The 56,534-nt window shown below is 70.8% G+C and carries 52 protein-coding genes and 2 pseudogenes (2 of these 54 cut by a window edge); 30 read left to right on the top strand and 24 right to left on the bottom strand.

Annotated elements, in window-relative coordinates:
- Nucleotides 1-552, bottom strand: partial view of a pirin family protein gene (locus IA22_RS0102930; RefSeq protein WP_030122647.1) — the 5' portion only. The gene continues 120 nt to the left of window position 1, outside the view; only the first 552 of its 672 coding nucleotides appear in the window; the start codon lies at nt 550-552; its stop codon lies off the left edge, out of view.
- A 79-nt stretch (nt 553-631) separates the two neighbouring features.
- Here IA22_RS0102930 and IA22_RS0102925 point away from each other — a divergent pair, with 79 nt between their 5' ends.
- The 5 genes from IA22_RS0102925 (at nt 632) to fabF (ending at nt 5,534) form a co-directional block, all read left to right on the top strand.
- Nucleotides 632-1,831: a PucR family transcriptional regulator gene (locus IA22_RS0102925; RefSeq protein ID WP_030122646.1), complete on the top strand. Its 1,200-nt coding sequence runs from the start codon at nt 632-634 to the stop codon at nt 1,829-1,831.
- Nucleotides 1,832-1,920: 89 nt separating this feature from the next.
- The gene (locus tag IA22_RS0102920) at nt 1,921-2,835 is read left to right on the top strand and encodes an ACP S-malonyltransferase (protein WP_030122645.1); all 915 of its coding nucleotides are present in this window, start codon (nt 1,921-1,923) and stop codon (nt 2,833-2,835) included.
- A 13-nt stretch (nt 2,836-2,848) separates the two neighbouring features.
- A complete protein-coding gene (locus IA22_RS0102915) occupies nt 2,849-3,880 on the top strand; it encodes a ketoacyl-ACP synthase III (RefSeq protein ID WP_014156447.1) in 1,032 nt (343 codons plus the stop codon).
- Nucleotides 3,881-3,943: 63 nt separating this feature from the next.
- Nucleotides 3,944-4,192: an acyl carrier protein gene (locus tag IA22_RS0102910; RefSeq protein WP_014045780.1), complete on the top strand. Its 249-nt coding sequence runs from the start codon at nt 3,944-3,946 to the stop codon at nt 4,190-4,192.
- A gap of 79 nt (nt 4,193-4,271) precedes the next feature.
- Nucleotides 4,272-5,534, top strand: a complete 1,263-nt coding sequence (gene fabF, locus IA22_RS0102905; protein ID WP_014156446.1) for a beta-ketoacyl-ACP synthase II — start codon at nt 4,272-4,274, stop codon at nt 5,532-5,534.
- Nucleotides 5,535-5,716: 182 nt separating this feature from the next.
- Here fabF and IA22_RS0102900 read toward each other — a convergent pair whose 3' ends face one another.
- A complete protein-coding gene (locus tag IA22_RS0102900) occupies nt 5,717-6,211 on the bottom strand; it encodes a DUF3145 domain-containing protein (RefSeq protein ID WP_014156445.1) in 495 nt (164 codons plus the stop codon).
- 361 nt (nt 6,212-6,572) lie between these two features.
- Between IA22_RS0102900 and IA22_RS0102895 the strand changes: the two genes are divergently transcribed.
- Nucleotides 6,573-7,487, top strand: coding sequence for an SGNH/GDSL hydrolase family protein (locus IA22_RS0102895; protein ID WP_014156444.1), 915 nt, complete (start codon nt 6,573-6,575; stop codon nt 7,485-7,487).
- An 11-nt stretch (nt 7,488-7,498) separates the two neighbouring features.
- Nucleotides 7,499-8,491, top strand: coding sequence for an aldose epimerase family protein (locus IA22_RS0102890; RefSeq protein ID WP_030122644.1), 993 nt, complete (start codon nt 7,499-7,501; stop codon nt 8,489-8,491).
- A 38-nt stretch (nt 8,492-8,529) separates the two neighbouring features.
- Here IA22_RS0102890 and IA22_RS0102885 read toward each other — a convergent pair whose 3' ends face one another.
- Nucleotides 8,530-9,315 (bottom strand): EI24 domain-containing protein, encoded by a 786-nt coding sequence (locus IA22_RS0102885; RefSeq protein WP_030122643.1) that lies wholly within the window; start codon nt 9,313-9,315, stop codon nt 8,530-8,532.
- Between the two features lie 144 nt (nt 9,316-9,459).
- Here IA22_RS0102885 and IA22_RS0102880 point away from each other — a divergent pair, with 144 nt between their 5' ends.
- The 7 genes from IA22_RS0102880 (at nt 9,460) to IA22_RS0102850 (ending at nt 17,986) form a co-directional block, all read left to right on the top strand.
- Complete coding sequence (locus tag IA22_RS0102880) at nt 9,460-10,614, top strand: mandelate racemase/muconate lactonizing enzyme family protein (protein ID WP_014156441.1); 1,155 nt, start codon at nt 9,460-9,462, stop codon at nt 10,612-10,614.
- Nucleotides 10,611-11,630, top strand: a complete 1,020-nt coding sequence (locus IA22_RS0102875) for a zinc-dependent alcohol dehydrogenase (protein WP_014156440.1) — start codon at nt 10,611-10,613, stop codon at nt 11,628-11,630. The genes IA22_RS0102880 and IA22_RS0102875 overlap by 4 nt, the downstream gene beginning before the upstream one ends.
- Nucleotides 11,631-11,741: 111 nt before the next feature.
- Nucleotides 11,742-12,725 (top strand): hypothetical protein, encoded by a 984-nt coding sequence (locus IA22_RS0102870; protein ID WP_014156439.1) that lies wholly within the window; start codon nt 11,742-11,744, stop codon nt 12,723-12,725.
- Between the two features lie 131 nt (nt 12,726-12,856).
- Entirely contained in the window at nt 12,857-13,966 is a 1,110-nt protein-coding gene (gene chvE, locus IA22_RS0102865) for a multiple monosaccharide ABC transporter substrate-binding protein (protein WP_014156438.1), read from the top strand.
- Between the two features lie 33 nt (nt 13,967-13,999).
- On the top strand, nt 14,000-15,550 hold the full coding sequence (gene mmsA, locus IA22_RS0102860; protein WP_014156437.1) for a multiple monosaccharide ABC transporter ATP-binding protein: 1,551 nt from the start codon (nt 14,000-14,002) through the stop codon (nt 15,548-15,550).
- A complete protein-coding gene (gene mmsB / locus IA22_RS0102855; RefSeq protein WP_030122642.1) occupies nt 15,547-16,791 on the top strand; it encodes a multiple monosaccharide ABC transporter permease in 1,245 nt (414 codons plus the stop codon). The genes mmsA and mmsB overlap by 4 nt, the downstream gene beginning before the upstream one ends.
- 28 nt (nt 16,792-16,819) lie before the next feature.
- On the top strand, nt 16,820-17,986 hold the full coding sequence (locus IA22_RS0102850) for an aldose epimerase family protein (RefSeq protein ID WP_014156435.1): 1,167 nt from the start codon (nt 16,820-16,822) through the stop codon (nt 17,984-17,986).
- A 62-nt stretch (nt 17,987-18,048) separates the two neighbouring features.
- On the opposite strand, the gene arfA is transcribed toward IA22_RS0102850, so the two are convergent.
- Nucleotides 18,049-19,566 (bottom strand): arabinosylfuranosidase ArfA, encoded by a 1,518-nt coding sequence (arfA, locus tag IA22_RS0102845; RefSeq protein ID WP_030122641.1) that lies wholly within the window; start codon nt 19,564-19,566, stop codon nt 18,049-18,051.
- A 183-nt stretch (nt 19,567-19,749) separates the two neighbouring features.
- Nucleotides 19,750-20,178, bottom strand: coding sequence for an organic hydroperoxide resistance protein (locus IA22_RS0102840; protein WP_014156433.1), 429 nt, complete (start codon nt 20,176-20,178; stop codon nt 19,750-19,752).
- 126 nt (nt 20,179-20,304) lie between these two features.
- On the opposite strand from IA22_RS0102840, the gene IA22_RS0102835 reads away from it, so the two are divergent.
- The gene (locus IA22_RS0102835; protein WP_014156432.1) at nt 20,305-20,775 is read left to right on the top strand and encodes an MSMEG_6728 family protein; all 471 of its coding nucleotides are present in this window, start codon (nt 20,305-20,307) and stop codon (nt 20,773-20,775) included.
- Between the two features lie 100 nt (nt 20,776-20,875).
- Here IA22_RS0102835 and IA22_RS0102830 read toward each other — a convergent pair whose 3' ends face one another.
- On the bottom strand, nt 20,876-21,895 hold the full coding sequence (locus tag IA22_RS0102830) for an NADP-dependent oxidoreductase (protein WP_014156431.1): 1,020 nt from the start codon (nt 21,893-21,895) through the stop codon (nt 20,876-20,878).
- 112 nt (nt 21,896-22,007) lie between these two features.
- Between IA22_RS0102830 and IA22_RS0102825 the strand changes: the two genes are divergently transcribed.
- Nucleotides 22,008-22,442 (top strand): MarR family winged helix-turn-helix transcriptional regulator, encoded by a 435-nt coding sequence (locus IA22_RS0102825; protein ID WP_030122640.1) that lies wholly within the window; start codon nt 22,008-22,010, stop codon nt 22,440-22,442.
- A 31-nt stretch (nt 22,443-22,473) separates the two neighbouring features.
- Here IA22_RS0102825 and IA22_RS0102820 read toward each other — a convergent pair whose 3' ends face one another.
- Entirely contained in the window at nt 22,474-23,175 is a 702-nt protein-coding gene (locus IA22_RS0102820; protein WP_014156429.1) for an SCO2400 family protein, read from the bottom strand.
- Nucleotides 23,176-23,298: 123 nt separating this feature from the next.
- Between IA22_RS0102820 and IA22_RS0102815 the strand changes: the two genes are divergently transcribed.
- The 3 genes from IA22_RS0102815 to IA22_RS0102805 all read left to right on the top strand — a co-directional run bounded on the left by IA22_RS0102815 (nt 23,299) and on the right by IA22_RS0102805 (nt 26,563).
- Nucleotides 23,299-23,871: a hypothetical protein gene (locus tag IA22_RS0102815; protein WP_015577049.1), complete on the top strand. Its 573-nt coding sequence runs from the start codon at nt 23,299-23,301 to the stop codon at nt 23,869-23,871.
- A gap of 133 nt (nt 23,872-24,004) precedes the next feature.
- Complete coding sequence (locus tag IA22_RS0102810) at nt 24,005-25,042, top strand: rod shape-determining protein (protein WP_014156427.1); 1,038 nt, start codon at nt 24,005-24,007, stop codon at nt 25,040-25,042.
- 18 nt (nt 25,043-25,060) lie between these two features.
- Nucleotides 25,061-26,563 (top strand): sensor histidine kinase, encoded by a 1,503-nt coding sequence (locus IA22_RS0102805; protein WP_030122638.1) that lies wholly within the window; start codon nt 25,061-25,063, stop codon nt 26,561-26,563.
- Here the strand turns inward: IA22_RS0102805 and IA22_RS0102800 are convergent.
- Complete coding sequence (locus IA22_RS0102800) at nt 26,541-26,972, bottom strand: Lrp/AsnC family transcriptional regulator (RefSeq protein ID WP_014156425.1); 432 nt, start codon at nt 26,970-26,972, stop codon at nt 26,541-26,543. The two genes, IA22_RS0102805 and IA22_RS0102800, sit on opposite strands and share 23 nt — an antisense overlap.
- Nucleotides 26,973-27,130: 158 nt before the next feature.
- Here IA22_RS0102800 and IA22_RS0102795 point away from each other — a divergent pair, with 158 nt between their 5' ends.
- The 3 genes from IA22_RS0102795 to IA22_RS0102785 all read left to right on the top strand — a co-directional run bounded on the left by IA22_RS0102795 (nt 27,131) and on the right by IA22_RS0102785 (nt 31,256).
- Nucleotides 27,131-28,339 carry a nitrate/nitrite transporter gene (locus IA22_RS0102795; RefSeq protein ID WP_030122637.1) on the top strand — a complete coding sequence of 403 codons (1,209 nt, stop codon included), beginning with the start codon at nt 27,131-27,133 and terminating at the stop codon, nt 28,337-28,339.
- Nucleotides 28,340-28,435: 96 nt separating this feature from the next.
- Nucleotides 28,436-29,902 carry an acyl-CoA synthetase gene (locus IA22_RS0102790; RefSeq protein WP_015577053.1) on the top strand — a complete coding sequence of 489 codons (1,467 nt, stop codon included), beginning with the start codon at nt 28,436-28,438 and terminating at the stop codon, nt 29,900-29,902.
- Nucleotides 29,895-31,256, top strand: coding sequence for a carboxyl transferase domain-containing protein (locus IA22_RS0102785; RefSeq protein ID WP_030122636.1), 1,362 nt, complete (start codon nt 29,895-29,897; stop codon nt 31,254-31,256). Before IA22_RS0102790 ends, IA22_RS0102785 begins: the two co-directional genes overlap by 8 nt.
- Nucleotides 31,257-31,322: 66 nt before the next feature.
- Here IA22_RS0102785 and IA22_RS0102780 read toward each other — a convergent pair whose 3' ends face one another.
- The gene (locus tag IA22_RS0102780) at nt 31,323-31,628 is read right to left on the bottom strand and encodes a hypothetical protein (protein WP_014156421.1); all 306 of its coding nucleotides are present in this window, start codon (nt 31,626-31,628) and stop codon (nt 31,323-31,325) included.
- A gap of 141 nt (nt 31,629-31,769) precedes the next feature.
- On the opposite strand from IA22_RS0102780, the gene IA22_RS0102775 reads away from it, so the two are divergent.
- Together IA22_RS0102775 and IA22_RS0102770 are read left to right on the top strand one after the other, a co-directional pair.
- Nucleotides 31,770-34,544, top strand: a complete 2,775-nt coding sequence (locus tag IA22_RS0102775; RefSeq protein WP_030122635.1) for an AfsR/SARP family transcriptional regulator — start codon at nt 31,770-31,772, stop codon at nt 34,542-34,544.
- A 109-nt stretch (nt 34,545-34,653) separates the two neighbouring features.
- Nucleotides 34,654-35,451 carry a VOC family protein gene (locus IA22_RS0102770; protein WP_030122634.1) on the top strand — a complete coding sequence of 266 codons (798 nt, stop codon included), beginning with the start codon at nt 34,654-34,656 and terminating at the stop codon, nt 35,449-35,451.
- Here the strand turns inward: IA22_RS0102770 and IA22_RS0102765 are convergent.
- The 5 genes from IA22_RS0102765 to IA22_RS0102745 all read right to left on the bottom strand — a co-directional run bounded on the left by IA22_RS0102765 (nt 35,444) and on the right by IA22_RS0102745 (nt 39,774).
- The gene (locus tag IA22_RS0102765) at nt 35,444-36,583 is read right to left on the bottom strand and encodes an LLM class flavin-dependent oxidoreductase (RefSeq protein ID WP_030122633.1); all 1,140 of its coding nucleotides are present in this window, start codon (nt 36,581-36,583) and stop codon (nt 35,444-35,446) included. The genes IA22_RS0102770 and IA22_RS0102765 overlap by 8 nt on opposite strands.
- A 341-nt stretch (nt 36,584-36,924) precedes the next feature.
- On the bottom strand, nt 36,925-38,193 hold the full coding sequence (locus IA22_RS0102760) for an MFS transporter (protein ID WP_030122632.1): 1,269 nt from the start codon (nt 38,191-38,193) through the stop codon (nt 36,925-36,927).
- Between the two features lie 44 nt (nt 38,194-38,237).
- Nucleotides 38,238-38,708, bottom strand: a complete 471-nt coding sequence (locus tag IA22_RS0102755) for a membrane protein (protein WP_030122631.1) — start codon at nt 38,706-38,708, stop codon at nt 38,238-38,240.
- Nucleotides 38,705-39,031 carry a hypothetical protein gene (locus tag IA22_RS0102750; protein WP_014156415.1) on the bottom strand — a complete coding sequence of 109 codons (327 nt, stop codon included), beginning with the start codon at nt 39,029-39,031 and terminating at the stop codon, nt 38,705-38,707. The genes IA22_RS0102755 and IA22_RS0102750 overlap by 4 nt, the downstream gene beginning before the upstream one ends.
- Before the next feature lie 53 nt (nt 39,032-39,084).
- Nucleotides 39,085-39,774, bottom strand: a complete 690-nt coding sequence (locus IA22_RS0102745) for a DJ-1/PfpI family protein (RefSeq protein ID WP_015577057.1) — start codon at nt 39,772-39,774, stop codon at nt 39,085-39,087.
- 196 nt (nt 39,775-39,970) lie between these two features.
- Between IA22_RS0102745 and IA22_RS0102740 the strand changes: the two genes are divergently transcribed.
- Nucleotides 39,971-40,909 carry a GlxA family transcriptional regulator gene (locus tag IA22_RS0102740; protein ID WP_015577058.1) on the top strand — a complete coding sequence of 313 codons (939 nt, stop codon included), beginning with the start codon at nt 39,971-39,973 and terminating at the stop codon, nt 40,907-40,909.
- A gap of 80 nt (nt 40,910-40,989) precedes the next feature.
- Here the strand turns inward: IA22_RS0102740 and IA22_RS37455 are convergent, their stop codons facing one another.
- From IA22_RS37455 to IA22_RS37305, 3 genes are all read right to left on the bottom strand, one after another.
- The gene (locus tag IA22_RS37455) at nt 40,990-41,304 is read right to left on the bottom strand and encodes a hypothetical protein (RefSeq protein ID WP_237524482.1); all 315 of its coding nucleotides are present in this window, start codon (nt 41,302-41,304) and stop codon (nt 40,990-40,992) included.
- 209 nt (nt 41,305-41,513) lie between these two features.
- Nucleotides 41,514-41,828 (bottom strand): hypothetical protein, encoded by a 315-nt coding sequence (locus tag IA22_RS37030; protein WP_162471238.1) that lies wholly within the window; start codon nt 41,826-41,828, stop codon nt 41,514-41,516.
- 696 nt (nt 41,829-42,524) lie between these two features.
- On the bottom strand, nt 42,525-43,643 hold the full coding sequence (locus tag IA22_RS37305) for a matrixin family metalloprotease (RefSeq protein ID WP_014156411.1): 1,119 nt from the start codon (nt 43,641-43,643) through the stop codon (nt 42,525-42,527).
- Nucleotides 43,644-44,198: 555 nt separating this feature from the next.
- On the opposite strand from IA22_RS37305, the gene IA22_RS0102715 reads away from it, so the two are divergent.
- Nucleotides 44,199-46,874 carry a S8 family serine peptidase gene (locus IA22_RS0102715; RefSeq protein WP_014156410.1) on the top strand — a complete coding sequence of 892 codons (2,676 nt, stop codon included), beginning with the start codon at nt 44,199-44,201 and terminating at the stop codon, nt 46,872-46,874.
- Between the two features lie 133 nt (nt 46,875-47,007).
- On the opposite strand, the gene IA22_RS0102710 is transcribed toward IA22_RS0102715, so the two are convergent.
- Both IA22_RS0102710 and IA22_RS38185 read right to left on the bottom strand, forming a co-directional pair.
- Nucleotides 47,008-47,400: a DUF6281 family protein gene (locus tag IA22_RS0102710; protein WP_030122630.1), complete on the bottom strand. Its 393-nt coding sequence runs from the start codon at nt 47,398-47,400 to the stop codon at nt 47,008-47,010.
- A 1,373-nt stretch (nt 47,401-48,773) separates the two neighbouring features.
- A pseudogene (locus IA22_RS38185) lies at nt 48,774-48,977 on the bottom strand (hypothetical protein); the annotation flags it as partial.
- Nucleotides 48,978-49,474: 497 nt separating this feature from the next.
- On the opposite strand from IA22_RS38185, the pseudogene IA22_RS34995 reads away from it, so the two are divergent.
- A pseudogene (locus IA22_RS34995) lies at nt 49,475-50,178 on the top strand (IS5 family transposase); the annotation flags it as partial.
- A gap of 215 nt (nt 50,179-50,393) precedes the next feature.
- On the opposite strand, the gene heR reads toward IA22_RS34995, so the two are convergent.
- Nucleotides 50,394-51,176 (bottom strand): heliorhodopsin HeR, encoded by a 783-nt coding sequence (gene heR / locus IA22_RS0102695; protein WP_234434623.1) that lies wholly within the window; start codon nt 51,174-51,176, stop codon nt 50,394-50,396.
- 643 nt (nt 51,177-51,819) lie between these two features.
- Between heR and IA22_RS36745 the strand changes: the two genes are divergently transcribed.
- Nucleotides 51,820-51,963 carry a hypothetical protein gene (locus tag IA22_RS36745; protein ID WP_157840918.1) on the top strand — a complete coding sequence of 48 codons (144 nt, stop codon included), beginning with the start codon at nt 51,820-51,822 and terminating at the stop codon, nt 51,961-51,963.
- A 169-nt stretch (nt 51,964-52,132) separates the two neighbouring features.
- On the opposite strand, the gene IA22_RS38180 is transcribed toward IA22_RS36745, so the two are convergent.
- From IA22_RS38180 to IA22_RS0102670, 4 genes are all read right to left on the bottom strand, one after another.
- Nucleotides 52,133-52,555, bottom strand: a complete 423-nt coding sequence (locus IA22_RS38180; protein WP_386308873.1) for a class F sortase — start codon at nt 52,553-52,555, stop codon at nt 52,133-52,135.
- Nucleotides 52,556-52,853: 298 nt separating this feature from the next.
- Nucleotides 52,854-53,690 carry a DUF4397 domain-containing protein gene (locus IA22_RS0102680; protein WP_030122626.1) on the bottom strand — a complete coding sequence of 279 codons (837 nt, stop codon included), beginning with the start codon at nt 53,688-53,690 and terminating at the stop codon, nt 52,854-52,856.
- Between the two features lie 186 nt (nt 53,691-53,876).
- Nucleotides 53,877-54,137: a hypothetical protein gene (locus IA22_RS0102675; RefSeq protein ID WP_051694761.1), complete on the bottom strand. Its 261-nt coding sequence runs from the start codon at nt 54,135-54,137 to the stop codon at nt 53,877-53,879.
- A gap of 481 nt (nt 54,138-54,618) precedes the next feature.
- Nucleotides 54,619-54,963, bottom strand: a complete 345-nt coding sequence (locus tag IA22_RS0102670) for a helix-turn-helix transcriptional regulator (RefSeq protein ID WP_037659827.1) — start codon at nt 54,961-54,963, stop codon at nt 54,619-54,621.
- Nucleotides 54,964-55,109: 146 nt separating this feature from the next.
- Between IA22_RS0102670 and IA22_RS33910 the strand changes: the two genes are divergently transcribed.
- On the top strand, nt 55,110-55,667 hold the full coding sequence (locus tag IA22_RS33910; RefSeq protein WP_051694760.1) for a hypothetical protein: 558 nt from the start codon (nt 55,110-55,112) through the stop codon (nt 55,665-55,667).
- Nucleotides 55,664-56,534, top strand: the 5' portion of a protein-coding gene (locus IA22_RS0102660) for a TerC family protein (RefSeq protein WP_030122622.1). It continues 197 nt past the right edge of the window; 871 of the gene's 1,068 nt are visible here — the first part of the coding sequence; its start codon is at nt 55,664-55,666; the stop codon falls past the right edge of the window. Before IA22_RS33910 ends, IA22_RS0102660 begins: the two co-directional genes overlap by 4 nt.

Here is a 56,534-nt window from a genome sequence, read left to right as displayed (position 1 = left end):
CACACGGCCCCGCACGACGTGGGCGTAGACGCCCGCGACGTCGGGCACGGCGGTGCGCTCGCCCTCGGCCTGCCGGCGGACGTGGAGCACCGCACCCGCCTCGGGCAGGACGTACGGGGTGGAGTCGGCCATCCCGGCGACGTGGGTGTAGGAGGGCTCCCCGCCGGGTTCCAGGGGCGCCAGCCACATCTGAATGAACGTCAGCGGGTGTTCCCCGTCGTTGCGTTCGACATGCCGCACCCCGGCGGCCGAACTGAGGTGCTGGACGTCCCCGGCCCGGACGACGGTGGCGTGCGAGGCCGAGTCGCGGTGGGTGAGTTCGCCCTCCACCACCCAGGTGACGATCTCGGTGTGACTGTGCGGGTGCTCGTCGAAGCCCGCCCCCGGGGCGAGACGCTCCTCGTTGCAGGCGAGGATCGGCCCGAAGCGCAGGTTGTCCGGGTCGTAGAACCGCCCGAAGGAGAAGGCGTGCAGCGTCTCGATGCCCGCGGAGTCACCCGTGGCCGGGTCCCCGCCGCGGAAGCGGTCCCCTGAGCGGCGTACGTCGATCACACCCCCACGGTATCCCCGCCGACCGGCCTCCCCGCCCCACCTCACCGGGCACCTGTCCCGATAAGGCAGTCTTGTGTGCGTGCCCCGACCCGATCCTGAGCAGCCCGCCGCGCATGACGCCCATCTCCACGCCGCCACCCTGAAACGGCTGGAGCAGTCCTCCGGCCGGCTGGCCGCGAACGCCATCGCCCGCATGGACGAGACACTGCCGTGGTACCGGGCCATGCCACCGGAGAACCGGTCCTGGATCGGCCTGGTCGCCCAGGCCGGCATCGCCGCGTTCACCGAGTGGTTCCGGCACCCGGAGACCCCGCAGGCCATCTCCACCGACGTGTTCGGCACGGCTCCGCGCGAACTGACCAGGGCGATCACCCTGCGGCAGACCGTGGAGATGGTGCGTACGACGATCGAGGTCATGGAGGCCGCGATCGACGAGGTGGCGGCGCCCGGCGACGAGTCGGTGCTGCGCGAGGCGCTCCTGGTCTACGCCCGAGAGATCGCCTTCGCGACCGCGCAGGTGTACGCGCAGGCCGCCGAGGCGCGCGGAGCGTGGGACGCCCGGCTGGAGTCGCTCGTGGTGAACGCGGTGCTGTCCGGCGAGGCGGACGAGGGCGCGGTGTCCCGCGCCGCCGCCCTCGGCTGGAACTCCCCCGAGCACGTCTGCGTCATCCTCGGCACCGCTCCCGACGGTGACAGCGAGCTCACCGTGGAGGCCATCCGGCGGGCGGCCAGGCATGCCAAGCTCCAGGTGCTGACCGGGGTACTCGGCCACCGCCTGGTCGTGATCGCGGGCGGCAGCGACAACCCCTTGAACGTGGCGAAGTCGCTGATCGGGCCCTATGCGGCCGGTCCCGTCGTCGCCGGCCCCGTGGTGCCCGACCTGCTCGCGGCCACCCGGTCCGCCCAGGCCGCGGCCGCCGGTCTCAAGGCCTGTTCGGCGTGGCAGGACGCTCCGAGGCCCGTCCTGTCGGACGATCTCCTTCCGGAGCGTGCGATGGCGGGAGACCCTGCCGCGCGCGATCAACTGGTGGAGGAGATCTACAGACCGCTCGAAGAAGCGGGTTCGGCACTTCTGGAGACGCTGAGTGTGTATCTGGAGCAGGCGAGCAGTCTCGAGGGCGCGGCGCGCATGCTGTTCGTGCACCCCAATACCGTGCGCTACCGGCTGCGACGTGTGACCGACGTCACCGGCTGGTCACCCTCCGACGTCCGCTCCGCGTTCACGCTGCGGATCGCCCTCATCCTGGGGCGCTTGGCCGACGGAGACAGTCAGTCCTAGACTTTTGTCGAACTTCAACAATTCCCCTGACGGTTCTTCGTCCTTGTCCCCACGGGCGTCCGGGGCCGTCCACAAGAGAGAGTGTGAGGGTGCTCGTACTCGTCGCTCCCGGCCAAGGCGCTCAGACGCCCGGCTTCCTGACTCCCTGGCTCGAACTCCCCGGTGCCGCCGACCGCATCGCGGGATGGTCCGACGCCATCGGGCTCGACCTTGTCCACTACGGCACGAAGGCGGACGCCGACGAGATCCGCGACACGGCGGTGGCCCAGCCGCTGCTGGTCGCCGCCGGTCTGCTCTCGGCCGCGGCCCTGGGCGCCTCGCCCGGCGTCGTCGCGGGACACAGCGTCGGTGAGATCACCGCCGCCGCGCTCGCCGGTGTCATCGAGGACGAGGCGGCGCTCCGCTTCGTCCGCACCCGGGGGCTCGGCATGGCCGAGGCCGCCGCGACCACCGAGACCGGCATGGCCGCGCTCCTCGGCGGGGACCCGGACGTCACGGTCCCGCACCTGGAGAAGCTGGGGCTCACCCCGGCCAACGTCAACGGCGGCGGGCAGATCGTCGCCGCCGGTACCGCGGCCCAGATCGCCGCGCTGACCGAGGACAAGCCCGAGGGCGTACGCCGTGTGGTCCCGCTGAAGGTGGCCGGCGCGTTCCACACGCACCACATGGCCCCGGCCGTGGAGAAGCTGCGTGCCGCCGCCACCGCACTGACGGTCACCGACCCGAAGATCACGTACGTGTCGAACGCCGACGGGAAGACGGTCGCCACCGGCGACGAGGTCATCTCGCGGCTCGTCGGCCAGGTCGCCAACCCGGTCCGCTGGGACCTGTGCATGGAGACCTTCGCCGAGCTCGGTGTCACCACGCTCATCGAGGCCGCGCCCGGTGGGACCCTGGTCGGGCTCGCCAAGCGCGCCCTGCCCGGTGTGCGGACACTCGCGCTCAAGACCCCCGACGACCTCGACGCGGCCCGCGCGCTCATCTCCGAGCACGCAGGCGCCTAAGGAGCCCGAGAGCATGTCGAAGATCAAGCCCAGCAAGGGCGCCCCGTACGCACGGATCATGGGTGTGGGCGGCTACCGCCCGACCCGGGTCGTGCCCAACGAGGTGATCCTCGAGACGATCGACTCGTCCGACGAGTGGATCCGCTCCCGCTCCGGCATCGCCACCCGACACTGGGCCTCCGACGAGGAGACCGTGTCCATGATGTCCGTGGAGGCGTCGGGCAAGGCGATCGCGGACGCGGGGATCACCCCCGAGCAGATCGGCGGAGTCATCGTCTCCACCGTCTCGCACTTCAAGCAGACCCCGGCGGTCGCGACCGACATCGCGCACCGGATCGGCGCGGGCAAGCCCGCCGCCTTCGACATCTCGGCCGGCTGCGCGGGCTTCGGCTACGGCCTCACCCTCGCCAAGGGCATGATCGTCGAGGGCTCGGCGGAGTACGTGCTCGTCATCGGTGTCGAGCGGCTCAGCGACCTCACCGACCTGGAGGACCGCGCGACGGCCTTCCTCTTCGGTGACGGCGCCGGCGCCGTCGTGGTCGGCCCGTCCCAGGACCCGGCCATCGGCCCCACGGTCTGGGGCTCGGAGGGCGACAAGTCCGAGACGATCAAGCAGACCGTCGCGTGGAACGACTTCCACATCGGCGACGTCTCGAACCTCCCGCTCAACGAGCGGGGCGAGGTCAAGTTCCCGGCCATCACGCAGGAGGGCCAGGCGGTCTTCCGCTGGGCCGTCTTCGAGATGGCGAAGGTCGCCCAGCAGGCGCTGGAGGCCGCCGGGATCTCGCCGGACGACCTGGATGTCTTCATTCCGCACCAGGCCAACATGCGGATCATCGACTCGATGGTGAAGACGCTGAAGCTGCCGGAGCACGTCACGGTCGCCCGTGACGTGGAAACCACCGGCAACACGTCGGCCGCCTCGATTCCGCTCGCAATGGAGCGGCTTCTGGCGACCGGTCAGGCCAAGAGCGGCGACACGGCGCTCATCATCGGCTTCGGGGCGGGTCTCGTCTACGCCGCGACGGTCGTTACCCTCCCCTAGGCACACCGGACCTTTCGGTCCGCTCGCCCGAACCCTGCAGAAACACATCGAAGGAGCGCCAACATGGCCGCCACTCAGGAAGAGATCGTCACCGGTCTCGCCGAGATCGTCAACGAGATCGCCGGTATCCCGGTCGAGGACGTCCAGCTGGACAAGTCCTTCACCGACGACCTGGACGTCGACTCGCTGTCCATGGTCGAGGTCGTCGTCGCCGCCGAAGAGCGCTTCGACGTCAAGATCCCCGACGAGGACGTCAAGAACCTCAAGACGGTCGGCGACGCCGCCGACTACATCCTGAAGCACCAGGGCTGATCCCAGCCCGTCCCGTGTGTCGCCACCCGGCGGTGGCGCCGCTGATTCACGACCCTCTACACGTGGAGAAGATTTTCCAGTGAGCCCGACCAATCGCACCGTGGTCGTCACCGGTATCGGCGCAACCACTCCGCTGGGTGGCGACTCCGCATCGACCTGGGAAGGTCTGATGGCCGGCCGTTCCGGCGTCAAGCCTCTCGAGGGCGAACGTTTCGCCGAACTGCCCGTCCGGATCGCGGCCCTCGCGGCCGTCGACCCCGGCGAGGTACTGCCCAGGCCGCTCGCCCGCAAGCTGGACCGCTCGGCGCAGTTCGCGCTGATCGCGGCCCGCGAGGCGTGGGCGGACGCCGGCTTCACCGGCAAGGCCGGTGAGGACGAGAAGATCCAGCCCGAGCGTCTGGGATCGGTCATCGCCTCCGGCATCGGCGGCGTGATCACCCTGCTCGACCAGTACGACGTGCTGAAGGAGAAGGGCGTACGCCGCGTCTCCCCGCACACCGTTCCCATGCTCATGCCCAACGGCCCCGCGGCCAACGTCGGCCTGGAGGTCAACGCCCAGGCCGGTGTCCACACCCCGGTCTCCGCCTGCGCCTCGGGCGCCGAGGCGATCGGCTACGCCGTCGAGATGATCCGCACCGGCCGCGCCGACGTGGTCGTCGCCGGTGGCACCGAGGCGGCCATCCACCCGCTGCCCATCGCCGCGTTCGCCAACATGATGGCGATGTCGAAGAGCAACGACGAGCCCGAGAAGGCCTCGCGTCCCTACGACACGGGCCGCGACGGCTTCGTCCTCGGCGAGGGCGCGGGCGTCGTGATCCTGGAGTCCGCGGAGCACGCCGCCGCGCGGGGCGCCAGGGTCTACTGCGAGGTGCTGGGCCAGGGCCTGTCCGCGGACGCCCACCACATCGCGCAGCCCGAGCCCACCGGGCGCGGCATCGCCGCGGCCATGCAGAACCTGCTGGACTCGACGGACCTGAAGCCGTCGGAGGTCGTGCACCTGAACGCGCACGCCACGTCCACGCCGCAGGGCGACATCGCCGAGATCAAGGCGCTGCGCGCCGTGCTGGGCGACGACCTGGACCATGTCGCCATCTCCGCCACGAAGTCCATGACGGGTCACCTGCTCGGTGGCGCGGGCGGTATCGAGACCGTGGCGACGGTGCTGGCGCTGCACCACCGCATGGCGCCGCCGACCATCAACGTCGACGAGCTCGACGAGGCCGTCGAGGCGGACGTCGTGCGCGGTGAGCCGCGTGCGCTGCCGGAGGGGTCGATCGCCGCGATCAACAACTCGTTCGGCTTCGGTGGCCACAACGTGGTCCTGGCGTTCCGTTCGGTCTGATCCGAGCCCGCCGCGAGGCCCGCTTCCCGGTCCGGGAGGCGGGCCTTCCGCGTGCGTGCGGCCCGGCCGTCCGAGGGGGTTCCGAAGCTGCGCCCGGGCATGCGGGCGCACCGCCCGGCACGCGCCGGAGGAAACGTTTCAGCGCGGCAGGGTCACGGGGACGGGCGCGGTGGCCCTCCCCCTCACACCACCTGGTGCAGCCACCTGACGGGCGCGCCCTCGCCGGCGTGGCGGAAGGGCTCCAGCTCGTCGTCCCAGGGCTTGCCCAGGAGTTTGGCGACCTCGGCCTCCAGGTCCGTCTCGCCGCGCAGGGAACGCGCCAGGGCGGCCCGCAGCCGGTCCTCCGGGACCAGGATGTCGCCGTGCATGCCCGTGACGGCGTGGAAGATGCCGAGGCCCGGCGTGGAGCTGTAGCGCTCGCCCTCCGCCGTGGGGCACGGTTCCGCGGTCACCTCGAAGCGCAGCAGGTCCCAGCCCCGGAGGGCCGAGGCCAGCTCCGACGCCGTACCCGCACGGCCCTTCCAGGAGAATTCGGACCGCCAGGTGCCGGGCGCGGCCGGCTGTCTGATCCAGTCCAGCTGGACTCTCAGACCGAGCACGCCCGCCACCGCCCATTCGATGTGCGGGCAGAGCGCGCGCGGTGCGGAGTGGACGTACAGGACCCCACGTGTCGTCACCGGGACCTCCAGTGTGGGACGAAGTTCGCCTTTCCTAGCGGCCTCGCGCCCGTACCGCCTCTTCCCGGCCGGATCCCGAGGTTGTCATCAGTTAACAGCATCGGGAGTGAATCTCCTGAAAAGGGACAGTATGTGACGTGAGATAACTTACCGGACCCGCTGATTCCTGTGCCGGCCGATGGGCGCCACTGGTTCGACGGGGAAAAGCTACCGTGCGCCGGGGCCCGCTGTGTGACGTACCGTCGGTCCCGGGCCCATGATTCTCCGAGCATTCACCCGCGAGGGCGCGAGGGCCCGTCACCTGGGGCTGTGTGGATGTGCCAGGGGCAGATTCACCCGAGTGGCCGGAGGGAAGACAGGGATGCCTGAGCGTTCGCCACGTCGCCGTGGCAGGGGCCCCGGGGCCGTGCTGGCGGCGGTCGCTCTCGCCGGGGCCGCCGTACTCACGGGCTGCGGCGGCGACGGGGACACCTCGGCGCGGAGCACCACGGGCGCGCGGAGCCCGTCCCCCTCGCCCACGCCCCTGTGGGACGCGAGCCCCGCCTCCGTCGCGGCCGTCGGGGACTCCATCACGCGGGGCTTCGACGCCTGCTCGGTGCTGGCCGACTGTCCCGAGGTGTCCTGGGCGACCGGGACCGATGCCGGGGTGCGCAGCCTCGCCGTCCGTCTGCTGGGGCCGTCGAAGGCGGCCTCGCACAGCTGGAACCACGCCGTGTCGGGCGCCCGGATGGCACAGCTGCCCGAGCAGATGGCGCTGGCCGCGGAGGAGCGGCCGGAGCTGCTCACGGTGATGATCGGCGCGAACGACGCCTGCCGTGACTCGGTGGACCTCATGACTCCGGTGGCCGACTTCCGTGCCTCCTTCGAGGCCTCGATGCGGCAGCTGCGCGCCTCGGCCCCGAAGACGCAGGTGTACGTGTCGAGCGTGCCGGACCTCAAGCGGCTCTGGTCGACCGGGCGCGAGAACCCGCTGGGCAAGCAGATCTGGAAGCTGGGGATCTGCCGGTCGATGCTGGGCGACGCCGACGACATGGGCGCCGCGGCGGTCGCACGGCGCGACGCGGTGCGGGAGCGGGTCGTCGCGTACAACGAGGTCCTGCGGGACGTCTGCGCGCGGGACGAGCGCTGCCGCTACGACGGCGGGGCGGTGTTCGACTACCGCTTCACCGGTGAGCAGCTGAGCGAGTGGGACTGGTTCCACCCGGGGCGCGACGGCCAGGCCAGGCTGGCGGAGATCGCCTACCGCACGGTCACGGCTGCGGGACCGCCCGCGTAAAGTTCTTGATCATGACGACGGGTGCGGCGGTACACAGCGAAGACTTCTCGGTGCTCGACGACGGCACGCCGGTCCGTCGCTGGACCCTGGAACGCGAGGGCACCCTGGTGCGGGTGCTGACGTACGGCGCCGTGGTGCAGTCGGTCCTGGTTCCCGGCAGGGACGGGGACCGGGCGGAGGTGGTCCTGGGGCTGCCGGACGTCAAGGGGTACGAGACGTACACGGGCCCGTACTTCGGCGCCGCCGTCGGCCGTTACGCGAACCGGATCGGGGGCGGCTCCTTCGTCCTGGACGGGCGTACCCACCGGCTCACGCGGAACGAGGGCGGCAACACGCTGCACGGCGGTGGGCGGGGCTTCGACAAGCGCGTGTGGGACGCCGAGGCGGTGCCGGACGGCGTGCGGCTCACCCTGGTCTCCGAGGACGGCGAGGAGGGCTTCCCGGGGCGGCTGGAGGTGTCGGTGACGTACACCCTGGACGAGGACGCCGCGCTGCGGATCGCCTACCGGGCGACGACGGACGCGCCGACCGTGGTGAACCTGACGAACCACACGTACTGGAACCTCGCCGGGGCGGACAGCGGGAGCGCCCTCGGGCACGAACTGCGGCTGGCGGCCTCGCTGATCACTCCCGGGGACGAGTGGTCGATCCCCACCGGGGAGTTCGTACCGGTGGACGGGACGCGGTTCGACTTCCGGGAGCCGAAGCCGGTGGGGCCCGGCTACGACACCAACTACGTGCTGGAGGAGACCGGCGGGGAGCCGGTCGCCGAGCTGTACGACCCGGCGTCGGGGCGTCTGCTCACGGTCCGCACGACGGAGCCGGGGCTCCAGCTGTACACGGCGGACCACCTGGGCGGTGAGCCGTTCGTGCCGTGCGCCGGCATCGCGCTGGAGACGCAGCACTTCCCGGACTCCCCGAACCGGCCGGAGTTCCCGAGCACGGTGCTGCGGCCGGGCGAGGAGTTCGCCTCCACGACGGTGTACGGGTTCTCGGTGCGCTGACCCCGTCCCGGGCCCCTTCCCGGAGGCCCGTGGGCGGCTCAGTCCTTCTGGAGGGTGTACGGCGAGGCCGGCCGGGGGTCCGTCGCGGGCGGCGCCGTGAGCTCGCGGGCCAGCAGCGTGGCCCCGGCGACGGCGCCCGGCATCAGGAACACGGCGACGAAGGGGACGACGAAGGCGAGCGCGAGCGGGACCCCGAAGCCCAGGACCATCATCCGGCGGCCGCGCAGCAGCGTCAGCCTGTCCTTCAGGACCATGCCGCGGCGCTGGAGGGCGACGGCGGTGAGCTCCTCCGAGAGGAAGTAACCGGAGACGCAGAAGCCGAGGACGGGGATCACCGTCTGCCCGACGACGGGGATGAAGCCGAGGGCGAAGAGCAGCACCCCGTACAGGGCGACGCGCACCAGGATGCGGACGGAGTCGCGGGCGGAGATCCAGAGTTCGCGCCAGAGCGGCAGGCCCGACTCGGGCACCTCCCCGCCCTCGGTGCGGTCGACCTCCTCGGAGAGGGACTCGTAGAACGGCTGGCCCACCAGCAGGGTCACCGCGGTGAAGGTGATCACCGCGAGGAACATCCCGAACACGAAGACCAGGACGACCAGGGTGTTGCGCAGGAGCCCCAGCCAGGGCGAGGACCAGTCGTCGGCGAACGGGGTGGCCCAGGAGACGAAGTCGTCCGCGCCGTAACCGAGTCCGGTCAGCGCGCCCGCGTAGAGGACCAGGGTGATCAGCGCGGGCAGCAGGCCGAACCCGAACCAGCGGCCGTGCCCGAAGGCCCAGCGCTGGCCCTTGATCAAGTAACCGAAACCCGCCCCGAGATCACTCATGGCGTCAGCGTACCGAGCCCGGTCGGCGCACGAAGACCGGCCCGTCCTACGCGAACCATTGACACGTGCCCCGGCCCGTCATTAACGTCACGCCAGCATTTCGAACGAGTGACGAAATACCGAACACGTTGAGAGGCAACATCCGTGCGCATCACCGGAATCAGTACGCATGTCGTCGGCACACCGTGGCGCAACCTCACCTACGTCCAGGTTCACACGGACGAGGGCCTCACCGGGGTCGGCGAGACCCGGATGCTGGGGCGCACGGACGCGCTGCTCGGATATCTGCGGGAGGCGTCCGCGAACCACATCAACGGCTCCGACCCGTTCGCGGTCGAGGACCTCGTCAAGCGCATGAAGTACGGCGACTACGGGCGGGCCGGGGAGATCGTGATGTCCGGCATCGCGGTCATCGAGATGGCCTGCTGGGACATCAAGGGCAAGGCCCTCGGCGTCCCCGTCTGGCAGCTTCTCGGCGGCAAGGTCACCGACCGCGTCAAGGCGTACGCCAACGGCTGGTACACCACCGAGCGCACCCCCGAGGCCTACCACAAGGCGGCCCAGGGCGTCGTCGCGCGCGGCTACCGCGCGCTGAAGATCGACCCCTTCGGTACGGGCCACTTCGAGCTGGGCCAGGAGGAGACGCGTTACGCCGTGTCCCTCATCGAGGCCGTGCGGGACGCCATCGGCCCCGACACCGAGCTGATGCTGGAGATGCACGGGCGGTTCAGCCCGTCGACGGCGGTGCGGATCGCCCGCGAGATGGCGCCCTTCAGGCCGGCCTGGCTGGAGGAGCCGGTGCCGCCGGAGAACCTGAAGGCGCTGAGCAAGGTCGCCGAGAAGGTCGATCTGCCGATCGCCACGGGTGAGCGCATCCACGACCGGATCGAGTTCCGCGAGCTCTTCGAGTCGCAGGCCGTCGACATCATCCAGCCCGACGTCGGCCACATCGGCGGCATCCTGGAGACCAGGAAGCTCGCGGCGACCGCGGAGACGCACTACACGCTCATCGCGCCGCACAACGTGGGCGGTTCGGTACTGACCGCCGCGAGCCTCCAGGTCGCCGGCTGCACACCCAACTTCAAGATCCTGGAACACTTCAACGACTTCGCGGACGCCGACATCAAGAAGGTCGTCAAGGGCGCCCCGTACGTCGACCCGGAGACCGGCTGCTTCGAGCTCTCCGACGCCCCCGGGCTCGGCGTGGAGCTGGACGTGGACGCGGCGGCGGAGTTCCCGCAGCAGCAGGCACGGTTCGACCTGTGGGCGGACGGCTGGGAGAAGAGGCAGCCCAAGTGACCTCCACCTCACGGTCGTTGACCGTCGACCGGCCCGGCAGCCACCGGCTGGACGAGGGGCCGCCCCCCGAGCCGGGCCCCGGCGAGGTCCGGGTGCGGGTCGCCGCCGCCGGGATCTGCATGAGCGACCGCGAGGTGTACGACGGCCACCGCGACCCGGCCTATGTGCGCTATCCGGTGGTGCCGGGCCACGAGTGGTCGGGGACCGTCGACGCGCTGGGCGAGGGCGTCGACCCGGCGCTGCTCGGCCGGCGGACGGTCGCCGAGGGCTTCCGCGCCTGCGGGCGCTGCGAGCGGTGCCGGTACGGGGAGACCTCCCTGTGCACGGCGGGCTACGACGAGACCGGGTTCACCCGGCCCGGCGCGTTCGCCGACCACCTGGTGGTCCCGGCACGGCTGCTGCACCCGCTGGCCGACGACGCCGACCTCCGGGCCGCCGCCCTGCTGGAGCCGGCCGCGGTGGTCGCCGCGGCGGTGCGGGCCGGGACGCCGGAGCCGGGTGAGCGGATCGCCGTCCTGGGGGCGGGCACACTCGGCCTGCTGGCGGTGCAGCTGCTGGCGGCCGTCTCGCCGGCGGAGCTCACCGTGATCGACCCGAGGGAGGCACGGGCCGCCCAGGCGCTGGACTTCGGGGCGGGTGAGGCCCGGACGCCCGCGGAGTCCGAGGAGGTGCGGGGCCACTACGACCTGGTGGTGGAGACGGCAGGAGCGCCGTCCACCGCGGCCGACGCCTGCCTGCTGGCGCGTCGCGGCGGGAGGGTGGTGCTGACCGGGATGTTCACCCCGGGGGCCGTGGGCATCGACCCGGTGCACCTGTCGCTGAGCCAGCTCACCGTGCGCAGCGTCTTCGGGGCACCCTCGGCTGCCTGGTCCTACGCGGTACGGGCGTTCACGGCCGGGCTGCTCGACCCGGCACCGCTGATCACCCACGAGTTCCCGCTGGACCGGTTCGCCGACGCGGTGGCTCTGGTGGGATCCGGGGACCCGGAGACCGGGAAGGTGCTGCTGCGGCCGTGACGGGCACGCCCTGACCCGTACGCCGGTACGACGGCGTCCTGACCACCGCCGTGCCGGCGCACTCCCAACGATCCGAACTTCGTCCGAAATACCGAACATGAAGGACCAGTCGTGAACGACGCCCCTGCCTCTTCCCCCGGTGCCGCCGGCGCCCGCCGTCCCGGCGACGCGGCGCTCACCGCGCTCGGCCTCGGCCCGGCCCCGCTGTCCCCGTCGGACGCCTCGCCGCACTCCTTCCCGGACGGCGGGAGCTGGCGCACCGAGGTGCCGTCCGTGGAGGGCCCGGAGGCCCTCGGTGTCGTGCTCAAGGAGTCCGCGAGGCTCGACGTCCCGGTCCACCGCATCAGCCAGGGCAGCGGCGTCTGGATGCTGACGGACGCGGAGATCACCGAGATGGTGGAGGGCTGCGCCGAACGGGACATCGAACTCTGCCTGTTCACGGGGCCGCGCGGCACCTGGGACACCGGCGCGTCGGTGCGTACGGACTCCGGTGGCGCCGGGCTGCGCTCCCGCGGCCACGACGCGCTGGCCGGCTGCGTCGAGGACGCGCTGCGCGCCACCGGACTCGGCGTGAAGTGCCTGCTGGTGGCCGACGAAGGGGTCCTGTGGACCCTGCACCGACTGCGGGAGCAGGGCGTCCTGCCCGCGGACACCACCTTCAAGGTCTCGGCGCTCATCGGGCCGGTGAACCCCGCCTCGTTCGCCGTGTTCGAGCAGCTCGGCGCCGACTCCATCAACATCCCGTCCGATCTGACCCTCGCTCAGTTCACCGAGATCAGGCGGGTGTCGAGGGCTCCGATGGACCTCTACATCGAGGCCCCCGACGACCTCGGCGGCTATGTGCGGATGTACGAGGTCGCCGAACTGATCCGGCGCGGCGCGCCGCTGTACCTGAAGTTCGGGCTCGCCAAGTCGCCCGGGATCTACCCGTACGGACAGCACCTGCGGGAGCTGGCGCTGTCCACCGCCAAGGAGCGGGTGCGGCGCGGCCGGCTCGCGCTGGACCTGCTCGCGCGGCACGGGGCGGACGGCGGGATGGCCCCGCTCGGCAGCCGACTGCCGGGCCCGCTCAACCGGTTCGCGATCTCGTCATAACGTTCCGGAAACACTCTCCCCAAAAGAAGACACAGCCGCGCACAATCCCACACACCCGTTCTCGGTCGTTCCACTCCCAGCGTTCCGGCACCACCGGACCGAGCTCTGACCCCACATCAAGGATGATGACTATGCGCAACCGCAGAGCCGCACTCGCCGCAGTCGCCTCCGCCGCCTCCCTGGCCCTCGCTCTGACCGCCTGCGGCCAGAACAGCGAAGGCGGCGGCGAGGAGAAGAAGGGCGGCGCCGACGGCGCCACCATCGGCGTCGCCATGCCGACCAAGTCCTCCGAACGCTGGATCTCCGACGGCGCCAACGTCGTGAAGGAGCTCAAGTCGAAGGGCTACAAGACCAAGCTCGTCTACGGCGAGGACGACCCGGACCAGCAGGTCTCGCAGATCGAGAACATGATCACCCAGGGCGTGGACGCCCTGGTCGTCGCCGCGATCGACAACAAGTCCCTCAACAACGTGCTGCAGCAGGCCAAGGACGCCGACATCCCGGTGATCTCCTACGACCGGCTGATCCTCGGCACGGAGAACGTCGACTACTACGCCTCGTTCGACAACGAGAAGGTCGGCGAGCTGCAGGGCTCGTACATCGTCGACAAGCTGGGTCTGGAGGACGGCAAGAAGGGGCCCTTCAGCATCGAGCTGTTCGCCGGCTCCAACGACGACAACAACACCAAGTACTTCTTCCAGGGCGCGATGAACGTCCTCAAGCCCCACATCGACAAGGGCGAGCTGGTCGTCAGGTCCAAGCAGACGGCCCTCAACCAGGTCACCACCCTGCGCTGGGACGGCGGCACCGCGCAGAAGCGCATGGACGACCTGCTGACGTCCAGCTACCGCAGCGCCAAGGTCGACGCCGTGCTCTCCCCCTACGACGGCATCTCCATCGGCATCCTCTCCGCCCTGAAGTCGGACGGCTACGGCACGAAGGCCAAGCCGATGCCGGTCGTCACCGGCCAGGACGCCGAGCTCGCGTCCGTGAAGTCGATCATCGCGGGCGACCAGACGCAGACCGTCTACAAGGACCTGCGCAAGCTCGCCAAGGTCGCCTCGAACATGGTGGACGCCGCCCTGAACGACAAGAAGCCCGAGGTCAACGACACCAAGTCCTACGACAACGGTGTCAAGGTCGTCCCCGCCTACCTGCTGCAGCCGGTCAGCGTCGACAAGGACAACTACAAGGAAGCTCTCGTCGACGACGGCTACTACACCGAGAACGACCTCAAGTAACCGGGCTCCCCTCAAGGATTGGAAGGCAAGACCATGGCGGGACCCGTCCTGGAAATGCGCTCGATCGTCAAGACCTTTCCCGGTGTCAAAGCGCTCTCGGACGTCACACTGACCGTCCGGCAGGGCGAGGTCCACGCCATCTGCGGTGAGAACGGCGCCGGCAAGTCGACCCTGATGAAGGTGCTCTCCGGCGTCCATCCGCACGGCAGCTACGAAGGGGACGTCCTCTTCGAGAGCGAGACCTGCCGGTTCAAGGACATCCGGGCGAGCGAGCAGCACGGCATCGTGATCATCCACCAGGAGCTGGCGCTGGTGCCGTACCTCTCCATCGCGGAGAACATCTTCCTCGGCAACGAGCACGCCAAGCGCGGGCTCATCAACTGGAACGACACCCTCAGGCACGCCGGTGAACTGCTGCGCCGGGTCGGCCTCGACGAGCACCCCGAGACCCGCGTCGCCGACATCGGCGTGGGCAAGCAGCAGCTGGTGGAGATCGCCAAGGCCCTGTCGAAGAAGGTGAAGCTGCTCATCCTCGACGAGCCGACAGCGGCGCTCAACGACGAGGACAGCGGCAAACTCCTCGACCTGATCCTCTCGTTGAAGGAACAGGGCATGACCTCGATCATCATCTCGCACAAGCTGAACGAGATCCGCCGGGTGGCCGACTCGGTCACGATCATCCGCGACGGGCGCTCCATCGAGACGCTCGACGTGAAGGCGGAGGGGACGACCGAGGACCGGATCATCAGCGGAATGGTCGGCCGGGACCTGGAGAACCGCTTCCCGGACCGGACCCCTCACCATCCGGAGGAGGGCACCGCGCCCGCCCTGGAGATCCGCAACTGGACCGTGCACCACCCCATCGACCAGCAGCGCAAGGTGGTCGACGACGTCTCGATCGAGGTGCGGCGCGGCGAGATCGTCGGTCTCGCCGGGCTCATGGGCGCCGGCCGCACCGAGCTGGCGATGAGCGTCTTCGGCCGCTCCTACGGCCGTTACGCGAGCGGCACCGTCCTGAAGGACGGCGCCGAGATCCGTACGAAGTCCGTCCCCGAGGCGGTCGCGCACGGCATCGCGTACGCCACCGAGGACCGTAAGCACTACGGCCTCAACCTCATCGACACCATCAACCGGAACATCTCGCTGACCGCGCTGGGCAAGGTCGCCAAGCGGGGTGTCGTCGACGAGCACGGGGAGCGGCAGGTCGCCGAGGGCTTCCGGAAGTCCATGAACATCAAGGCTCCGACCGTCTTCGAACCGGTGGGCAAGCTGTCCGGCGGCAACCAGCAGAAGGTCGTCCTCAGCAAGTGGATCTTCGCCGGTCCCGAGGTGCTGATCCTGGACGAGCCCACGCGCGGCATCGACGTGGGTGCCAAGTACGAGATCTACACGGTCATCGACCAGCTGGCCGCCCAGGGCAAGGCGGTCGTCTTCATATCCTCCGAACTGCCGGAGCTGCTCGGCATGTGCGACCGCATCTACACCATGGCCGCGGGACGGCTGACGGGTGAGTTCTCGCGGGCCGAGGCATCGCAGGAAGCGCTGATGCGTCAGATGACGAAGGACAAAGAGGTAACCCGATGAGCACGGACGTGACCGACAGGAACCCGGCCCCCGCGCCGCCCGGCACGAGCGGACCGGCCTCCGGCGGCGGTCTCCTGCAGCTGGTGCTGGACGGCATGCGCCGCAACATGCGCCAGTACGGCATGCTGATGGCCCTCGGCCTGATCGTGGTGCTGTTCGCGGTGTGGTCGGACGGCGACCTGCTGCTGCCGCGCAACGTCTCCAACCTGGTGCTGCAGAACAGCTACATCCTGATCCTCGCGATCGGCATGATGCTCGTCATCATCGCCGGCCACATCGACCTCTCGGTCGGCTCGCTGACGGCGTTCATCGGCGCCATGGCCGCCGTGCTGATGGTCGAACACGACATGCCCTGGCCGCTCGCGGTGGTGCTGTGCCTGGCCATCGGCGCCGTCGCGGGCTCGGTGCAGGGCTTCTTCATCGCCTACCTCGGCATCCCGTCGTTCATCGTGACCCTCGCGGGCATGCTGCTCTTCCGCGGTCTGACGGAGATCTTCCTGAAGGGCCAGACCCTCGGCCCCTTCCCGAAGGACCTGCAGGAGATAGCCAACGGCTTCCTGCCCGAGGTCGGGCCGAACACCAACTACCACAACCTCACCCTGCTGCTGGGCTTGGCGCTGATCGCCTTCGTGGTGCTCCAGGAGGTCCGTGACCGCAAGCGCCAGCAGGAGTTCGCCCTGGAGGTGCTGCCGGCCAAGCTGTTCGTGCTGAAGCTGGTCGCCCTGGTCTCGGCCGTCCTCGTGGTCACCCTGCTGCTCGCCAGCTACAAGGGCGCCCCGGTCGTGCTGCTCATCCTCGGTGTGCTGGTCGTCGGGTTCGGCTACCTGATGCGCAACGCGATCATCGGCCGCCACATCTACGCCATCGGCGGCAACCTGCCCGCGGCCAAGCTGTCGGGTGTGAAGGACAAGAAGGTCACCTTCCTGGTCTTCCTGAACATGGGCATGCTCGCGGCCCTGGCGGGGCTGGTCTTCGCCGCCCGCTTCAACGCGGCCTCGCCCAAGGCGGGCCTCAACTTCGAGCTGGAGGCCATCGCCGCCTCGTTCATCGGCGGCGCGTCGATGAGCGGCGGCGTGGGAACGGTCCTCGGCGCGATCATCGGTGGCCTCGTCCTGGGCGTGCTGAACAACGGTATGAACCTCGTGGGTATCGGAACCGACTACCAGCAGGTCATCAAGGGCTTCGTCCTGCTGGCCGCGGTCGGGTTCGACGTATGGAACAAGCGCAAGGTCGGCTCGTAACGCCCCTTCATCCGACAGGAGTTGTTTCATGACCTTCAGCACCGGAACCAGCAGACGTACGGTCCTGGCGGCCACGGCCGCCGCCGGGCTGGCCGTGGCGGCGGGAGCCCCCGCGGCACATGCCTCGGCCACCGGACGCGCCCCGTCCAAGGAGCTCTTCGGCACTCTCGCCGACGGGACGGAGGTGCACCGCTGGACCCTCGCCAACGGCGGGACCCGGCTGAAGGTCCTCTCCTGGGGCGGTGTCGTCCAGTCCCTGGAGGTCCCCGACCGCCGGGGCCGGACGGCGAACGTGTCGCTCGGCTTCGGCGGCCTGCCGGACTACGTGGCGAAGTCCCCGTACTTCGGCGGGCTGATCGGGCGGTACGGCAACCGGATCGCCGGGGGCCGTTTCACCCTCGACGGTGTCACGCACCAACTGCCCGTGAACGACGGGCCCAACAGCCTGCACGGTGGCGACCAGGGCTTCGACAAGCGGGTCTGGGACGTGCGGCCGTTCACCGGACGCGGTGACGTCGGGCTGGTCCTGACCCGGACCAGCCCGGACGGCGAGGCCGGCTATCCCGGCTCGCTCGCCGTCCGTGTCGTCTACACCCTCACCTCCCGGGGCGAGTGGCGCGTCGACTACACGGCGACCACGGACCGCGCCACGGTCCTCAACCTCACCAGCCACACCTATTTCAACCTGGCGGGCGAGGGCAGCGGCAGCGCCGACGGGCACCTGCTGGAGCTCGCGGCGGCACGCTACACACCGGTGGACGCGACGCTGATCCCCACGGGCGAGCTCGCCCCGGTGGCGCGTACGCCGTTCGACTTCCGGCGGTCCCGGGCCCTCGGGGAGGCCGTCCGCACCCCGCACGAGCAGATCGGGTACGGGCAGGGGATCGACCACAACTACGTGCTCGACAAGGGGACCACGGCCCGCCCCGAGTACGCGCTGACCGTCACGGACCCCGGCTCGGGCCGGGTGATGAAGATGTACACGACGGAACCCGGCATGCAGGTCTACACGGGGAACTTCCTCGACGGCACCCTGACCGGCACCTCGGGGCGCGTCTACCGCCAGGGCGACGCGTTCTGCCTGGAGTCGCAGCACTTCCCCGACTCCCCCAACCAGCCGTCGTTCCCGTCGACGGTGCTCCGGCCCGGCGACACCTACCGCTCGACGACGGTGCACGCCTTCTCGGCGCGCTGAGCGGACCCTTCCGGCACACGTACGGCGCCCTCCCCGGCCGGGGAGGGCGCCGTACGCCGTCGTCAGGCCAGCCGGATCATGTTCCAGGACAGCGGCTCCAGGACGGCCTTCAGGGTGCCGCCGGCCAGCTCGGTGCCCTCGGCGGGATGCGGGAGCACGCGCTCGGGCTCGGCGAGGGTGTTGCGGGCCTCGGGGTCGGCGTCCGCGACGACCTGGTGCTCGACGACCCGGTCCAGGTCCAGCCCCGCCAGGGCGACTTCGAGCGGCAGCGCGGAGTCCTGGCTCCGGTTGACGGCGAAGACGGTGACCGCGCCCGTCTCCGGGTCCCGCACGGCGGTGGCGTGCAGCAGGTCCGCCTCGCCGTACTTCGCCGTCCCGTACGTCGGTGAGTCCACCCGTACGTCCAGGACCTGGCCCTGCCCGTACCGCGCCGCCTGGGCGAAGGGGAAGAAGGTGGTCTGCCGCCAGGCGGGCCCGCCGGGCTCGGTCATGATCGGCGCGATGACGTTGACCAGCTGGGCGAGACAGGCGACGGTCACCCGGTCCGCGTGGCGCAGCAGCGCGATGAGCAGGCTGCCGAAGACGACGGCGTCGGTGACGCTGTAGTTGTCCTCCAGCAGCCGCGGCGCCTCCGGCCAGTCGAGGGGGTTCTCCTCCGCTTCCTTCTGGAAGCGGCTCAGGTACCAGACGTTCCACTCGTCGAAGGAGAGGTTGATCTTCTTCGACGACTTGAGGCGCGCCCCCACGTGGTCGCAGGTCGCGACGACGCTCTCGATGAAGGACTCCATGTCGACGGCCGAGGCGAGGAAGGAGCCGCGGTCGCCGTCCGTCTCCTCGTAGTAGGCGTGCAGCGAGACGTAGTCGACGAGGTCGTAGGTCTCGGCGAGGACGGTCGCCTCCCAGGCCGCGAAGGTCGGCATGGCGCGGCTGGAGGACCCGCAGGCGACGAGCTGGACGGACGGGTCGATCTGCCGCATCGCGCGCGCCGTCTCGGCCGCGAGCCGCCCGTACTCCTCGGCGGTCTTGTGGCCGGTCTGCCACGGGCCGTCCATCTCGTTGCCCAAGCACCACAGCTTGATGCCGAAGGGGTCCTTGTCGCCGTGGCCGACGCGGCGGTCGGAGAGTTCGGTGCCGGACGGGTGGTTGGCGTACTCCTGGAGCTGGATGGCCTCCTGGACGCCGCGGGTGCCGAGATTGACCGCCAGCATCGGTTCGGCCTGGGGGCCGACCTTCCGTAGGAAGTCGATGTACTCGGAGAGGCCGAAACGATTCGTCTCGGTGGAGCGCCAGGCGAGGTCGAGCCGGCGGGGGCGCTCGTCGACGGGGCCGACGCTGTCCTCCCAGCGGTAGCCGGAGACGAAGTTGCCACCGGGGTAGCGGATGGCGGTGACGCCGAGTTCGCGGACGAGTTCCAGGACGTCGGTGCGCAGTCCGGCCTCGTCGGCCGACGGATGGCCGGGTTCGAGGATGCCGTCGTAGACACAGCGGCCGAGGTGCTCGACGAAGGAGCCGAAGAGCCGGGGGTCGACGTCGCCGACGGTGAAGGCCGGGTCGAGGGTGAAGCGCGCGGTGCGAGTCATGGCTTCCTTACGCGTTCGATATTTCGGATGCTGATCGTCAACTCGAACGGACCGTAAAGTTCAACCTCCCCGGCAGTCAATGCCCTTGCGCGCGCTGCTCCCAGGGCCGGACGGCCGCACACGGCCGAGGGCCGCACCCCGGTGACGGGATGCGGCCCTCGGACGTACGCGGGGAGCCGGGACTCAGCCGGCCGACAGCTCGACCTTGATGTTGCCCCGGGTGGCGTTCGAGTACGGGCACACCTGGTGCGCCTTCTCGACGAGCGCCTGGGCGGTGGCCGTGTCGACGTTCGGGATGGAGGCGCTGATCGCGACCTCCAGTCCGAAGCCACCCGCCTCGGTCCTGCCGATGGAGACCGACGCGGTCACCGTCGAACCGGTGATGTCTGCCTTCTCCTGACGGGCCACCACACCGAGCGCGCCCTGGAAGCAGGCGCTGTAGCCGGCCGCGAACAGCTGCTCGGGGTTGGTACCCGCGCCGCTGCCGCCCATCGCCTTCGGCGGGTTGACGACGACGTCGAGCGCGCCGTCGTCGGTGGAGACCCGGCCGTCACGGCCGTTCTCGGCGGTGGCGACGGCGGTGTAGGCCACGTCTATGTGCTGGATGGTCATACCGGTGATTCCTCCTGCTGATGCGCCGCGGCTCGCGCCCACGACCGCGACGGCCTGGGCCGAGCCTAACGGGTGACGGCGCGCGGGCCGGCGGCCCGTGGGACGCACATGGGATAGGGATTGACGATGCAGACATTCCTGCCGTACGCCGACTTCAGCAGGAGCGCCGCCGCGCTGGACCCGCGCAGGCTGGGCAAGCAGCGGGTGGAGACGATCCAGGTGCTGCGCGGACTCACCGTCCCCGGCTACGGCTGGCGCCACCATCCCGCGGTCCGGATGTGGACCGGGTACGAGGAGGCACTCGTGCGGTACGGCCTGGACGTGTGCGCCGCCTGGACCGCCGAGGGCAGGGCGGACACCTGCGCCACGACGCTGCGCGCGGACCTCGCCGGGGCGCTCGGGCGCACCACCGTCCGTACGTCCGCGGAACTCGCGGCGGCGCGGGAGCTGCCTCCGTGGCTGGGCGACGAGGGGCTGCACAGGAGTCACCGCTCCGCGCTGGTGCGCAAGGACCCGGACCACTACCGCCCGCTGTTCCCGGACGTGCCGCCCGACCTGCCGTACGTGTGGCCGCCCTCGGACCGCCCGGCGCGGTGACGGAGGACGCGGTGCCGGACGGATCGGGGGCGGACGGATGACGGCCCGGCCCGTGACCGTCGCGGAGGTCGCGCGACGGCCACGGGCCGGGCCGGGGGCGTCAGGCGTCCAGCGAGACGATCATCTTGCCGGTGTTCTCGCCGCGCAGCAGGCCGACGAACGCGTCGTAGGCCTTCTCGATGCCCTGGACCTTCGTCTCGTTGTACTTCAGCTCGCCGGAGGCCAGCCAGCCGGCCACCTCCTGGACGAACTGCGGCTGCAGATCGGCGTGGTCGCCGACGAGCATGCCCTGCAGGCGCAGCCGCTTGCCGATGACCAGGGCCAGGTTGCGGGGGCCCGGGGTGGGCTCCGTCGCGTTGTACTGGGCGATCATCCCGCAGATGGTGGCGCGGCCGTGGACGTTCATCGAGGAGATCGCGGCTTCCAGGTGCTCGCCGCCGACGTTGTCGAAGTAGACGTCGATGCCGTCGGGAGCGGCCTCGGCGAGCTGGTCGCGGACGGGGCCGTTCTTGTAGTTGAAGGCGGCGTCGAAGCCGTACTCCTCGGTGAGGAGCTTGACCTTCTCGTCGGAACCGGCCGAGCCGATGACCCGGGAGGCGCCCTTGAGCTTCGCCATCTGGCCGACCTGGCTGCCGACCGCACCGGCGGCACCGGAGACGAAGACCGCGTCGCCCTCCTTGAAGGAGGCGACGTCGAACAGGCCGGCGTAGGCGGTGAGCCCGGTCATGCCGAGCACGCCGAGGTAGGCGGACAGCGGGGCCAGCGAGGCGTCGACCTTGACCGCGTGCTTGGCCGGGACGTCGGCGTACTCGCGCCAGCCGAGGCCGTGCAGGACGTGGTCACCCACGGCGAAGCCCTCGGCGTTCGACGCGATGATCTCGCCGACCGCGCCACCCTCCATGGGGTGGTCGAGCTTGAAGGGCGGGGTGTACGACTTCACGTCGTTCATCCGGCCGCGCATGTACGGGTCGACCGAGAAGTGGAGGTTGCGGACGAGGACGCGGCCCTCACCGGGGGCGGCCACCGGCGCCTCGCGCAGCGCGAAATCCGTGGGCTCGGGCCAGCCGTGCGGGCGGGCGACGAGGTGCCATTCGCGGCTGGACGTGGGAAGTGCAGACATGGGCTCGGGTTCTCCTCGATGTCGTACGGGGGAAGCGGAAAAGCTTCAGGACGTGAAACAACCATGCGTCCAGATATTTCACCTTGTCAAGTAATTGGGTACCCTGGGTGTCATGGCCTCCTCGCGCACCGACCCGCTCACCCTCGACGTCATCCAGCTCATCGGCGGAGTCGTGGCGCGCTACCACGAGGAGTACGACCGGGCGGCCGCCACGCACGCGCTGACCGGCGCGCAGGCCAGGGTGCTCGGGCTGCTCTCGCTGCAGCCGATGCCCATGCGCAAGGTTGCCCGGAAGCTGAAATGCGAACCCTCCAACATCACGGGCATAGTCGACCGGCTGGAGCTCCGTGGCCTGGTGGAACGCCGCCCGGACCCGGCCGACCGGCGGGTGAAGCTCGCCGCCCCGACCGAGGAGGGCATCCGGATGGCGGAGCAGCTCAGGGACGCGCTGGACTTCGCGCGGGAGCCGCTGGCCGAGCTGTCCGAGGCGGAGCGCACGGTACTGCGCGACCTGCTGCGCCGGATGCTCGGCGAGGACACCGCCTAGCCGGAGCTCCGGCCCCCGCCCCGGCCCGAGGTCAGCAGAAGATCCACCACCGGCAGGTCTCGGTGGGCGACGGCGTGGGGGTGGGTTCGTCCGAGGGCTCGGGCTCCGTGGGATCCGCCGACGGCGTGGCCGGGTCCGACGGCTCGGCCGGCGGTCCGGTCACCTCGGGATCCGGCGTGGCCGGGTCCGACGTGGAGGCCGAGGCCGCCGGGGGTGCGGAAGTCCGCGGGGCGGCCCCGGTCGCCGCCGCGTCGCCGGCCGGTCCGTCGGTGGCCGTCGCGGAGTGGGAATCGGTGACCGGCACCACGGTGGGGGCGTCCACCGGGGCGGGCCCGTCGGGCTCCGTGCCCGACGACGCCGACGGCAAGGGCTCCGTGGCGGAGGACGTCGCCTCGCTCACGTACTCCGAGGCGCCGCTGTCGCCCCCGGGCTCCATGGCCAGCTCGGCCAGGCTGAGCGCTCCCAGCGCGAGCACCACACCCACGGCCGTCAGGAGCAGCGCGCGGCCTCGCCTGCGGTGCGTACGGCGGCCGCGCCTCCGGGTCTCGCCCCGGGCACGGCGACGGCGGCCGGTGGTGTCGAGGGCCTGCGAGGCGGCTCGGGCGGGCTCCGCGTCACGGCCGGGGCGGTCGGCGGGGACCGCGAAGGGGACCAGCGCGTCGGCGGGGGTCCCGCAACCGGCGCAGGCGAGCGCCCCGTTGAGATGCCGTTGGCAGGGGTGGCAGTAATCCATCGCGCCCGCAGACTAGACGGGCGGGGAACGCCGCTGGAAGGCACACAGGTGAGGATCCTGTGTGGAATCCGGGACTCCGACGCGCGCACTCCCTCGCGCGTGGCAGGCGGCAGGATGGGTCACATGACCGCTCCCGCCCCGTTCGGGCCGCTCCAGTTCCAGCTCGTCCTGCTGCGCCGGATGGCCGACCACCAGCCGGACCTGGTGGAGGAGGCCCGTCATGAACTGAGCGCCTCGCTCGCCGAGATGCGGGAGGCGAACCGCCGCTGGCAGGCGATGCTGCGCGCCCCGCGCGGCCGGGGTGCGCTGCGCCGCTACCGCTCCGTCCTGGGCGAGCCCGAGTCGTCCGTACGCCGCAGGATCGGCGACCTGGAGTGCGACGCGCTGCTGTGGCCGCTGCCGCTCTGGCCCGATCTGCGCTTCGAGGTGATGGCGGGCCCCGGCGGGGCCGTGTGGAACGAATGGCTGGTCCGCGCCCCCGGATCGGCCGGCCCCGAGCCGCGCACCGCCGCCGACCTGCTCCCGTGGTCCTGCACCGTGGACGAGGTGGCCAGGGCCTTCGCCCCGGTGCGCCCCATGGAGGGCAGCGCGCCGACCCGCTGGGCGCTGGCGTTCACCGACCCGGCCGACGGCGGTCCCCGCGTGGCCGAGTTCACCTGGGGGCTGTTCCAGCGACTGCTGCCGGGCTCCGGCTGAGATCTGTCGTGCCGTCAGTTCGGGGTCCCCCCTACGGCTCACCCAGCGCGCGCCTCCCCCGCCCCGGCCTGAGGATGCAAGGAGGACCGGCTGCCGCCGGTACCCGCCGCCAGCGCTCTCGGGAGACCTCGCCGTGACCGTCAGTCTCGAACAGTTGCGCCGTTGCCACATCGCCGTCGACCTCGGGGCCGCGAGGACCCGCGTGTACGTCAAGGGAGTGGGTCTCGTCGTCGACGAGCCCAGTGTCGCCGCCGTGAACATGCGTACCGGCTCGCTCATCGCGGTCGGCGCGCTCGCCGAACAGATGACCGGCCGCACGCCCGCCTACATCCGGGTGGCCCGGCCGGTCTCCGGCGGAACCGTGGTCGACATCGACATGGCCCAGCGCATGCTGCGCCACCTCCTCGGTGAGAAGCTCCGCCGTCAGCTGCGCCGCAAGCCCCGGCTGCGGGCCGCCGCGTGCACCCCGCACGACGCCGATCCGCTGGCCCAGCGGGCGACCGTCGAGACCCTCGTGGGACTCGGGGCCCGGCGGGTGGAGCTGGTCGACACCCTGATCGCGGCGGCCCTCGGCTGCGGGCTCCCGGTCGAGCAGCCGACCGCCACCATGATCATGGTGTGCGGGGCGGCGACCACCCAGATCGCCGTGCTCTCGCTCGGCTCGATCGTGACCGCCGTCCGCGTCCCGATCGGCGGCGAGGCCATCGACAACGCGGTCATCCAGCACCTGCGCCAGCACCACCAGCTGGTGCTGCCCAGCCAGTCGGTGCGCCCCCTGCAACTGGCGCTCCGGGGCAACGGCCTCACCCTCAACGGTCCGGCGACGACGGAGATCCACGGGCGGGACGTGGTCACCGGCCTGGCCCGTTCGGTCGAGGTCGACACCGCCGCCGTGCGCCAGGCGATCCACGCACCGCTCACCGCCGTGCTCGACGGGCTGGGCAAGGTGCTGCGCGACTGCCCGCCCGACCTGGTGGCCGACATCGCGGAGTCCGGGATCATGATGGTCGGCGGAAGCGCCCTGCTGCCGGGGTTCGACCAGATGCTGCGCGAAGCGACGGGCGTACCGGTGAACATCGCCGAACGACCGGACGTCTGCTCCGTCCTGGGACTGGGCGCGATGCTGGACGGCACGGTCCAGCCCCTGTCCCTCGCCCCGGTCGCGGGCTGAGAGCCGGAGCGCTCGCCGGTGGCCGGGACGGACCTCGACCTGCGGACCACCCTCCAGCACGTCGTGGACACCGCCACGGCGCTCACCGGGGCGCGCCACGGCGCACTGGCCCTCTTCCACGGGGAGGACCGCCGGGTCACCGACCTGTTCACCGCCGGGATGTCCGACGCCGAACGACGTGCCGTGGCCCCGCTCCTGCACGGACGCACGGGGCTTCTCGGGGCGCTGGTGGACGATGAGCGGGCCGTCCGCGTCGACGATCTGACGGCGCCGCCGCACTCCCGGGAGGTGCCGGCCCCGCTCACGGTCCGCTCCTTCCTCGCCGCCCCCGTCCGGGTCCACACCGAGGTGCTCGGCGGTCTCTGCCTGACTGCGGAGGAACCGGGCCGCTTCACCGACACGGAACGGACACTGCTGCGGCTGCTCGCCTCCCAGGCGTCCGCGGCGATCGGCGGCGCCCGCCTGCACGAGGCGGCGAGGCAGCGGGACCACTGGATCGAGGGAGCGGCCGCCGTCACCAGGGCGCTGCTGACCGGGGCGGGTACGACGGACGCCCTGACGACCGTCGCCGAGCGGGCCCGCGTGCTGGCCGGGGCGGCGGCCGGGGTGATCCTCCTGCCGACCCCGGGCGGCGGGATGGAGATCGTCGCGGCCTCCACCCTCGACGACCCGGCGGGCATCGTGGGCACGGCCATCGAGCCGGGATCCCCCGTCCTCGTCCAGCTGCTGGGCGGCGAGGAGGTCTTCATCGAGGACTCGGCGACGGACGAGCGGATGACGACCGCGGTGCGGTCCCGGTACGGCCCCAGCATGATGCTGCCGCTGCAGAGCGGGGGCCGGCTCATCGGCACGCTCGCCCTTCCCCGCGGACGCGGCGGCGCCCCGTACACGGCGATGGACCGGCTCCTCGCCTCCCAGTTCGCCTCCCAGGCCGCGCTCGCCCTGGTGATGGCCGACGCCCAGCATTACAGGGAGCAGCTGGCGGTCTACGAGGACCGCGACCGCATCGCCCGTGACCTGCACGACCTCGTCGTGCAGCGACTGTTCGCGACGGAGATGATGCTGGAGTCGACCCGGCGCGGTGATCTGGCCGGGGACACCGGGACGGCGGAGCTGCTCGGGCACGCGGTCGACGAGCTGGACTCCACGATCCAGGAGGTCAGGACCGCGATCTTCGCGCTCCAGCAACCGCCAGCCGAAGCGCCCACGACCTTCCGCGGCCGGGTCCTCAGGGAGACGGGTGGCGCGTCGGCGGTGCTGGGATTCCAGCCGTCGGTGCAGTTCACCGGGGCGGTGGACGCGCTGGTCGGGGAGCCGGTGGACGGCGAACTGCTCGACGTGCTGCGCGGGGCCCTGGCCGCCGCGCACCGGCGGGAGGGGGTGTCGGCCGTCGAGGTGGAGGTGGACGCGACGGCACGGCTGCCCGACGGGCGGGCGGCGGTGCGGCTCGTGGTCGCCGACGACGGGCGCGCCGAGGACGGCGAGCGGTCGCCCACGGTCACCTGGCAGGCGCCGCTCTGAGGGCGATCCGGGTGTTGGAGTGGGCCACGCCCGCGTCCTTCTTCAGTCGCCGCAGCAGGGTGTCCAGGGAGCCGGGGTCGGCCGCCGTGGCACGGACGAGGTAGTCGTGGCCGCCCGTCACGTGCACCACCTCGGTGATGCCGGGCAGGGTCAGCACCGAGCGCTCGAACTCCTCGTTCGTCGTGTCGAGACGCAACGACACGTCGATGAAGACGACGAGGCCCGAACGGGTGTCGGCGGCGGGGTCGACGATGACGGTGAAGCCGCGGATCACCCCGTCGCGGCGCATACGGCGTACGCGGTCGCCCGCCGCGTTGGCGCTGAGCCCCACGCGTACGCCCAGATCGCGGTACGAGATACGGGCGTCCTCCTGGAGAATGCCGAGGATCTCTCTGTCCAGCCGGTCCATACCGGTGATTCTCCCAGCCCGGTCCGGAAACGGCGTCCGAGCGGCCTCCCCGGGGGCCGCCCGGCGGGCCTCGGCCCATGGGACGCCTACGGTGCGCCGCCTCCTCGAATGGCTCAACCCGTCGTGCCCCGCCCTCCCCTTCCCCCTTGACTTGCGGTGTGGAGACAACCGCTGCGCAGTCCCCCGCCCCGGTCCGGAGAGAAGCCGCCGCCTTCCGGAACCTGATCACGGCTACGGTCGGCTTCACGCTGACCTTCTGGGCGTGGAACCTGGTCTCGCCGCTGTCGGGGGCCTTCAAGGACCGGCTGGATCTGAGCTCCTTCCAGCAGTCGCTGCTGGTGGCGGTGCCCGTGCTGGTCGGCTCGCTCGGCCGTGTCCCGGCGGGCGCGCTGACCGACAGGTTCGGCGCCAAGCTGATGTTCCCCCTCGTCTCGGCGCTGACGGTCGTCCCGGTGCTGCTGCTCATCCCGGCGAAGGACAACTACGCGGCCATGCTGGCCGTCGGATTCCTGCTCGGCCTCGGCGGGACGACGTTCGCGATCGGGATCCCCCTGGTCAACTCGTGGTTCCCGCCCGCGAAACGAGGGCTGGCGCTGGGCATCTTCGGCATGGGGATGGGCGGAGTCGCGCTGTCCGGATACTTCACGCCGCGGATCGCCGAGCACGACGTGAACCTGCCGTTCTGGATCGTCGCCGGCGCGCTCCTCGTCTACTCGCTCCTCGCCGCGGTCCTCATCACCGACCACCCTGACCGCAAGGTGCCCGAGGACTCGCTGGGCCACCGGCTGGGGCAGGCGGGCCGGCTGCGGGTGACCTGGGAGCTGTCCGCCCTGTACGCGATCGGCTTCGGCGGCATCGTCGCCTTCGGCGTGTACCTGCCGACATACCTGAAGACCTGGTACGAGATGTCACCGACCGAGGCGGGCACCAAGGCGGCGGGGTTCGCGCTGGTCACCGTCGTCTTCCGGCCGGTGGGCGGCTGGCTGTCGGACCGGATCCACCCGGCCCTCGTCACGGCCGCGGCACTGCTGCTGGCGGCGCTGATGGCCGTCGTCCAGGCCTTCGACCCGCCGCTGTACCCTCTCGGCACCATCGCGCTGCTCGCCATGGCGGCCGGACTCGGCACCGCGAGCGGGAGCGTCTTCGCCCTGGTCTCGCAGGTGACGCCGCAGGCCGCGGTGGGCAGCGTCACCGGCATCGTCGGCGCGATGGGAGGGCTGGGCGGGTTCGTCCCCCCGCTGGTCATGGGCGCCATCTACAGCGCGAAGAGCTCGTACTCGATCGGATTCATGCTCCTCTCCGACCTGGCGCTGGCGGGCGCGGTCTACGCCTACGGCCGGATGCGGACCCTCCGGCGCGACGGCTGACCGCGGCTCCGGCCGGGTGCGTCGCGGTGGCGCACACCGGATGCCGCGGTGGCACACACCGGGTGCGGGCTTGCGGGCACCCCATAGGCTCGGCGGGTGACCTCTCTTCTGCCCGCGCTGCGCGGAGCGTCCGGCCGGACGGACTCCCCCGAGGCCGTCCGGTTCGGCGAACACGTCCTGACCTACGCACAGTTGGCCGAGGCGTCCGACGCCCTCGCCACCCGGATCGCGGGGGCGGGCCGCGTCGCCGTCTGGGCGACGTCCACCCCGGAGACCGTCGTCGCCGTCGTGGCGGCACTCCGGGCGGGGGTGCCCGCCGTACCGCTCAACCCCAAGACCGGCGAGCGGGAACTGGCGCACATCGTCGCGGACAGCGCGCCCTCGGCGGTTCTCGCCGGGGCGGCCGACGTACTGCCGCCCGCGCTGGGCGGCCTGGACCGGCTGGACGTCGCCACGGCTGCGCCGGTCCGGGCCGCCGGAGCCGTGCTGCCCCCCGAGCCCTCCGGTGAGTCCCCCGCCCTGGTCGTCTACACCTCGGGCACGACGGGCCCGCCCAAGGGGGCCGTCCTGCCCCGCCGGGCGATCGCCGCTTCGCTGGACGCGCTGGAGGACGCCTGGTCCTGGACCGGTGAGGACGTCCTCGTCCACGCCCTGCCGCTGTTCCATGTGCACGGGCTGATCCTGGGGATCCTCGGCCCGCTGCGCAGGGGCGGTTCCGTCCGTCACCTCGGCAGGTTCTCCGTCGAGGGGGTGGCCAGGGAGCTGCTCTCCGGGGGCACGATGCTGTTCGGCGTGCCGACGATGTACCACCGGCTCGCCGGCGCGCTGACCGGTGCGGACGGCCCCGGGAACCTCGCGAAGGCCCTCGCGGGCGCGCGGCTGCTGGTCTCCGGCTCGGCGGCGCTCCCGGTCCACGACCACGAACGGATCGCCGCGGCCACCGGGCGCACGGTCGTCGAGCGGTACGGGATGACCGAGACCCTCATGAACACGGGCGTACGGGCCGACGGGGAGCCCCGCGCCGGGACGGTCGGGCCCCCGCTGTCGGGCGTCGAGCTCAGGCTCGTCGAGGAGGACGGCACCGTGCTCGGGGACACCGCGTCCATCGGCGAGATCCAGGTGCGCGGGCCGAACCTCTTCACCGGGTACCTGAACCGCCCGGACGCCACGGCGGCCGCCTTCACCGAGGACGGCTTCTTCCGCACGGGCGACATGGCCACGCTCGACCCCGACGGCTATGTCAGGATCGTCGGCCGCAAGGCCACCGACCTGATCAAGAGCGGCGGCTACAAGATCGGCGCGGGCGAGATCGAGAACGCCCTCCTGGAGCACCCCGGCGTGCGGGAGGCGGCCGTCACCGGTGAGCCGGACGCGGACCTGGGCGAGCGGATCGTCGCCTGGGTGGTGCCCGAGGACCCGGCGTCGCCCCCCGGCGAGCAGGAGCTCGCCGCACATGTGGCGGACCTGCTGGCGCCGCACAAGCGCCCGCGCGTCGTCCACCACCTCGACGCCCTTCCCCGCAACGAACTGGGCAAGATCATGAAGAGGTCGCTCGGTGGCTGACTCCGGGTGCGCCCGCGTGTCGGCGCGGGAGGCGATCTCCGCCGTCGCGGGGAGCTTCACGGAACACCGGCCGGCGGCGCGCCCCGCACCGGCGGACGGCCCGCTCGGCTGGAGCGGTTACGGGGAGTCCAGGGCGCGCGCCTCGGCACGGACCGGCGAGGAGGAGTCCGTCGTGTACGGGACCGCCGCCGTCGGGGGCCGGGAGTGCGTCCTGGTGTCGTTCGAGTTCGGTTTCCTCGGCGGCTCGCTCGGCAGCCGCACCGGAGACCGTCTGGAGGCCGCGTACACGCTGGCGGCCGAGCGGCGGCTGCCGCTCGTCTCGCTCGTCGCCACCGGGGGCAGCCGGATGCAGGAGGGCATGATCGCGCTGGTACAGCTGCAGCGCGTGGCTCGCGCGTCGACCTCGCTGAGGGCGGCTGGGCTGGCGCAGATCGCCGTGCTGCGGGATCCGACGACCGGCGGGGGCTGGGCCACCGTGGGGGCCGGCGCCGATGTGGTGCTGGCGCTGCCCGGGGCGCAGATCGGCTTCGCGGGCTCCCGGGTGCGGCCCGCCGACGCGGATCCGTACGCGTACACGGCGGAGGGACAGCTGGCGGCCGGACAGATCGACGCGGTCGTCGCGCCGGAGGAGCTGCCCGTGACCCTGGGCCGCTGGCTGGCCGCGCTCACCGTCACCGGCCCGGTGCAGGCCGCCCCGGTGCCGGAGGCCCTGTCGGCCGCGGAGCTGCCGGCCACCGGCTGGGACGCGGTGGAGCAGGCGCGGGCGGCGGACCGGCCCAGGGCGGAGGCCTATCTGGACGCCTACTTCGACCACCGGCTGCCGCTCGCGGGGGACCGCTGCGGCGGCCGGGACCCGGGGCTGCTCTGCGGGGTGGGCACGCACGCCGGACGGGCCGTGGCGTACGCCGCGCAGTGCGGCACCGCGACCCGTCCGGCGGGCTACCGCACGGCCGCCCGGGTGATCCGGCTCGCGGACCGGCTCGGCCTTCCCGTGCTCACCCTGATCGACACCCCGGGCGCGGCCAACGACGCCGAGGCCGAACGGGCGGGCGCGGGCGCCGCCATCGCGGACGTCTTCGCGGCGGTCGCCGGCGCCCGGGTCCCCGTGACGACGCTCGTGATCGGCGAGGGCGGCTCCGGCGGGGCACTCGCCCTGGCCTCGCCGGACAACACCCATGTCACCGCCGACAGTTACTTCTCGGTGATCGCGCCGGAGCCGGCGGCGGCCATCCTGAAGCGCGGTCCGGACGAGGTGCGGTCCACCGCCGACCAGCTCAGGCTGCGCCCGCAGGACCTGGTGGAGCTCGGAGTGGCCCGGTCGGTGGTCGGCCCCGCGCGGGCTCAGGACACCTGACGGTCACCGGACAGGGCACGCCCGGGAGACCGGACGTGCCCTGCGCGGACCGGTGACGACGCTTCGTCAGCAGTTGACCGTGCGGTCGTAGTTCCCGAGGACCCCGCGGTAGACGTACAGATGGCTGGTACCGGCGGACATCACGTAACACGGGCTGTCCGGGGCCAGCGAGACGACGACCTTCACCGCACGCTCGCCCCCGCACTTGTTCGAGAGAAGGACGTCGAAGCCGGTGGTCGTCTGCGTGACCATGCGGCCGATGCAGGTCGGGGCCGTCGTCGCGGCGGCGGCCGGCGTCGCTGAGATGATCATGGTTCCGCCCAGAGCCGCAGCGGTCACCGCGGCCTGTGCCGCCCTCCGGGTCATACGCATCAAGGACTCCTTGCCGAGAAGGTGGTTACGCAACAGGCGGCAGGCTATGACGACTTGCGCATAATCCGCGCATAGAGTGCGCACAACTCGCCCTCGGTCAGCCGGTCTCGCGGACAGCCGCACGCACGGCAGGGAGTAACGGTGCATTTCGCCCTTCTCGGCCCGCTGGAAGTCTCCCGCGACGGCGGACGGGTCGGCCTGGGCTCCGCCAAGCAACGCCTGCTGCTGGCAGCCCTGCTCCGGCGTCCGTCCGAGACCGTGCCGACCGCGGCACTCACCGTGGCGCTCTGGGGCGACGACCCGCCGGCCTCCGCCGCCGCGAACCTCAGGACCTATGTGCGCGGTCTGCGGACCGCTCTGGGCGACGGCGCCCCCTGGGACGGGGTCGCGCGCACACCGGGCGGCTACCTGCTCCGGGTCGAGCCGGGACAGCGGGACGTCGACGTCTTCGAGGAGGCGGCGGCCGACGGCCGGCGGGCCCTGACCCTGGGCGATCCCGCCCGCGCGTGCGAGGAGCTGGACCGCGCCCTGGGCTTGTGGCGTGGAGCGTTCCTCGAAGGGCTGCCGCTGTCGGACGCGCTCGACCGCTGGGCGGGCCGGCTGGAGGAGCGCCGCTGGAACGCCGAGGAGGACTACGCGGAGGCCCTGATCGCGGAGGACCGCTGTCCGGAAGCGGTCCTCCGGATGCGGGGGCTGGTCGAGCACCGTCCGCTGCGACAGGGCGCCTGGCTCCATCTGATGCTGGGCCTCTTCCGGGACGGCGACGTGGCGGGGGCGCTGGAGGCCCACCGCCGGGCGCGCGAGGTGCTGGTCCGCGAGACCGGCCTCGAACCCGGCCCCGAACTGGAAAGCCTGCACAGGGACATCCTCCGTCAGCGCCCGGTGCCCGCACGGGCCACGCCTGCCCCGGTGGCCCCCAGACCCAGGCAGCTTCCCCTCGTCACAGCCGGATTCGTCGGCCGCGATGCCGCGCTCGCCGCGCTCGACTCCTCCCTCGGCAGCGGGTCCGGCGGGCCGGGAACCGCGGCGATCACCGCGGTCTCCGGAATGGCCGGCGTCGGCAAGACCGCTCTCGTGCTGCACTGGGCCCACGGGGTGGCCGACCGCTTCCCCGACGGCCAGCTCCACGTGAACCTGCGCGGATACGACGAAGAGGGCCCGCTGCCGGCCGCCGACGCCCTGAGGGGGTTCATCGAGGCGTTGGGCGTACCCCAGGCGCGGATACCCTCCGGCACGGAAGCCCGCACGGGCCTCTTCCGCAGCTTGCTGGCCTCTCGGCGCGTGCTCGTGGTCCTGGACAACGCGCGGGACTCCGCGCACGCGCGGCCGCTGCTGCCCGGCGCCGGGGAGAGCGTGGTGGTCGTCACCAGCCGGGAGCGGATGCACGGGCTGGTGACGACCGAAGGGGCGCGGCCGCTCACCCTGGACGTACTGACCGAGCAGGAGTCGACCGGCCTGCTCGTCCGCCGCCTCGGCGGGCGGATCGCCGCCGAACCGGCCGCGGCGGCGGAGATCGTCGCCGCCACCGGACGGCTCCCCCTCGCCCTCGCCGTCGTCGCCGCACGGGTGGCGGACCATCCGTCCTTCTCCCTCCAGGTCTTCGCGGCCGAGCTCCGTCCCGCGGGGGCGCTGCTGAACGCGCTGGAGGACGGCGACGCGCGGCGGATCCTGTCCTGGTCCGCGCTCGCCCTCACCGACGGGGCGGCACGCCTCTTCCGCCTGCTCGGACTCCACCCCGGCCCCGACCTGACCCTGGACGCGGCGGCGGCGCTGGCCGGAGCCCCGGAGCCCGCCGTCCGGCCTCTGCTCCGGGAGCTGACCCGGCTGCACCTGCTGACCGAGCACTCCCCCGGGCGATACCTCTTCCACGATCTGCTGCGGGCCTACGCGGCCGATCTCGTGCGGACCTCGGAGCCGCCCGCGGCACGCGGCGACGCGCTGGAGAGGCTGTACGACCACTTCCTGCACCGTGCTCACGCGGCGGCCGTACTCGTGCAGCCGCAGTGGCCGGCCGTCACGCCCGTGCCCCGGCTGCCGGCCAACAGCGGAGAGCACGTCCGGGACGCCGACACCGCCCTCGCCTGGTTCGCCGCCGAGCACCAGGTCCTGCTGCGCACGGTGGCACAGGCCGAGCGGCACGGCTTCGAGGCGTACAGCTGGCAGCTGGCCTGGGCACTCACCGCCTACCTGGCACCCCACGGTCTGTGGCAGGACCAGCGCGTGGTCCAGGAGACCGCACTCGCCGCCGCCGAAAGAGCCGGCGATCCGGCAGGGCAGGCCATGGCCTGCCGCCTGCTCGCCCGCGCCGAATCCCGTCTCGGGGATCTCGGTGCCGCGGAGAGCCGGTTACGCCGTTCCCTCGATCTGTACGCCCGCCTGGGCGACGCCACCGGCCAGGCGCAGACCCTGCACAACTACGTCGAACTCTGTTACATGGACGGCCGGCTGGCGGAGGCGCTGCGGCACGGCGACGACGCCCTGCGTCTGTACCGCCTTTCCGGCAACCGGGACGGAGAGGCACGCACCCTGAACGCGATCGGGTGGCTGCACGCCGCGGAGGGAGACTACGAACGGGCCATCGAGAGCTGTTCCCAGGCCCTCGAACGGCAGCGGCACGCAGGTGACCGCAACGGCCAGGCCGCCACCCTGGACAGCCTCGGCTTCGCCTATCACCATCTGGCCCGTCATGACCGCGCGGTCACGAGCTACGAGGAGGCCGTCGTCCTGTTCCGGGCCTCGGCGGACCGCTACCACGAGGCGGAGACCCTGGTCCGGCTCGGTGAGACGCTCCTGGCGACGGGCGACACCCGGCGGGCCGAGGACGTCTGGCGCCGTGCCGCCGTGATCTTCGACGCGCTGGGGGACCCGGAGGCCGACTCCGTACGGGAGCGCCTCGCCCTCGTCCGTGAGCCGTGACCTTCCGGCTGTGCGACCGCCCCGCCGGCGGTGCTTCGGCGCGCCGCCGGAGCAGCCGTTGGCTAGCGTGACGGGAGAGCCGTCCGTCGCGTGGAGAGAGGTTCGAGTCATGGCCGCAGAATCCGAGGGAACCCCGTGCTGGGCCGACGGTACGTTCGGCGACCTCGAAGGGGCGAAGCGCTTCTACGGTGAGCTCCTGGGCTGGACGTACGGGGAGTCCATGCCGGAGTACGGCAACTACACGCAGGCCCACGCGGACGGCAAGGCGGTCGCCGCGCTGTCGCCTCCCGTGCCGGGCCAGGAGGCGCCGAACGCCTGGTGCCTGTACCTCGCCTCGCCGGACGCCGCCGCCACCACCGCGAAGATCCGCGAGCACGGAGGCGAGGTGCTGGTGGAACCGATGCGGGTCGGCGACTTCGGGACGATGGTGCTGGCCTCCGACCCCGGCGGGGCGGCTTTCGGAGTGTGGCAGGCGGGCACCCACAAGGGCTTCGAGGCGCAGGCCGTGCCCGGTGCCTTCTCCTGGGCCGAGATCTACACCCGGGAGCCGGAGAAGGCCGACACCTTCTTCTCGTCGGTCTTCGGGTACCGGGTGAAGCACCTGGACGACGACGCCGTCGACTTCTCGCTCTACGACCTGGGTGCCGACCCGGTGCTCGGCCGGATGAGGATGGGTGAGGAGTTCCCGCCCCAGGTGCCGGCCCATCTGAACGTCTACTTCGGTGTCGCCGACTGCGACGCGGCGGTGGAGAAGGCGAAGTCGCTGGGTGCGCAGCTCCGGTTCGGGCCGATGACCATCCCGTTCGGCCGGTTCGCCTCGCTGACGGATCCGCAGGGTGCGGTGTTCTCGCTGTTCGACCCCTCGACGACCGGGGGCGAGATGCCGGGCGTCACCGAGGTCATCTGACGGGCGGGTCCCCGCACCCCTCCCAGGCGTCCGTCCGGGCACGCGCGAGGAGCGCGCGGAGCCGGGGAGCGACCTCCTCGCCCACCCGGTAGGCCTCCTCCAGGTGCGGGTAGCCGGAGAGGATGAACTCGCCGATGCCCAGGCGCCGGTACTCGTGGAGCCGCTGGGCGACCTCGTCGTGCGAGCCGACCAGGGCCGTGCCGGCTCCCTCCCGTACGAGACCGATGCCCGCCCAGAGGTTCGGGGCGACCTCCAGCTTCGCGGCGTCGGCGGACCCTCCGTGCAGCGCGGCCATCCGGGCCTGGCCGGTGGAGTCCATACGGGCGAACCGGTCCTGGCTGGCGCGGACCGCCTCCGGGTCGAGGCCCGCGAGGATGCGGTCCGCCTCGGCCCACGCCTCGGCGGCGGTGTCCCGGCTGATGATGTGCAGGCGGAGTCCGTAGCGCAGTTCGGGGGCCGCGGCGCGGAGTCTGTCGATGCGCCCGGCCAGGGCCGCCGGGGGTTCGCCCCAGAGCAGCTGTACGTCGGCCCGGCGCGCGGCGACGGCCTCGGCGGCCGGGGAGGCTCCGCCGAAGTAGAGCGGTACGGGGTACCGGACGGCGGGCTCGTGGAGCTGGGCGCCGTCGATCCGCAGGTGCTCACCGTGGTGGTCGACGCGCCTGCCCTCCAGGAGGTCGCGCAGAACGCCCATCACCTCGTCGGTGCGCGCGTAGCGCCCGTCGTGGTCCACGTGGTCGCCGTAGGCCCGCTGTTCGGCCGGATCACCGCCGGTGACGACATTGAGGCGGAGCCGCCCCCCGGCGAACCGGCGGAAGGCGTCGGCCTGCTGGGCCAGCAGGGTCGGGCTGGCGAACCCCGCGCGGAAGGCGACCAGGAACCCGATCCGGTCGGTGTGCTGGGCCAGGGCCGCCGTGAGGATCCACGGATCGACGCATCCGAGCCCCACGGGGGTCAGCAGCGAGTGGAACCCGGACTGTTCGGCGGCGCGTGCCACCTGGGTCAGGTAGCCGATGTCCGCGGGGCGGCGGGTGGCGGCGCCGGTCCTCCCCTGCACGGCCGTGACACCGCCGGGGTCGCGGCCGTCTCCGCCCGTGGGCAGGAACCAGTGGAGCAGGAGCGGATTGCCGGACATACGGGATCCTCGTGGACGGCGGCGGGGGACGCACGACGGACGTACGGATGCGCGGGCGCACCGTCGGCCGGGGTGTTCCGGGAGGCGTGGGCGGGGCCGCGAGGGCGTCGGGGCCGGCCCGGTGTCACGTCAGCGGCAGGACGGACAGAGCATCGTCGAGACGCGCAGGAGGTCCACGTGACGCCGCGACACGAGAGCTGTGGCCATACGGGCATCCTGGTGGTGGGGCGGGGACGGCGACAAGTGCCGCCCGTATGCCGGACGGTTCGGGCCGGCGGGCCGGGCGGGCGTGGTGTCCGCGGGGGCGGCTCCCGTGAGGTCCCCCCAGCCGTGCCGGAGGCTCAGGGCTGCGGATCGCGGGCGTCGTAGCGGGCGAAGCCGGGCCGGCGCAGCCCGAGCAGGCACACCACCAGCACGCACGCGACGCCGCCGCCGGTGACCGCCACGGCCGGTGACGTCAGGTCGGCGACGGAGCCGGCCACGAGGTCGCCGAGCCGGGGGCCTCCGGCGACGACGACGATGAACACGCCCTGCAGCCGGCCCCGCATGTCGTCCGGGACCGCCGCCTGGAGCATGGTGTTGCGGAAGACCATCGAGATGGAGTCCGCGCACCCGGCGAGCGCCAGCAGGATCAGTCCGAGCCAGAGCTGCCGGGTGAGCCCGAACACGGCGATGGCGCCGCCCCAGCCGCAGACGGCGATCAGGACGGCGAGCCCGTGGCGCCGGATGCGGCTCAGCCAGCCCGAGAACACGCTGCCGAGCAGGGCTCCCAGCGCGGGGGCGGCGACGAGCAGTCCGGTGGTCTTCGCGTCGCCGCCGAACCACACCACGGCGACCACGGGGAAGAGCGCGCGCGGGTGGGCCAGCACCATGGCGCTCAGGTCGCTGAAGAAGGTCATCCGCAGGTTGGGCCGGGTACCGAGGAAGCGCAGACCGTCCATCACGGACGCCCGACCGGTGCTGTTCTCCCCGTCCTTCCGGCCGGGCAGCATCGAGGGCAGCCGCCACATCGCGTACAGCGAGGCGGTGAAGGTGACGGCGTCGACGGTGTACGCCGCGCGGTAGCCCCACCAGCCGACGATGAGGCCGCCGGCCATCGGCCCCGCCAGACCGCCCGCGGTCGACGTCATGGCGTTGAGCGCGTTGGCGGCCGGCAGTTGTTCGGCGGGGAGCAGCCGGGCGATCATCGAGCTGCGGGCCGGGGAGTTGAGGGCGAAGCAGACCGCCTGGAGGGCGACGACCGCGTAGAGCAGCCCCACGTGTTCGACCCCCGCGAAGGTCACCACGGCGAGCACCACGGAGAGCAGGAACGAGCCGGTGGCGCTGAGGAGCCCCAGCTTGCGCCGGTCGACGGTGTCGGCGACCGCCCCGCTGTACAGCCCGAGGAGGACCAGCGGGACGAACGAGCAGAGACCGATCAGCCCGACGGAGAAGGCGGACCCGGTGATGTCGTAGACCTGGAGGGAGACGGCCAGGGCGGTCATGCCCTGGCCGATCCAGGAAACCGTGTTCCCGAACCAGAGCCGCCGGTAGTCGGGCGAGGAGCGCAGGGGTGTCAGGTCGGCGAGTATGCGTGTGCGGGGTACACCTTGTTTGGCTGTTTCGGTCACACGGGATGGTAGCCAGCCCGCCCGTGAGGAGGCACGCGACAGGGTCACGCTCCCGTGGTGGAGCCGGGGCGGACGATCATCAGTACGGTGACCGTGGCCCACAGCAGGTTGAACACACCGGTCAGCATGGCCAGGCGGGCGGCCGCCGCAGGAACCGCGGCGGTGGTGTCGTCGGCCCGCAGGGCGGTGAGGGCGCTGTCCTGGCCGGGCAGGATCCGCAGGACCAGCAGGCCCGCGGCGGCGGCGGTCAGCAGGATCGACGTGATCAGCCATGCGCTGCCGAGTACGCCGAGGCTGCCGGCTGTGGCGAACCCGAACACGGGTACCGCGATGCCGACGGCGCCGTAGACGCGGCAGACGCGGTGCAGCAGCCGCAGGTTCGACCGCGCGTCGCCGTCGCCGGGGCTGCCGTGTGCCGTGCGCAGGGCCTTGGGGAACATGCTCGCGGCGACGGTGACCGGGCCGATGGCCAGGACCGCGGCAAGGACGTGCAGGGAGAGGAAGAACTTCGTCATCGGCGGGGCTCCCCGGCCGGGGGGAGGGCGCGGCGGCGGCCGGTGACCTTCGAGGCGGGCAGCCGTCCGGCCCTGGAGGTGCCGGTCAGGGTGTCGCCGGTGACCGTCACGTCGAAGGCCAGGTTCAGGCGCAAGGGCGTGGTGACGGCCTGCTTCCAGGTGAGGCGGTCGCCCTCCAGGCGGACGTCGCCCAGCGGTACCTCCTCCCCCGCGCCGTGGGCGGCCCCGCGCAGGAGGCCGTCCTCCCGGCGCAGTTCGACGACGGCCTCGACGAGGCCGATGGGTGTGGACACGGACAGGTCCCAGACGCCTTCTACGGGCATGTGCGCGGTGTTCCTTCGGGTCAGGGTGGACGAGGGTGGGGGCCGGACCTCGGTCAGGCGGCGGTCGGGACAGGCCCCCGGTCACGCCAGACGACGCCGCGCCGTTCGTACGCGAACAGTTCCTCGACGGCGTGGGCGATCCGCGGGCCCACCTCGCGCTCCAGGAGGTGGAGGGCGAGGTCGAGACCGGAGGTGACACCGGCACCGGTGACGAGGTCGCCGTCGTCGACGACACGTGCCCGTACCGCGTGGACCCCGGTGGCGTCGAGCATGTCCAGGCCGAGGTGGTGGGTGGTGGCGTGGCGGCCTTCCAGGAGGCCGGCCATGGCCAGGACGAGGGTGCCTCCGCACACCGCGCCGACGATCACCTCGGGGTCGGCCACGGCGGTCCTCAGCAGGGCGGGAAGACCGGTGGTGAGCGTGCGGCCCAGCAGGACCGGGACGGACGCGTCCTGCTGCCGGTCGCCGGCGTCCGGCGCGGGCCCGTCGGCCTCGTCCGGCGCGGCGACGCGGCCCGAGGCTCCGGGCACGAGGACCAGGTCCGCCCGTGCGGGGTCCAGGGCGGCCGTGGCACGGAGCGCCAGGCCCCCGGTGCCGCCGGCCACCTCACGCGGTCCCTCCGCGGACGCGAGTTCCACGGTGACCAGTCCGCCGGAGGCGGCGCCTCCCGCGTGGAGCACTTCGTACGGTGCGATGACGTCGAGGGGGTCGAAACCATCGAAAAGGACGATCTGGGCGTGCATCGAGAAGGGTCCTCAGCGTCGGGCGGCCCGGTCCTCGCCGGGGTCGTCACCGACGCTAATCAGGGATTCCGCCGCCTCCCAGAGGCAGGATCGCCATGTGTCAACGGGATAGTGCCAGGGGATGTGGGCAGTCCGTCCGGGCTGAGCCGCAGACAGGAGTCCTGGCTGTAATCCGGTGCAGGGGTAGCTTTGCGCCATGCACACCGTCGCCGTTCTCGCGCTGGACAAGGTGATCCCGTTCGACCTGTCCACCCCGATCGAGGTCTTCACCCGCACCCGGCTGCCGGACGGCCGTCCCGGCTACCAGATCCGCGTCTGCGCCGAGGAGGAGGAGACGGACGCGGGCGCCTTCGCGCTGCGCGCACCCTGGGGCCTGGAAGGGCTCACGGGCGCGGACACGATCATCGTGCCCGGCACGGCCGACCCGGCGGCACCGCTCGCCCCCGCCGTACGTGACGCGCTGCGGGCGGCCGCCCGGGACGGCACACGCATCGCCTCGATCTGCTCGGGCACGTTCCCGCTGGCCGCCACGGGCCTTCTGGACGGGCTGCGGGCCACCACCCACTGGATCGCGGCCGACCTCCTGGCCGCCACCTATCCGGACGTCGAGGTCGACCCCGGCGTCCTGTACGTCGACAACGGCCGGATCCTCACCTCGGCCGGTGCGGCGGCCGGACTGGACCTGTGCCTGCACATGATCCGCTCGGACTACGGCTCGGCCGTCGCCGCCGACGCGGCCCGGCTGTCCGTCATGCCCCTGGAACGGGAGGGCGGACAGGCGCAGTTCATCCTCCACGACAACGCTCCCACCCCTCAGGGCAGCACGCTCGAACCGCTGCTCGCCTGGCTCCAGGACAACCTGGCCACCGACCTCACCCTCAGCGACATCGCGGCCCACGCCGGCATCAGCACGAGGACCCTGATCCGCCGCTTCCGCGAACAGACCGGCACGACCCCCCTGCAGTGGCTGCACCGCGCCCGGATCCGGCAGGCCCAGCACCTCCTGGAGGCCACCCAGCACACGGTGGAACGCATCGGTTCCCAGGTCGGCTTCGGTTCGCCGACGGCCTTCCGCGACCGCTTCAAGAAGACGACGGGCGTCAGCCCGCACCGCTACCGCCGCGCGTTCGGCTGACACCGCTCGCGCGACGGCGCACGTCCTTCACGCGGTGGTCCCTCCCGCCCCGAGGGCAGGAGGGACCACCAGGCGCGTTCCTAGGGAAGGAACTCCCAGGACGGACCGTCGGGGGCGAGGTTGCGGGAACACAACGTCACGTCCCGGCCCCTGAGATAGTCCAGCAGCCACTCACCGAACGTCATCTCGTAGAGGGTCCACGCCGGGCTGTCGAACTCCTGGACCACGACCCGCCAGGGGGACGAGGCGTCGTCGGGAACGCGGAGGAAGACGGCCTCCCCCGTCGTGGCCGTCGCCACCGGCATCAGTTCGCCGGGGCCGCTTCCCACCGGAGCGGGCAGGAATTCCGCCATGTCCTCCTCGCGCCAGAGTTCGAGATCCCTTCTGACCATCACACCCAGACTGTGCAGAAGATGACCGGCGGGATGCTTCAGATAAAGCTGCCCATTGACCGAAATGGATCCGTAGGCGTCGACGATCTCACGGAAATCCGAGGGGAATGCAATTCCGAGTTCCCTCTCCAGACCGATCCACGGCGCGGGATCCGACCAGTTGAACCGGGGTTCACCCAACAGGGCCCGGACCTCTGAAAGCACTGCCACCACTATTCCCCTCCTAGCACGTCGAACCTCTGCCGGTCGGGGAGTTGATCGCGGTGCACGAGCGGTGTCTCCACGATGTCTCCCTGAGGCCCGTACGCGGTCATTCCGACCTGCACGAGTGCGGGAACGGCCGAGTGCGGATCCCCGTGGACGGGAACGACCGACATGAAGCGGGCGCCCTCCGCACTCCTGCCTCGTGGCGGGGAGGCCGTCGGGGACTTCTTCGCCTGCCCCGGTGCGGTCCTCCGGTCCGGAACCCCGGTCGCCGACGGGGTCGCCCCGACCGCACCGGCGGACGCGGCGCAGTAGGACGGCACGGCCGCCTCCTCCCAGGCAGCCACGCACGGGCCGGGCGCCGGGACCGGCGGGTCCGGGCGCCCGGCACCCACCGGACGGGGCATCCGAAGTGACCGACGTCACTTCACTCCGGTCTCCTGCGGGGAGAGTGGGCCCGTACCTTCGAGCCTTCGAGACGTATCTTTTCACGGGGGTGGGCGGACTCATGGTGCCGGACCGTTCGACATGTGTCCGTTTCACGGTCGGGGCGGCCCGGTTTTTCGTCAGAGGTGTTCTCTGGGGAATCGCAGCGACGCTGATCGCCCTGAGTGCGTGGATAATCCGGCTCATCGCCATGGGCGGCGGTGGCACGGGAATAGCCTTATGGGCTGCTGCCCTTGTCGTCCCGGGCGCGCTTTTCACTCTGGTCGTGCGCTACCAACGCGGCAGAACTCGCGCCGATCATTCCCGGAACGTCCGCTTCCCGTCAGTCTCCGGCGCCGAACGCGAGAAGGCCGCTCCGTCGCCTCCGGCTACCGACTGACAGGCTGCCCGCCGAATGACCTGATGGCCGGGCACGCACGCGGACGAAGGCAGGGCCTCCTGGCGGCAGTCGGCCGGGACGGTGGTCCCGGCCTGCCAGGAGGCCCTGTGCGAGGAGTCGCGGATTCAGGCGCCGTCGACCGGCTTCCTCATCCCGGAGGGGACGTTCGCCCTCCTCGACCGGCGTGTCCTGCTCAGTAGATGCTGCGGAGACCGAGCACGTCTCCCTTGCCCAGCGTCCTCGCTATCGTCGAGCAGCGGATGGAGTTGGTGGTCATCGTGAGGTTCGAGTGCGCCGAGGAGACGTGGCCCATCCCGAAGACGTGCCCGGCCTCGTGCGTGCCCACGGAGCGGATGTCGTACAGGTTGGAGCAGCTGCTGGTCGGCGAGTTCGTGAAGTCGTAGTCGGTGGTGTTGAACCGGACATCTGCTTCACGAAGGTCGTTCTTTACTCCCGGGGTGGGCCAGGACCACCAGCAGGTGGTGGCGACGACACCGCTCTTGAGGTTGCCGGCGTCCCAGGTGCTCTTCCCGTCCCGAGCAGTGCACGAGGAACTGCTGTTGATGTCGGCCTCGTAGGTGGTGGTGCCCGAGTAGTGCGAGCTCGCGGAGACCGAGTCACCGTAGCCGCAGTTGTTGTAGCTGCCGGTGATGTTGTTGATGGCGTCGGCGAAGGCGGCCTGGGCGCTGCTGCGGGAGAGGCCGCCCGGCATGCCTCCGTCGCCGATGTACCAGTTGTAGGTGCCGTACTCCTTGAGGTCGTTCGTGGAGTAGGCGCCGTCACTGCAGGCGCCCGTGGCGCTGGTGGAGTCCAGGTCCGGGATCTCGGGCTCCACCCCGGAGGAGGAGTCGAGCGCGTCCGGGTCGACGCTCTCCGGCTCGTCGGTCACGTCGTCCGTGGTCGTGCTGGGGTTCCCGAGGCTGTCGGCGGCGTCGATGCCACCGGTGGGGGCGTCCGGACTCGAGTCACTCAGGTTGTAGGAGACGACGCCGTCGGCCGACACCTCCAGGCTGAAGCCCATCGACTCGCCGTCGGTGGTCAACGTGTCGACGCCCACGGCGGTGTTGGGTTCCGGCACCGTCACCCCGGTACCGCCGAAGGTGACCACACGGCCGACCACGGGACAGCTGATCACCGACGTGCCCGCCGGCAGCGTGCTGACGGTCAGATCCCCGGTGGCGGGCGGACAGACCTGCGGTCCGTCCAGACCTCCCCCGTCGGCGTACGCTCCGCCGCCGACGAACGGGACGGAAGCCGCCAGAGCGAATGCCGCAATTCCCCTGACCGCGAGTCTCCAGTTATTCCTAGCCACTCTCTACCCCCAGTTGTCCGTATTGCGTGAAGATCCATTCGGATTCACGGAGAAGTTAGCGGCCGGGCGAACATTTTCGGTACTGGATTTCAGGCCGACCACATTTCGGCCAACTTCCACGAAGAGCGGAATGCAAAGATCCGGCAAAACGGAACCAGTCACCCCTGCTTGAACCCGGTAGCAGGAGGTTTCAACCGTTTTCGAACCGTACGGAACACGCCAGCCGCAGAGTCGCACGAATAGAGCGAAGTGGGCGGAGTGGGCGGCGATTTCCGGATATTCGAACTCACAGAATTAATTCATTGACGGCGTGCACTCAAGGCTGCTTTCCTCTGTGTGCGTCCGGTGAAGATCCAAGCCTTGGGGGAGGGTGGACGGACTTCTTACGCGGCCCTGTGTTCCGTACCGTCCGCACACCTCTACGGCTCTCCTGCCCGCACGCGTCCCGATGCCGCGACGCGTGCGCCTCCGCCACCCGTGTCCTGCGTGGCGGGGATTTCGCCATTGCTGTGTTTTCCCGCGGCCCCTGAGGGGCCGCGCCGTAGATGGAGCGAGATGAGAAGAACCATATGGTCCACGATGGTCATGGCCGTGACGGTCGTGGCGATCGGCATGGCACCGGCTCATGCCGGGCCGTCGGACTCCGGCGGCCCGGCCCCGTCGCCGACCGCGAAGGTGGACAAAGCGCTGCGCGAGCGGGTCGCCGACGGTCACCAGGTGAGGGTGAACGTCACCACCCGGACCAGGGCCGATCTTCCGGAGGCGGCCCAGGCCGGCGAAGTGGTGCACCGACTGCGCACGCTGCCGGTGGTCACCATGCGGGTCGACGAGGCGGACCTGGACCGGTTGGCCGCCCAGCCGGGTGTGGTGAGCGTCGCCGAGGACCGGCCGGAGCGCGCGACGCTGGTCGAGAGCGTTCCCCTCATCGGCGGTGACAAGACCCGGGCCGCCGGCCTGACCGGCGCGGGCAGCGTGGTGGCCGTCCTGGACACCGGCGTCGCCACCCACCACCCCTTCCTCAGGGGCCGGGTGACCTCCGAGGCCTGCTTCTCCCCCGTCGACGCCGGCTACGGCGCCACGAGCCTGTGCCCCGACGGAACCGACCAACAGGAAGGCACCGGCTCGGCCGACTCGGAGGCCGGCCCCTGCGCCGCACTCGACTGCGATCACGGCACCCACGTCGCCGGTATCGCGGCCGGCAACGGACAGAACGTCACCGACGCCCCGGCGGCCGGTGTCGCTCCCGGTGCGAGCATCTTCGCCCTCCAGGTGTTCAGCCGGATCGACTCGGAGGCCTACTGCGGTCTCGATGCGGCGCCCTGCGTGCTGAGCTTCCCCAGCGCCCAGCTCTCCGCCCTGGAGATGGTCCTGGACATGAAGCAGTCCGGGATGCCGGTGGTGGCGGCCAACATGAGCCTCGGGGGAAGCAGCCTGTACACGGCCGCGTGCCCGACCGACATCCGCAAGCCGGCCATCGACGCGCTCTACGCCGCCGGCGTCGCCACGGTCGTCTCGGCCGGTAACGGCGGCTCCGCCACGGGCGTCACCGCCCCCGCCTGTGTCTCGTCGGCGATCGCGGTGGGCAGCACCACCAAGCAGGACGAGATCTCCTACTTCAGCAACCGCGGCCCGCTGGTGGACGTCTTCGCTCCCGGCAGCGACATCGTCTCCTCCGTCCGCGACAACGGCTGGGAGAACCTGAGCGGCACCTCCATGGCCGCCCCTCACGTGGCCGGCGCGTTCGCGGTGCTCCACCAGACCTTCCCCACCAGGACGGTGGCCGAGCTGGAGGCGCTCCTGAAGAGCACCGGCAAGCCCGTCACCTACGCGGGCACCACCACTCCACGCATACAGCTCGACGCGGCGGCCCTGTCGGCCCAGCCCGGGACGCCCGCAGGTGAGAACGCGTGGAAGCTCGCGGCCAACGGCACCGACACGGCCGGCACCAACCCGTTGACCTCGGTCGGCGGGCCCGTCTTCGCGGCCGCCGACGCGCCCTACAGCCTCTCAGGAGCGGCCTCCTTCAACGGCAGCACCGCGTTCCTGAAGGGCAGGACGAGCGCGGTCAAGACCACCCAGGACTACACGGTCTCGGCCTGGGTCAAGATCAATTCAGCGGTGGAGGCCACCGCCGTCTGCCAGGGCACCAGCAAGTACCAGGCGTTCTACCTCGGCTACGACCCCACGAACAAGGGCTGGATGTTCCAGACCACGACCACCAACGACGCCGACAACGACTGGGTGACCGCCGAGGGCGGCACCGGCACCGGCCCGGTGGGCACCTGGGCGCACCTGGTCGCCACCTACAAGGCCCCGGTCAGCGGCGTCTCCGGCACCGGTCGGATGACGCTCTACCAGAACGGCAGCTACCAGGGCAGGGCCACCAACCTCACCCCGCAGTACGACGCCGACCTGCCCCTGACCGTCGGCGGTTGCGTCAACTCGGCCACCGCGACCACGCCGTACAAGGCCTTCCCCGGCAAGGTCGCCGACGTCCGCGTCTACCCGTACGCGATGGACGCCGCCCAGGCCGGCAAGGCCAGCGCCACCGTGCCCACCGGGTGGACGGCCGGCATGCCCGAGGACGAGTGGAAGCTGAACGGCGCCGGTACCGACACCGCCGGCCTCAACCCGTTCACCCTCTCCGGCGGCGCGAGCTGGAGCACCGACAAGCCCACCGGCACCGCCCTCACCGGCTCGGCCTCCTTCAACGGCAGCACCGGAATGCTGAAGAGCAAGCAGGCCGCCGTCAACACCCTCGGCGACTACACCGTCTCGGCCTGGGTCAAGATCAATTCGGCTGTGGCGGCCACCGCCATCTGCCAGGGCACCACCCAGCACCAGGCCTTCTACATCGGCTACGACCCCACCAACAAGGGCTGGATGTTCCAGACCACGACCACCAACGAGACCGACACCGACTGGGTGAGCGTCGAGGGTGACGCCAACTCCGGCCCGGTCGGAACCTGGGCGCACATCGTCGCGACGTACAAGGCCCCGGTGAGCGGAGACGCCACCAGCGGCCTGATGAGCGTCTATCAGAACGGCGTGCTCCAGGACTCCACCCGCAACATGACCCCCCAGTACGACTCCAGCCTGCCCCTGACGGTCGGCGGCTGCGTCAACTCCGCCTCGTCCACGGCCCCGTACGACGCCTTCCCCGGAAACGTCGCCGACGTGCACGTCTTCCCGCGCACCCTGACGGCCACCGAGGTCGCGGCGCTCGGCTGAGCCCTCGCCCGAGGGGTCCGACCCACGGACAGGTGCCCCGCTCCGCTGGTCAGGGAGCGGGGCACCTCTGTGCCACCACGGTGGCCCGGTGCGGCGTCGAGCGCGGAGCCGCACCGAAACCCCGCGCGCGGGATCAGGAGCCGTCGATCAGCTTCCGCACCTCGGGTGGGAGCTCCGCGCCGGAGGAGACGGCGAAGAACTTGGCTGTCTCCGGCGTGTCCCCGACGGCGATGGCGACCTTGGGAGAGATGCCGTCCACTTCGTAGGCCGTCCCCGTCAGCCCGGCCGGCTCATCGCTCCCGGCACCACCGGTGTCCTCGCACGGTGGTTCGGTGGCGACCCCGAGCTTCTTGCCGGGTGTGAACTCCACGTCGCCCACATCCTGGTACGTGACCTCCTGGTAGGTGTACCGAGCGACACAGGAGGCCGCACCCCCACCGCCACCGCTGTCGGCCGTGCACGCCGCTACTGACGTCACCATGGCCGCCGCCGCCAGCAAGCCGGCGGATCGCCTGGTCCAGCTCATGTGTGTCCCCCTCGGTAGATGCAGCGGAGAGGAGGCGTACCTCCTCTTCCCCGAGTGACCTCGCCATCGCTCGGCACGGAGATGAGACCGCGACCGTGGTGAGGCTCTCGTGTTCCACCCTTCGACGTCGGCACCTCGGATCGGGTTCCCCTGCCGCGCGCCGTTCTCGGACCGGGGTGTGACACCGCGGCCGGGGGCCGGGGGCGGTGCTGCTCCCCAAGAGGTGCGCTTGGTCTCACCGCTGACAAAGACCTACGGACCTTACGAACGCACCACGACCCGCGCGTCACATACGGCCAGGTCCGCCACCGCTACCGCGTGGAAGCCGGCACCACGCCGCCCGGCCCCGCACTTTGCCGCCTGTCAGCGGCCGCGCGTTCCCATCAGCCGATGATCGCGACCGGGGCGTCCCACGCGTTGCGGTCGACGGTGATGGTGTAACCGCCGTCGCACAGTAGCCGACCCGGACATCGTGACCGGAACGGACGCGAGACTCCGCGTCAGGGAAGTACGCCCTCGGCCGACCAGGGACGTCACGCGGACCGTCCACAGGCAACGGTGTCCCACCCGCCCCACCGCCATGAGGCGAACGCCACACGCGAAAGGCGCCCTGAAAACACGTCGCCCCAGGTCAGAACGATTCTGCCTGGGGACGCTGGGTGGGGCGGGTGGGACTCGAACCCATAAGCGTGACGCCTCTCACCTGTGACGATGCCGAAATAATGGACAAAGCAGCCCGTTTACATCCGGCTGCATCCGCCTCGATCCCGCTCGGATGGGGATCGGTTAGGCGTTCGCCACACCGCTTCTTCTACGTCTCGCGCAAGCACTGCTCCCGAGGAGCACAGGCAGAACTTCGCCTGTCAGTACCATCAACCACCTCCGCGCTGCGGTGAGCTTCACAGCTCACGCCTGATCGCCGCCCACCACTCATGGCTACATTCCGTGATGGAAAGCGTCTGGGTACCGGTCACCTCGGATGCTGGCTACGACGTGACCCGCGCCCGTTCACCACGGTGATCGAAACCTGGCTCAGGCATGACCTCATCTACACAACCTAAACACCCGCTAGTCCAGGACCTCCGGGAACTGCAGACTGCCCCGGTGCGAGGTTTCGACGATCACAACCAGCCACTGCGCGTTGCCGAATCGGGCGAGTGCGATAGCTCGATGACGTCCCAAGAGGAATGCACCCGGATCGCGTGGATCGCGCCGCGCGGACACGGATAGGTCACCGGGGAGGAGAACGAGCAAAGCCAGAGCCGAAGGCAGGGAGCGGCGATAATGAGATGGCCTGGTCAGGTTCTCGATTTCGAGAACGTCGGCTTCCGCGGAGACGAGGAGCTCCACGACGCGCAGCAGTTCGCCGCCCTCGTGGTGACCTGAGGAACAGCTGCCCCGGAACCGCCGGTGATCGCGACTCCGGCAGGGCGGCCTGCCGCATCGGGGGTAGTCGTGGTGGTACGGGTGTCGCCGTTGGCGGACTCGATGGTCTTGGCCGTGTTGCCCCACCAGTCGTACTCGGTCGTGGTTGTGACCAGCTGCGTCGGGTTGCCCCCACCGCCTGTGACCGGACCCGCGGGACACTGAACCGGGAGTCGTCACGGTGAGAATCGACGTTGTGTCCCAGCGCCTGCCGGACGCTCCGATTTCGGTGAAGTCGGGGTCAAGAAGCTGCAACACCAAGGCTGGCGTGGCGCGCACGGCGGGATCGAGGAGCCGCAGCTCCGCCTCGATAGCCGCCTGAACTGCCCGCTCACTCTCATCTGCCATGGACGCACCCTACGGACGCCCCCGTCCAGTCAAAGCGAATAGTTGCGTAGGGCGCAACAACCGGCTGTGCCATCCCTTCTCGTCAACAAGCCAGCCAGGCTGTTCCCCAACTTCTGTCGGAACCCGTCGACAAGTGCTGTCGCTAGAAATCGAAGAAGCCATAACAGGCAAGTGCGCGGGCCTGTACTTGTATCGCTGCACGCCGCAGGTGGCCCGCCCCATGCCACCCGGCCAGATATCTGGGCGACGCGTCACACCACAACAGGGCGAACGTTGCCTGACGCGGCACTAGCGGCACGAGTGGGTTCATCTGCCGGAGGAATACGGCAACTGGCGAGGCGTCTACACCCGGCTGCGGATGTGGGCCATCGACGGCACCTGGGAGCGGGTGTTCACCGCGCTGGTCGCGAAGGCCGACGCCGATGACGACCTCAACTGGGCTGTCTCGGTGGACTCCACCGTGGTGCGCGCACACCAGCACGCGGCCGGGGCCCGCAAAAAAAAGGGGGCTCCAACAGGCGAACCCCCAGACCACACCATCGGCCGGTCCCGCGGCGGACTGAGCACAAAGATCCACCTGGCCTCCGATGCCCAATGCCGGCCACTGGCCTTCGTGCTCACCGCCGGTGACGCACCCGCCTTCGCTCACGTCATGGCCCGCCTTCGCGTTCCTCGTCGGCGAGGACGGCCACGCACCAGGCCGGACGTGGTCCTGGCCGATAAGGCGTACTCCTCCCGCGCGATTCGCGAGCACCTGCGCAAGCGTGGTATCCGGGCGGTGATCCCCGTCCCGGCCGATCAGCGCGGCCACCGGCTGCGGCGGGGCAGCCGGGGCGGCAGACCACCCGCCTTCGACCGCGAGCATACAAGCAGCGCAATACCGTCGAACGCTGCATCAACCGCTTGAAACAGTGGCGAGGCATCGCCACCCGCTACGAGAAGACCGCGGCCATCTACCTGGCCGGACTCCACATCGCGGGCATCTTCCTCTGGTCTCGGCGGTAATCCAAACGAAACGGCCTAGAGATCGGTCGTGGTCACAGAGTTCCGTCGGTGCCCCCGTTCCCGCGCATCCACCTTGCACAGAGCTGCCGCTCACGGGAGGGAGGGCATTGCGCCGGGTCAGGTGGTGATCCGACCCCTGACTTGTTGACTCGGCTCCCAGGCGCACAGCCTGCCGATGCGTCAGCTGCACCGTCCGAGCGCAGGTTGAAAGAGGATCAGTCAGTCAGCGAGCCGGTGAAGATCTGCCACGCCAGGAGTGACTTCGCCACGAGGCTGAGGACCAGGTAGGCCTTTTCACCGTATGCGTAGACGGACCACCGGCCGACTCCGCGGTACTGGAGCCACTGGTTGAGACCGAAGCTGAAGAAGAGGACGGCCTGGACGAGAACGATTCCGTACACGAAGCCGGGGACGGCCTCGGCCACGACGATGTTGTACGCGATCGAGACCCACGGCGTGACGCCGACCAGCGCCCCGAACCAGAACGGCAGCATCCTGGTCCTCGCCCGCCCCGGCGGGTTCATCACCTCCTCGAGCCAGCCGAAGAGAATCATGCCGACGTTGGCGCCGACGACGGCGATGACGGCATTGATGCTGGTAATGCCCGAGTAGAAGCCGATGAGGAGCACCATCAGGGTCGCGCTCAGCGCGTACTCCAGCCACCGGAAACGGTTGATGCCACGTCTGAGGTCGCGTTCGTAGATGCCGCGGTACACCGTCGCCGTCAGCAGGTGGTCCACTGCCGCGAGGGTGAGGAAGGAGGCGACGGCCCAGCCGATCGGCACGTCGAACAATGCTTCCGGGGCGGGCGCTGCCGTCCCCGGTGGCCCGGGAACGGAGGAGGAGGTGACGGTGATCGAGAAGCTTCCGGCGAGCAGGACGATGGCCGTGGCTTGGAGCAGGTGCAGCAGCGTGAGCCCCAGGTTCCACCTGCGGAGCCCTGCGAGGCGCTCGGCGGTGACACCTGTGGCCACCGATGTGCCGTCCTCTCGCTTCACAGTTCCTCCCCAGTGGCCGGCGCCGCGGTACGTCAGCATGGTCGTACCCGTCCGGCCGGGAATCACGGCATGCACGCCACCGCCCCGCCGGAAAGTCGCCCGAGTGGCGCCCGTAAAGTCGCCCCGCTGGTCTCCGGGACGGCCCGTGGACCCTTCCCCACCGAGATCTCGCCCGGGACGGTGTGGCTGCGGGTTGCGGTTGCGCAACGGCACGGGAGTGATCACGGCTGATGCCGTCGATGGCCCACATCCGCAGCCGGTTGCAGACGCCTCGCCAGTTGCCGTAACGGCTCGATTCGCGCCCACTGCGCGTCAGCCAACGGCACACACGAACAACGACCGGCGGGGCTGGTCGGAACGGCACTGTTCGTCATGCGGCCGGCCCAGCACGGAGCCGACGTACGTCCCGCACGAGCGTGCACGAAGCGCTGAGGAAGATCACAACTCCAGCCCCTATCCAGAGGGCCGATGCCCCGGAGCGGTACTCACGAACGGCAAGAATCAGCAGCATCGTGCCGGCAAGGACGCCGAAGGCCGAAATCAGAGCGCTGATGCGGTGTGTCACACAGACATCATCAACGACAACCTCGGCCAGCAGCAGTGATACAACCGAAACGGCCTAGGCGGCCTCGATCCGGAGGCGGTGTACGGCATCGACGACGACAGCCGGGTGCTGGTGGCCGGGACCGAACGCAGTGGCGCCGCACTGGCCACGTACGGGCCGCCGGCGGCGCTCCCGCCAGGGGCGTACGCGAGCCGGATGCTGACGCTGCACCGGGTGAAGTGACGGTCAGCCTGCCCGGAGCCCTCGCACCCTGTGCCGAGTGGTGGGAGTTGTGGATCCGCTGCCCTCGGTCGGCGAGCGGAGGTGGTTTGTGATGTCGGGAGTCCAGCGATTCCTCGGGGGCCAAGGGGTCTTGCTATACGGCCCTGGGCGGGCGCGAGACAGAAGCCGCTCAGGACGCTGAGCGGACGGCTGTCACGATGAGGTTGCTCTGATAGCCGCCTCGGTCGGCGTCGTACGGGGGCGCGCAGGTGATGAGGGTGAGGACGGGTTCGCCCTCACGCCGGAAGGTATCGGCAGGCATCCGGTCCTTCTTGACGATACGTCGGGCGACGATCTCATACGTGAGGGTTGTGCCGTCTCCTCGCTGGACATCGACGCGGTCGCCAGCGCGCACGTCATAGAGTGCTGCGAGCTCGCCGAGTTCTCCTGTGTGTGAGTCGACGTGTCCGACAAGGACGGCCGAGCCGTGAGCGTCGCCCGGCGCCGGCCCGAAGCGGTACCAGCCCGCCTGGGCGGGGTCGGCTGGCACCTCGGCCCCGCCATCGTCCCGCACTCCGACAGGAACGACGGGGGCGGACAGGCCAGCTCTCAAGATGACGACGCGAACCGGTAGGGCGCCTTGGGCCTTGGTGGTGCTGTTCCGGTGGGTGGCTCCTGTGGAGGGAACGGGCTTCTGCCCGGGCGGCGTTGCCGCCCGGGCAGAAAGGGTCGCAACTGTCCCCGTACCGCGGCCGGTTTCGGGCACTTGCCCAAAACCGGCCGGCGGTCCCGGATCGCCGGAGGGGAACAGGAGCAACGCGGTGACTGCTGTCGCGGCCGAGCCGACGGCGACGGCAGACCAGGCCGATCCTGCCACTCCCGTGCGCCACTTCGCACGCTGTTGTGGGCGCTCAGGCATCCCGCCGTGCCCGGGACCTTATGGAGAGTGCCCCGGCCAGGGTAAGCACCCCTGCGCCCGCTGCCCAGGCCATCCACGCGTTGGAAGAGTTACCCGAGGCCATCGCACCGTTTCCGCCGGCGTCGACTCCATCGGGCGGCGAGTGCATGCCACTGACCGTCTGGACCTTCAGGGCCAGGTTCTTCTCGTCGGCGCTGCCCCAGGCATAGACGACGTTGTTCGTGCCTTCCTTGAGGTTCAGATCAGCGGGGCCGATGGCGACGGTGTCGGTCCCGGCGAGGACCACGTCGGCGGAGACTGTGCCTGCGTCGACCTCGGCGGTGTCCTCCTTCGGGTTCTCCAGTCCCTTGAACACCGCCGTGCCGTTGGCGCGGACGTCCACGGCCGGAGCGGCGGCAACGTGCCGGACCGTCAGGCGCGACTTACCCGCTGCGACAGCGGAGGTGTCGTTGACGAAGGCGTTGAGCTGAGGCTTCCCGTCGGCCGAAAGATGGGCCACGACCGTGGCATTGGCTCCGGCGGGTACCTCGACCGTCTTCTGGATCGCGGGCTCTGCCGTCTTGGGGTCGGCACCGGCCTTGAAGACCTTCAGGTCGTAGGAGCCCGCCGACAGCTCTTGAGGGTCGGTGAGAGTGCCGGGCTTGAAGTCCGGCAGGAGTTCGTCGCCGTTCGCGTAGACGTCTACCGTCAGACCGGGAACTGCGTGAAAGACGGAGACCGTCGCCGTGTCTTCGGCCTGTGCCGCGCCGGCAGGAACGGCAGAACCAAGGCTCAGAGCCCCGGCTCCGAGACAGGCGGCGATCATGACGCTCGTACGGGATTTGCTCATTTTGCGCTCCATTCACGCACAGAGCTGCACGCTGCAGGCCCTATCGGTAGATCTCGGATACCGCGCCTGGCGGGATCTGTGGTGTTGGCTTCGAGAAGCCGCGGTCCGGCCGCGCCGGGTCCTCATGCTCGGTGGCCCCACGCCTTGTGGGCCGGCATGCCGGGCACGTGCAGAAGCCCGACAGGGTCAGACGCTTGTGTCTTCGCCGACCTTCGTGGGGGTGAAGATCTCGTCGCGCTCGTGGTTGGCCAGGGCCAGCCCCAAGGCGAAGAAGGTCGGGGCCCACTCCCCGACGAAGATGCCCCACCGGTCAGCCCGCTCGACCCCACGGGACTCCGCCTTCACCGACACCACCCAGGACGCGACCGACAGAGCGATCGAGGCGAAGCCGGCGGTGTAAGCGTGTTCGCTGGTCATTCCGATGTCGTGCAGCCTTTTGACAAGCATGCGCGCGCTCCTCGCGTATAGGACGGCAGACAAGGGGTGCGGGTACCGGAATCCTCAGCCGCAAGCCTCTTTTGGGGCGCATCGGCGTGGGAACCCACCAGGCAAGCGCACCACACCCATCACACTCCCGCCACTTCGCTCCGCAAGCAGGTTCCGGCGACGCCGGTGGTGCACAGCAGGCGAAGCGCGCTTCTGCGGGAGAGGGATGCGCCGAGTTCCAAGCAGCACTCGTAGGAACAGCGCAAGGCGCGATCGGCGCCGCGAAGGGTGACCGCCCGCGAGCGGCCAGACGGATGCGGGATACCGCTCTCGAGTGACGAAGTCAACCCCTATCCAAACGAGTTGGCCGACCACCGGGACGCGGATGATCACCACCTGGCGGTCCGCGACGGCTGTCACCGGGCACGGAAATCCACCGCGGCGCGCCCGCTCCCGCAGCCGAGGGGCACGTGCCTGAAGGTCGGCCCACCCGACCGCCGCTTCAGGCGTGTGCTGCCGATGGCCCGGCCGACTCGGAGGCGGGTGTGTCCTCGCGGTGGAGAAAGGCGCCGAGGAGGTCGCCGACGGGGTGGCCGGACTCCGAAGGATGACGCAGCGCGACAGTCGGGTCGATGGTGTAGCGGTTACGGCGGCCGACCCGGATCCGGGTCAGGTAGCCGGAGGCTTCCAGGTCGGCGACAATGATCTGCACCGCCCGTTCGGTGATGCCGATTCCGGTGGCGACGTCGCGCAACCGCACTTCCGGGTCGCGGGCGATGCTGAGCAACACCCGCGCGTGGTTGGTGAGGAACGTCCATTGGCCGCCGGGTGACTGTGGGCTACTCATGCACTCCATCATACGAAACCTGCTTCGCATATCCGACCCCTCACGCGAAACTTTATTAGCGAAAATCATTTCGCGTAACTATTGACGCATGTCCGGTGGCGGGGTAACGCTTGAGGGGATTCGTCCGCATGTAGGAAGGCAGCGCCATGACCCCACTGCTCTCCCGCCCCCGCCGGGACCGCACCCCCCGGCTCGCACGAGCCGGACTGGTCCAACCGGCGGCGGCCGTACTGACCGACCGCATCGACGATCTGGCGGTAGCCGAGGCAGCCGCACGGATTGCGCTGGCCCGCCGCGTTCCGGTACTGCTGATCGCCGTGATGCCCCCGGGCATCCACCGGCAGGGTGATGACCCCTTCTCCGCGCCGCTACGGGCGGTCCTGGCCCGCGTCATGCCCAAGATCGGCCCGAGCGCCACGGGCTACATCCCCGAGGCGTTCCACCTGCCTGCCGGGCGGGCCTCGCGGCTGGCGGCGGCGAAGGAGCTGCTGGCGCTGGCCACCCGTCACCGGGCTCCGGATGTGGTGACAGCCCGCCGCGGCCCGCACGGGCTGGACGCACACGCCCTGATCGAGGCTGCGGCGCTGCGCGGTGGCCCGTTCGTCCACGCGGTCGCCCCCGCCGCCTGGGGGCCCCTGCAGTCGCCCTCGGCGCCCGCCGGCGACGTGCCGTCCGGCCCCTGGGAAGGAAACGTTCCGCGATGAACGACCTGGCATTCCCGGTCCCGCTGTGGGTGTGGGCCGCCGTCACGCTCGGCATCTGCGTGATGCTCGCCGTCGACCTGATAGCCCACCGCGACAACCACGTCATCGGCTTCCGCGAGGCCGCGATCTGGAGCAGCATCTGGATCGCCGTCGGCCTCGGCTTCGGCCTGATCCTACTGGCATGGCAGGGCGGGGAGGTGTCCTCCACCTACTACGCCGGCTACCTGATCGAAAAGGCCCTGTCGATCGACAACGTCTTCGTCTTCGCGCTGGTCTTCTCCTTCTTCGCCGTCCCCGACGCCTACCAGCACAAGGTCCTGTTCTGGGGCGTGCTGGGCGCCCTGGCCGCCCGGCTGGTGTTCATCTTCGTCGGCGCTGAACTGCTCCAGGTGTTCTTCTGGACCGCCTACCTGTTCGGCGCGTTCCTGATCTGGACGGGCTGGAAGATGGCCGTCTCCAAGGACGAGGAGGTCCACCCCGACCGCAACCCCGTCGTCCGCCTGGTCAAGAAGCTCATCCCCACCGACCCGAAGTACCACGGCGACAGCTTCTTCATCCGTCGCAACGGCAAGCGCATCGCGACGCTGCTGTTCGTGGTCCTGGTCGCCGTCGAGGCCACCGACCTGATCTTCGCAATCGACTCCGTCGCCGCCGTCCTCGCGATCACCACCAACACATTCCTGGTGTGGACCGCCAACGCCTTCGCCGTCCTAGGCCTGCGCAGCCTGTACTTCTGCCTCGCCGGACTCCTGCGCCGCTTCGCCTACCTCCACTACGGCCTCGCAGTCCTCCTCGCCTTCGCCGGCGTCAAACTCATCCTCTCCGAGACCCCCGTCGGCAAGCTCCCCATCCCCCTCACCCTCGGCG

The sequence above is a fragment of the Kitasatospora papulosa genome (assembly GCF_000717245.1).
Classification (GTDB): Bacteria; Actinomycetota; Actinomycetes; order Streptomycetales; family Streptomycetaceae; genus Streptomyces; species Streptomyces papulosus.
Note: the sequence above shows the minus strand (reverse complement) of the source record. Positions and strands in the feature narration are given on the sequence as shown.

What these genes read in the sequence shown, in the direction of transcription:
- IA22_RS0102820 (WP_014156429.1), bottom strand. Translation starts at nt 23,175, where the DNA reads ATGGATTACTGCCACCCCTGCCAACGGCATCTCAACGGGGCGCTCGCC.
- IA22_RS0102780 (WP_014156421.1), bottom strand. Translation starts at nt 31,628, where the DNA reads ATGCGTATGACCCGGAGGGCGGCACAGGCCGCGGTGACCGCTGCGGCT.
- IA22_RS0102770 (WP_030122634.1), top strand. Translation starts at nt 34,654, where the DNA reads ATGGCCGCAGAATCCGAGGGAACCCCGTGCTGGGCCGACGGTACGTTC.
- IA22_RS0102680 (WP_030122626.1), bottom strand. Translation starts at nt 53,690, where the DNA reads ATGAGCAAATCCCGTACGAGCGTCATGATCGCCGCCTGTCTCGGAGCC.
- mmsB (WP_030122642.1), top strand. Translation starts at nt 15,547, where the DNA reads ATGAGCACGGACGTGACCGACAGGAACCCGGCCCCCGCGCCGCCCGGC.
- IA22_RS0102765 (WP_030122633.1), bottom strand. Translation starts at nt 36,583, where the DNA reads ATGTCCGGCAATCCGCTCCTGCTCCACTGGTTCCTGCCCACGGGCGGA.
- IA22_RS0102830 (WP_014156431.1), bottom strand. Translation starts at nt 21,895, where the DNA reads ATGTCTGCACTTCCCACGTCCAGCCGCGAATGGCACCTCGTCGCCCGC.
- IA22_RS0102910 (WP_014045780.1), top strand. Translation starts at nt 3,944, where the DNA reads ATGGCCGCCACTCAGGAAGAGATCGTCACCGGTCTCGCCGAGATCGTC.
- IA22_RS0102850 (WP_014156435.1), top strand. Translation starts at nt 16,820, where the DNA reads ATGACCTTCAGCACCGGAACCAGCAGACGTACGGTCCTGGCGGCCACG.
- IA22_RS33910 (WP_051694760.1), top strand. Translation starts at nt 55,110, where the DNA reads ATGACCCCACTGCTCTCCCGCCCCCGCCGGGACCGCACCCCCCGGCTC.
- IA22_RS0102670 (WP_037659827.1), bottom strand. Translation starts at nt 54,963, where the DNA reads ATGAGTAGCCCACAGTCACCCGGCGGCCAATGGACGTTCCTCACCAAC.
- IA22_RS0102840 (WP_014156433.1), bottom strand. Translation starts at nt 20,178, where the DNA reads ATGACCATCCAGCACATAGACGTGGCCTACACCGCCGTCGCCACCGCC.
- IA22_RS0102800 (WP_014156425.1), bottom strand. Translation starts at nt 26,972, where the DNA reads ATGGACCGGCTGGACAGAGAGATCCTCGGCATTCTCCAGGAGGACGCC.
- IA22_RS0102755 (WP_030122631.1), bottom strand. Translation starts at nt 38,708, where the DNA reads ATGACGAAGTTCTTCCTCTCCCTGCACGTCCTTGCCGCGGTCCTGGCC.
- IA22_RS0102895 (WP_014156444.1), top strand. Translation starts at nt 6,573, where the DNA reads ATGCCTGAGCGTTCGCCACGTCGCCGTGGCAGGGGCCCCGGGGCCGTG.
- IA22_RS0102715 (WP_014156410.1), top strand. Translation starts at nt 44,199, where the DNA reads ATGAGAAGAACCATATGGTCCACGATGGTCATGGCCGTGACGGTCGTG.
- IA22_RS0102915 (WP_014156447.1), top strand. Translation starts at nt 2,849, where the DNA reads ATGTCGAAGATCAAGCCCAGCAAGGGCGCCCCGTACGCACGGATCATG.
- IA22_RS0102745 (WP_015577057.1), bottom strand. Translation starts at nt 39,774, where the DNA reads ATGCACGCCCAGATCGTCCTTTTCGATGGTTTCGACCCCCTCGACGTC.
- IA22_RS0102740 (WP_015577058.1), top strand. Translation starts at nt 39,971, where the DNA reads ATGCACACCGTCGCCGTTCTCGCGCTGGACAAGGTGATCCCGTTCGAC.
- arfA (WP_030122641.1), bottom strand. Translation starts at nt 19,566, where the DNA reads ATGACTCGCACCGCGCGCTTCACCCTCGACCCGGCCTTCACCGTCGGC.
- IA22_RS0102815 (WP_015577049.1), top strand. Translation starts at nt 23,299, where the DNA reads ATGACCGCTCCCGCCCCGTTCGGGCCGCTCCAGTTCCAGCTCGTCCTG.
- IA22_RS0102825 (WP_030122640.1), top strand. Translation starts at nt 22,008, where the DNA reads ATGGCCTCCTCGCGCACCGACCCGCTCACCCTCGACGTCATCCAGCTC.
- IA22_RS0102750 (WP_014156415.1), bottom strand. Translation starts at nt 39,031, where the DNA reads ATGCCCGTAGAAGGCGTCTGGGACCTGTCCGTGTCCACACCCATCGGC.
- IA22_RS0102675 (WP_051694761.1), bottom strand. Translation starts at nt 54,137, where the DNA reads ATGCTTGTCAAAAGGCTGCACGACATCGGAATGACCAGCGAACACGCT.
- IA22_RS0102885 (WP_030122643.1), bottom strand. Translation starts at nt 9,315, where the DNA reads ATGAGTGATCTCGGGGCGGGTTTCGGTTACTTGATCAAGGGCCAGCGC.
- IA22_RS0102890 (WP_030122644.1), top strand. Translation starts at nt 7,499, where the DNA reads ATGACGACGGGTGCGGCGGTACACAGCGAAGACTTCTCGGTGCTCGAC.
- chvE (WP_014156438.1), top strand. Translation starts at nt 12,857, where the DNA reads ATGCGCAACCGCAGAGCCGCACTCGCCGCAGTCGCCTCCGCCGCCTCC.
- IA22_RS0102710 (WP_030122630.1), bottom strand. Translation starts at nt 47,400, where the DNA reads ATGAGCTGGACCAGGCGATCCGCCGGCTTGCTGGCGGCGGCGGCCATG.
- IA22_RS0102835 (WP_014156432.1), top strand. Translation starts at nt 20,305, where the DNA reads ATGCAGACATTCCTGCCGTACGCCGACTTCAGCAGGAGCGCCGCCGCG.
- mmsA (WP_014156437.1), top strand. Translation starts at nt 14,000, where the DNA reads ATGGCGGGACCCGTCCTGGAAATGCGCTCGATCGTCAAGACCTTTCCC.